Annotated in this window: 50 protein-coding genes, 4 tRNA genes and 1 pseudogene (1 of these 55 running past the window's edge); 32 read left to right on the top strand and 23 right to left on the bottom strand. The window is 60.2% G+C overall.

The features are described 5' to 3' along the window. Together J5M73_RS28000 and mrcB are read right to left on the bottom strand one after the other, a co-directional pair. Positions 1–260: the beginning of a tetratricopeptide repeat protein gene (locus tag J5M73_RS28000; RefSeq protein WP_102865503.1), read on the bottom strand. It extends 487 nt beyond the left edge of the window; the window shows 260 of its 747 coding nt (coding positions 1–260); the start codon lies at positions 258–260; the stop codon falls past the left edge of the window. A gap of 16 nt (positions 261–276) precedes the next feature. Beyond that, positions 277–2,598 (bottom strand): penicillin-binding protein 1B, encoded by a 2,322-nt coding sequence (gene mrcB / locus J5M73_RS27995; RefSeq protein ID WP_207816618.1) that lies wholly within the window; start codon positions 2,596–2,598, stop codon positions 277–279. Positions 2,599–2,713: 115 nt separating this feature from the next. Between mrcB and J5M73_RS27990 the strand changes: the two genes are divergently transcribed. The 4 genes from J5M73_RS27990 to J5M73_RS27975 all read left to right on the top strand — a co-directional run bounded on the left by J5M73_RS27990 (position 2,714) and on the right by J5M73_RS27975 (position 6,023). After that, positions 2,714–4,270, top strand: a complete 1,557-nt coding sequence (locus J5M73_RS27990; protein ID WP_102865501.1) for a bifunctional aminoglycoside phosphotransferase/ATP-binding protein — start codon at positions 2,714–2,716, stop codon at positions 4,268–4,270. A 92-nt stretch (positions 4,271–4,362) separates the two neighbouring features. Then, positions 4,363–4,707 (top strand): pentapeptide repeat-containing protein, encoded by a 345-nt coding sequence (locus tag J5M73_RS27985; protein WP_102865500.1) that lies wholly within the window; start codon positions 4,363–4,365, stop codon positions 4,705–4,707. A gap of 223 nt (positions 4,708–4,930) precedes the next feature. Next, the gene (locus J5M73_RS27980) at positions 4,931–5,203 is read left to right on the top strand and encodes a TfoX/Sxy family protein (protein WP_011063495.1); all 273 of its coding nucleotides are present in this window, start codon (positions 4,931–4,933) and stop codon (positions 5,201–5,203) included. Positions 5,204–5,216: 13 nt separating this feature from the next. Then, positions 5,217–6,023, top strand: coding sequence for a cyclic nucleotide-binding domain-containing protein (locus J5M73_RS27975; RefSeq protein WP_102865499.1), 807 nt, complete (start codon positions 5,217–5,219; stop codon positions 6,021–6,023). Positions 6,024–6,250: 227 nt separating this feature from the next. On the opposite strand, the gene J5M73_RS27970 is transcribed toward J5M73_RS27975, so the two are convergent. From J5M73_RS27970 to J5M73_RS27955, 4 genes are read right to left on the bottom strand one after another with little or no spacing between them, the layout of a single operon-like run. Then, entirely contained in the window at positions 6,251–7,114 is an 864-nt protein-coding gene (locus J5M73_RS27970) for a ChaN family lipoprotein (protein WP_102865498.1), read from the bottom strand. 21 nt (positions 7,115–7,135) lie between these two features. Then, entirely contained in the window at positions 7,136–7,903 is a 768-nt protein-coding gene (locus J5M73_RS27965; protein ID WP_102865497.1) for a heme ABC transporter ATP-binding protein, read from the bottom strand. Beyond that, positions 7,903–8,940, bottom strand: coding sequence for an iron ABC transporter permease (locus J5M73_RS27960; protein WP_102865496.1), 1,038 nt, complete (start codon positions 8,938–8,940; stop codon positions 7,903–7,905). The genes J5M73_RS27965 and J5M73_RS27960 overlap by 1 nt, the downstream gene beginning before the upstream one ends. Then, the gene (locus tag J5M73_RS27955; RefSeq protein ID WP_102865495.1) at positions 8,937–9,812 is read right to left on the bottom strand and encodes an ABC transporter substrate-binding protein; all 876 of its coding nucleotides are present in this window, start codon (positions 9,810–9,812) and stop codon (positions 8,937–8,939) included. The genes J5M73_RS27960 and J5M73_RS27955 overlap by 4 nt, the downstream gene beginning before the upstream one ends. Before the next feature lie 218 nt (positions 9,813–10,030). Here J5M73_RS27955 and J5M73_RS27950 point away from each other — a divergent pair, with 218 nt between their 5' ends. Then, positions 10,031–10,348 carry a Rieske (2Fe-2S) protein gene (locus J5M73_RS27950; protein ID WP_102865494.1) on the top strand — a complete coding sequence of 106 codons (318 nt, stop codon included), beginning with the start codon at positions 10,031–10,033 and terminating at the stop codon, positions 10,346–10,348. A gap of 2 nt (positions 10,349–10,350) precedes the next feature. Here J5M73_RS27950 and sfsA read toward each other — a convergent pair whose 3' ends face one another. Both sfsA and J5M73_RS27940 read right to left on the bottom strand, forming a co-directional pair. Then, entirely contained in the window at positions 10,351–11,058 is a 708-nt protein-coding gene (gene sfsA, locus J5M73_RS27945; protein WP_102865493.1) for a DNA/RNA nuclease SfsA, read from the bottom strand. Beyond that, positions 11,058–12,230, bottom strand: a complete 1,173-nt coding sequence (locus tag J5M73_RS27940; RefSeq protein WP_102865492.1) for a pyridoxal phosphate-dependent aminotransferase — start codon at positions 12,228–12,230, stop codon at positions 11,058–11,060. The genes sfsA and J5M73_RS27940 overlap by 1 nt, the downstream gene beginning before the upstream one ends. 339 nt (positions 12,231–12,569) lie before the next feature. Here J5M73_RS27940 and dksA point away from each other — a divergent pair, with 339 nt between their 5' ends. From dksA to J5M73_RS27865, 15 genes and pseudogenes are all read left to right on the top strand, one after another. Then, complete coding sequence (gene dksA, locus J5M73_RS27935; protein ID WP_011063504.1) at positions 12,570–13,010, top strand: RNA polymerase-binding protein DksA; 441 nt, start codon at positions 12,570–12,572, stop codon at positions 13,008–13,010. A 140-nt stretch (positions 13,011–13,150) separates the two neighbouring features. Next, on the top strand, positions 13,151–14,050 hold the full coding sequence (gene gluQRS, locus J5M73_RS27930; protein WP_102865491.1) for a tRNA glutamyl-Q(34) synthetase GluQRS: 900 nt from the start codon (positions 13,151–13,153) through the stop codon (positions 14,048–14,050). A 77-nt stretch (positions 14,051–14,127) separates the two neighbouring features. Continuing rightward, positions 14,128–14,304 carry a hypothetical protein gene (locus tag J5M73_RS27925; RefSeq protein WP_003176118.1) on the top strand — a complete coding sequence of 59 codons (177 nt, stop codon included), beginning with the start codon at positions 14,128–14,130 and terminating at the stop codon, positions 14,302–14,304. Further along, positions 14,288–17,242: a sensor histidine kinase gene (locus tag J5M73_RS27920; protein ID WP_162884092.1), complete on the top strand. Its 2,955-nt coding sequence runs from the start codon at positions 14,288–14,290 to the stop codon at positions 17,240–17,242. Before J5M73_RS27925 ends, J5M73_RS27920 begins: the two co-directional genes overlap by 17 nt. A gap of 22 nt (positions 17,243–17,264) precedes the next feature. After that, the gene (locus tag J5M73_RS27915; RefSeq protein WP_102865489.1) at positions 17,265–18,692 is read left to right on the top strand and encodes a sigma-54 dependent transcriptional regulator; all 1,428 of its coding nucleotides are present in this window, start codon (positions 17,265–17,267) and stop codon (positions 18,690–18,692) included. 744 nt (positions 18,693–19,436) lie between these two features. Continuing rightward, complete coding sequence (locus J5M73_RS27910; RefSeq protein WP_102865488.1) at positions 19,437–20,834, top strand: polynucleotide adenylyltransferase PcnB; 1,398 nt, start codon at positions 19,437–19,439, stop codon at positions 20,832–20,834. A 3-nt stretch (positions 20,835–20,837) separates the two neighbouring features. Next, on the top strand, positions 20,838–21,317 hold the full coding sequence (gene folK, locus J5M73_RS27905) for a 2-amino-4-hydroxy-6-hydroxymethyldihydropteridine diphosphokinase (RefSeq protein ID WP_102865487.1): 480 nt from the start codon (positions 20,838–20,840) through the stop codon (positions 21,315–21,317). 395 nt (positions 21,318–21,712) lie between these two features. Continuing rightward, positions 21,713–22,513, top strand: coding sequence for a 3-methyl-2-oxobutanoate hydroxymethyltransferase (gene panB, locus J5M73_RS27900; RefSeq protein ID WP_102865486.1), 801 nt, complete (start codon positions 21,713–21,715; stop codon positions 22,511–22,513). Then, positions 22,510–23,370 carry a pantoate--beta-alanine ligase gene (gene panC / locus J5M73_RS27895; RefSeq protein ID WP_102865485.1) on the top strand — a complete coding sequence of 287 codons (861 nt, stop codon included), beginning with the start codon at positions 22,510–22,512 and terminating at the stop codon, positions 23,368–23,370. The genes panB and panC overlap by 4 nt, the downstream gene beginning before the upstream one ends. Before the next feature lie 470 nt (positions 23,371–23,840). Beyond that, positions 23,841–25,505: a glucose-6-phosphate isomerase gene (pgi, locus tag J5M73_RS27890; RefSeq protein ID WP_102865484.1), complete on the top strand. Its 1,665-nt coding sequence runs from the start codon at positions 23,841–23,843 to the stop codon at positions 25,503–25,505. 128 nt (positions 25,506–25,633) lie between these two features. Then, positions 25,634–27,571: an acetate--CoA ligase gene (acs, locus tag J5M73_RS27885; RefSeq protein WP_102865483.1), complete on the top strand. Its 1,938-nt coding sequence runs from the start codon at positions 25,634–25,636 to the stop codon at positions 27,569–27,571. A gap of 51 nt (positions 27,572–27,622) precedes the next feature. Then, positions 27,623–28,489, top strand: a complete 867-nt coding sequence (locus J5M73_RS27880) for an oxygenase MpaB family protein (RefSeq protein ID WP_102865482.1) — start codon at positions 27,623–27,625, stop codon at positions 28,487–28,489. 53 nt (positions 28,490–28,542) lie between these two features. Further along, positions 28,543–28,686, top strand: a pseudogene (locus J5M73_RS27875) (beta-ketoacyl synthase N-terminal-like domain-containing protein); the annotation flags it as partial. 91 nt (positions 28,687–28,777) lie between these two features. Then, positions 28,778–29,794 carry a class I SAM-dependent methyltransferase gene (locus J5M73_RS27870; RefSeq protein WP_102865481.1) on the top strand — a complete coding sequence of 339 codons (1,017 nt, stop codon included), beginning with the start codon at positions 28,778–28,780 and terminating at the stop codon, positions 29,792–29,794. Positions 29,795–29,899: 105 nt separating this feature from the next. After that, the gene (locus tag J5M73_RS27865; protein WP_102865480.1) at positions 29,900–32,818 is read left to right on the top strand and encodes a DUF748 domain-containing protein; all 2,919 of its coding nucleotides are present in this window, start codon (positions 29,900–29,902) and stop codon (positions 32,816–32,818) included. Positions 32,819–33,002: 184 nt separating this feature from the next. Here the strand turns inward: J5M73_RS27865 and J5M73_RS27860 are convergent, their stop codons facing one another. After that, positions 33,003–33,359, bottom strand: a complete 357-nt coding sequence (locus J5M73_RS27860) for a BON domain-containing protein (protein ID WP_102865479.1) — start codon at positions 33,357–33,359, stop codon at positions 33,003–33,005. A gap of 239 nt (positions 33,360–33,598) precedes the next feature. Further along, entirely contained in the window at positions 33,599–34,015 is a 417-nt protein-coding gene (locus J5M73_RS27855; RefSeq protein ID WP_102865478.1) for a pilin, read from the bottom strand. A gap of 225 nt (positions 34,016–34,240) precedes the next feature. Here J5M73_RS27855 and J5M73_RS27850 point away from each other — a divergent pair, with 225 nt between their 5' ends. Genes J5M73_RS27850 through yacG form a run of 4 tightly spaced genes read left to right on the top strand, consistent with a single transcriptional unit; the run spans position 34,241 to position 37,153 of the window. Beyond that, positions 34,241–35,458: a type II secretion system F family protein gene (locus J5M73_RS27850; protein WP_102865477.1), complete on the top strand. Its 1,218-nt coding sequence runs from the start codon at positions 34,241–34,243 to the stop codon at positions 35,456–35,458. Between the two features lie 2 nt (positions 35,459–35,460). Continuing rightward, entirely contained in the window at positions 35,461–36,333 is an 873-nt protein-coding gene (locus J5M73_RS27845) for an A24 family peptidase (protein ID WP_102865476.1), read from the top strand. Next, positions 36,330–36,953 carry a dephospho-CoA kinase gene (coaE, locus tag J5M73_RS27840; protein WP_102865475.1) on the top strand — a complete coding sequence of 208 codons (624 nt, stop codon included), beginning with the start codon at positions 36,330–36,332 and terminating at the stop codon, positions 36,951–36,953. Before J5M73_RS27845 ends, coaE begins: the two co-directional genes overlap by 4 nt. Next, positions 36,950–37,153 carry a DNA gyrase inhibitor YacG gene (yacG, locus tag J5M73_RS27835; RefSeq protein WP_102865474.1) on the top strand — a complete coding sequence of 68 codons (204 nt, stop codon included), beginning with the start codon at positions 36,950–36,952 and terminating at the stop codon, positions 37,151–37,153. Before coaE ends, yacG begins: the two co-directional genes overlap by 4 nt. 19 nt (positions 37,154–37,172) lie before the next feature. Here yacG and J5M73_RS27830 read toward each other — a convergent pair whose 3' ends face one another. The 3 genes from J5M73_RS27830 to J5M73_RS27820 all read right to left on the bottom strand — a co-directional run bounded on the left by J5M73_RS27830 (position 37,173) and on the right by J5M73_RS27820 (position 38,605). Continuing rightward, positions 37,173–37,388 (bottom strand): hypothetical protein, encoded by a 216-nt coding sequence (locus tag J5M73_RS27830; protein ID WP_102865473.1) that lies wholly within the window; start codon positions 37,386–37,388, stop codon positions 37,173–37,175. 63 nt (positions 37,389–37,451) lie between these two features. Then, on the bottom strand, positions 37,452–38,141 hold the full coding sequence (locus J5M73_RS27825) for an energy-coupling factor ABC transporter permease (RefSeq protein WP_102865472.1): 690 nt from the start codon (positions 38,139–38,141) through the stop codon (positions 37,452–37,454). Beyond that, on the bottom strand, positions 38,138–38,605 hold the full coding sequence (locus tag J5M73_RS27820) for an FAD/FMN-containing dehydrogenase (protein WP_102865471.1): 468 nt from the start codon (positions 38,603–38,605) through the stop codon (positions 38,138–38,140). The genes J5M73_RS27825 and J5M73_RS27820 overlap by 4 nt, the downstream gene beginning before the upstream one ends. A gap of 145 nt (positions 38,606–38,750) precedes the next feature. On the opposite strand from J5M73_RS27820, the gene J5M73_RS27815 reads away from it, so the two are divergent. From J5M73_RS27815 to J5M73_RS27805, 3 genes are all read left to right on the top strand, one after another. Further along, positions 38,751–39,380 (top strand): DUF1780 domain-containing protein, encoded by a 630-nt coding sequence (locus J5M73_RS27815; RefSeq protein ID WP_102865470.1) that lies wholly within the window; start codon positions 38,751–38,753, stop codon positions 39,378–39,380. Positions 39,381–39,568: 188 nt separating this feature from the next. Beyond that, positions 39,569–39,742, top strand: a complete 174-nt coding sequence (locus tag J5M73_RS27810) for a DUF3094 family protein (RefSeq protein WP_043274580.1) — start codon at positions 39,569–39,571, stop codon at positions 39,740–39,742. 60 nt (positions 39,743–39,802) lie between these two features. Further along, entirely contained in the window at positions 39,803–41,101 is a 1,299-nt protein-coding gene (locus J5M73_RS27805) for an NAD(P)/FAD-dependent oxidoreductase (protein WP_102865469.1), read from the top strand. A 61-nt stretch (positions 41,102–41,162) separates the two neighbouring features. Here J5M73_RS27805 and J5M73_RS27800 read toward each other — a convergent pair whose 3' ends face one another. Together J5M73_RS27800 and J5M73_RS27795 are read right to left on the bottom strand one after the other, a co-directional pair. After that, positions 41,163–42,065: a proline iminopeptidase-family hydrolase gene (locus J5M73_RS27800; protein ID WP_102865468.1), complete on the bottom strand. Its 903-nt coding sequence runs from the start codon at positions 42,063–42,065 to the stop codon at positions 41,163–41,165. Positions 42,066–42,153: 88 nt separating this feature from the next. Further along, positions 42,154–42,912 carry a LuxR family transcriptional regulator gene (locus J5M73_RS27795; protein WP_102865467.1) on the bottom strand — a complete coding sequence of 253 codons (759 nt, stop codon included), beginning with the start codon at positions 42,910–42,912 and terminating at the stop codon, positions 42,154–42,156. 297 nt (positions 42,913–43,209) lie between these two features. Here J5M73_RS27795 and J5M73_RS27790 point away from each other — a divergent pair, with 297 nt between their 5' ends. Further along, positions 43,210–44,421 (top strand): M24 family metallopeptidase, encoded by a 1,212-nt coding sequence (locus J5M73_RS27790; RefSeq protein ID WP_102865466.1) that lies wholly within the window; start codon positions 43,210–43,212, stop codon positions 44,419–44,421. Positions 44,422–44,744: 323 nt separating this feature from the next. Here the strand turns inward: J5M73_RS27790 and J5M73_RS27785 are convergent, their stop codons facing one another. Then, complete coding sequence (locus J5M73_RS27785) at positions 44,745–45,374, bottom strand: response regulator transcription factor (RefSeq protein ID WP_102865465.1); 630 nt, start codon at positions 45,372–45,374, stop codon at positions 44,745–44,747. A 329-nt stretch (positions 45,375–45,703) separates the two neighbouring features. On the opposite strand from J5M73_RS27785, the gene J5M73_RS27780 reads away from it, so the two are divergent. Together J5M73_RS27780 and J5M73_RS27775 are read left to right on the top strand one after the other, a co-directional pair. Next, positions 45,704–46,879, top strand: coding sequence for an EAL domain-containing response regulator (locus J5M73_RS27780; RefSeq protein WP_115580961.1), 1,176 nt, complete (start codon positions 45,704–45,706; stop codon positions 46,877–46,879). A 121-nt stretch (positions 46,880–47,000) separates the two neighbouring features. After that, positions 47,001–50,648 (top strand): transporter substrate-binding domain-containing protein, encoded by a 3,648-nt coding sequence (locus J5M73_RS27775; RefSeq protein WP_207816617.1) that lies wholly within the window; start codon positions 47,001–47,003, stop codon positions 50,646–50,648. 98 nt (positions 50,649–50,746) lie between these two features. On the opposite strand, the gene J5M73_RS27770 is transcribed toward J5M73_RS27775, so the two are convergent. From J5M73_RS27770 to rluD, 7 genes are all read right to left on the bottom strand, one after another. Further along, positions 50,747–50,823: transfer RNA gene (locus J5M73_RS27770), tRNA-Pro, on the bottom strand. A 93-nt stretch (positions 50,824–50,916) separates the two neighbouring features. After that, positions 50,917–50,992: transfer RNA gene (locus J5M73_RS27765), tRNA-Lys, on the bottom strand. A 5-nt stretch (positions 50,993–50,997) separates the two neighbouring features. After that, a tRNA-Pro gene (locus J5M73_RS27760) sits at positions 50,998–51,074 on the bottom strand. A 9-nt stretch (positions 51,075–51,083) separates the two neighbouring features. Then, a tRNA-Asn gene (locus J5M73_RS27755) sits at positions 51,084–51,159 on the bottom strand. 296 nt (positions 51,160–51,455) lie between these two features. After that, positions 51,456–54,020, bottom strand: coding sequence for an ATP-dependent chaperone ClpB (gene clpB, locus J5M73_RS27750; RefSeq protein ID WP_102865463.1), 2,565 nt, complete (start codon positions 54,018–54,020; stop codon positions 51,456–51,458). Between the two features lie 130 nt (positions 54,021–54,150). Continuing rightward, positions 54,151–54,876, bottom strand: coding sequence for a peptidoglycan editing factor PgeF (pgeF, locus tag J5M73_RS27745; protein WP_102865462.1), 726 nt, complete (start codon positions 54,874–54,876; stop codon positions 54,151–54,153). Next, on the bottom strand, positions 54,873–55,835 hold the full coding sequence (rluD, locus tag J5M73_RS27740; protein ID WP_102865461.1) for a 23S rRNA pseudouridine(1911/1915/1917) synthase RluD: 963 nt from the start codon (positions 55,833–55,835) through the stop codon (positions 54,873–54,875). Before rluD ends, pgeF begins: the two co-directional genes overlap by 4 nt. A gap of 150 nt (positions 55,836–55,985) precedes the next feature. Here rluD and J5M73_RS27735 point away from each other — a divergent pair, with 150 nt between their 5' ends. Beyond that, the gene (locus tag J5M73_RS27735) at positions 55,986–57,008 is read left to right on the top strand and encodes an outer membrane protein assembly factor BamD (RefSeq protein ID WP_102865460.1); all 1,023 of its coding nucleotides are present in this window, start codon (positions 55,986–55,988) and stop codon (positions 57,006–57,008) included. Positions 57,009–57,132: 124 nt separating this feature from the next. Beyond that, complete coding sequence (locus J5M73_RS27730) at positions 57,133–57,366, top strand: PP0621 family protein (protein ID WP_102865514.1); 234 nt, start codon at positions 57,133–57,135, stop codon at positions 57,364–57,366. Positions 57,367–57,383 lie beyond the last annotated feature (17 nt).

Below are 57,383 nucleotides of genomic sequence, written 5' to 3'. Positions count from 1 at the left end.
GAGCTGCTGATCGGCGCCGAAGCCGTTGCGCCACCACCCGGAACCATCACCACCACCCCGGAGTCCTCCGGAATCGCCTGTGCTTGAGCTTGCGCCGGACGCTTGATCGTCGTCTGTCGAAAGCCTCCGGAGGCAGAAATCCGCTCACTGTTGGACACGGCCGTGCCGGAGTCCACGACGGGAATGGAGCCGCGCTGCACACTGGCGCAACCGTTAAGCAACGCCAGAGCTGTAATAGCTGGAACCCACCACTTGTTCACGTCAAACCCTCATCGCTTAGTTCATCCAGCCCTTGACCCAATCCATCACATCGCTACCTGCCGGGGGTTCACCACCGCAGGAGGCGCCGGGAGGCGGTTCGCTGCCGCGAATATACGGCATCTGTACAGCCCCCGGACAGTTGGCATCGGAGCCCTGTCCGGTACGCGAATCGACCCAGGCTTGAACCACGTTGTCCGGCTGCGGCATATCCAGCGGCAGCGGATCGGCCTTGCGCATGAAACTGGTCCACACCTGCAAGGCACCCGTGGCGCCGGTAAACGGCGTCTTGCCATTATCGTCACGACCCAGCCAGACCACCGCCAGCAGGTCCTGGCTGAAGCCCGCGAACCAGCTGTCACGGGAGTCGTTACTGGTACCGGTCTTGCCCGCAAGCGCCAGGGTCTTGGGCAATACGTTGTAAACCGAGCTACCCGTGCCGTCGCGCATCACACGCTGCATCGCACTCTGGATCAGGTAGATAGACCCCGCATCGAATCGCTGCTGAATCTGGAACGGATAACGCTTGAGCGGTTCGCCTTCGGCCGTCAACACGCTGCGAATCCCACGCATTGGCGTATTGAAACCGCCATTGGCCAGGGTCTGGTACATGGTCGCCACTTCGATCGGGCTCATGCCACCGGCTCCCAGCAGCATCGAGGGGAACGCTGGGAACTCCCGGGTAACGCCCAGGCGCCCCAGGGTTTTCAGGACGTTGGGTACGCCCACTTCCAAGCCAAGCCGTGCGGTGGACAAGTTGTAGGAATGGGCCAGGCCCTGGTACAGGAAAACGGTGCCATGGGAACGACGGTCGTAGTTCTGCGGCTTCCACACCTGGCCGTCAGCGCCCTTCACCGAGAAAGCCTCATCGGAAAGCCAACTGGTCAGGGTGTACTGGCTGGGCTTTTCCAGAGCCGTCAGGTAGACCGCAGGCTTGATCAGCGAGCCGATTGGACGCACTGCGTCCAATGCCCGATTGAAACCGGCGAAGCTGGCTTGACGACTGCCGATCATGGCCTGGACTTCACCGGTTTCCGGATTGGTCACCACCATGGCCGCTTCAACGTCTTCCGAGCCCTTGCGTCCAGCCAGGCGTTTGAAGGTATCGTTGACCGAAGCCTCAGCCTTCATCTGCAGGATGGGATCGAAACTGGTGAAGATTCGCAGCCCTTCTTCAGTCAAGTCTTCGTCGCGATAATCTTCTCGCAACTGGCGCTTAACCAGGTCGAGGAAGCCTGGGAACGAGCTGTCCGCCAGGCTGCCGCGCTTGGTCACGCCCAATGGCATTTTTTTCGCAGCTTCAACCTGCTCGGCAGTGGCCACACCCTGTTGCTCAAGCAGGTCGAGCACCAGGTTGCGCCGTTCCAGAGCACGCTCCGGATAACGCCGCGGATTGTAATAGGAAGGACCTTTGACCATCCCCACCAGCAGCGCTACCTGATGCAATTTGAGTTCGGACAGCGGCTGGCTGAAGAAGAACTGGCTGGCCAAACCGAAACCGTGCACCGCTCGCTGACCATCCTGGCCGACAAAAACCTCGTTGAGATAGGCCTCGAGAATCTCGCGCTTGTCGTAATGCAGCTCCAGCAGCAGCGCCATCATGGCTTCATTGAGCTTTCGCGACAGGCTGCGTTCATTGGTCAGGAAGAAGTTCTTCACCAACTGCTGGGTCAGGGTGCTGCCACCCTGGCGCATCTGGCCCGACGAAGTGTTGACCCAGATCGCCCGGGCAATCGACTTCGGTGACACCCCGAAGTGCGAATAGAAGTCACGGTCTTCCACCGCCACCAGGGTTTCCAGCAGGTAGGGGGGAACCTGATCGATCTTGATCAGGATCCGGTCCTCCAGATTTTTCGGGTACAGGCCACCGATCAGCAGCGGCTCCAGCCGCACGACCGCAAGCTTGGCGCCCTTACTGCCGGACAGCTCCGCCACATAGTCACCGGAGAAACGCACGCGAACCGGCTGCGCTTGCTCCAATCCTTCATAGAACTGGAAGCCACGGGTATTCAGATCGACAGTGTTGCCGCTGACCGCAGCAGCACCGGGACCATTGGCGACACTTTCGCGGCGATAGCCCAGGGCATCGAGCTCCGTCAGAAAGTCCTCCTTGCTGAGCTTTTGCCCGACGAACAGCTCCAGCGGACGGGCATAGACCTTGGCCGGGATAGTCCAGCGCTTGCCGGAGAATTTTTCCTGGACCACAGCATCGAGGTAAACCGCAAAGCCAGCGAGCACTACCAAGCCGACCAAACTGAGCTTGAGCGCCCAGCCCAGCCAGGGGCGCAGGCCACCAGAGGGAGTTTTTTTAGCGGAACGAGGGGATCGGGTACGAGTCATGGCGGCGGATTATACGCACTTTATTCATCCTCAACATGCGCCACCCGAGGTTTGCGTTACCCCTCCCAACGGCCATAATGACGCCCTCGATTTTCCCGACTCTAAAGGATCACCCGTGAGCCAGTCACTGATCGCCGCCCTGCAAAACCCCGCTTTGTATCCTCATCCCGTAGAAGGGTTTCAGGTCATCGAAACCCACATCTCCTGGGTACTGCTCACCGGTCCCTTTGCTTATAAAGTGAAGAAGCCGGTGAATTTCGGGTTCCTCGATTTCACCAGCCTGGATGCCCGGGAGCATTTCTGCGGTGAAGAGCTGCGCCTGAACCAGCGCCTGACCCAGGACCTGTACCTGGAAGTCCTGCCGATCACCGGTAGCGCCGAAGCTCCAGAGCTGGGCGGCAACGGCCCGGTCATCGAATACGCGCTGAAAATGCGCCAGTTCCCTCAGAGCCAATTGCTCAGCACCTTGCAAACCAATAGCGAACTGACCACCGCGCACATCGACGAGCTAGCCAAGCAGATCGCCGAGTTCCACCTCAGCGCCCCCAAGGTCCCGGCCGCCCACGAAGCCGGTACACCGGAAAGCGTAATGGCGCCAGTACGCCAGAACTTCGAGCAGATACGCCCCTTCCTCAGCGATAAGGCCGACCTGCAGCAGCTCGAAGCCCTGGAGGCCTGGGCCGAGGCTAGTTTCGAACGCCTCAAGCCACTGCTGGCCCAACGCAAGAGCGAAGGCTTTATCCGTGAGTGCCACGGTGATATCCACCTGGGTAACGCCACTCTTATCGACGGTAAGGTGGTGATTTTCGACTGCATCGAATTCAACGAACCCTTCCGTTTCACTGACGTCTATGCCGACACCGGCTTCCTCGCCATGGACCTGGAAGATCGCGGCCTGAAAAGCCTGGCGCGGCGTTTCATCAGCCAGTACCTGGAACTGACCGGTGACTATCAGGGCCTGGAACTGCTGAACTTCTACAAAGCCTACCGTGCTCTGGTACGCGCCAAAGTCAGCCTGTTCAGCATGCCGGCCGATGCCACTCCGGTGCAGCGCGCCACCACCCTGCGCCAATACCGCAACTACGCCAACCTCGCGGAAAGCTACAGCACCATTCCATCACGCTTCCTGGCGATCACCTCGGGCGTCTCGGCCGTTGGCAAAAGCCGCGTAGCCATGCGTCTGGTGGAGGCATTGGGCGCCGTTCGCCTGCGCTCCGATGTGGAACGCAAGCGTCTGTTCGGCGAGCAACAAGTGCCGAACGACCCTCACGCCGGTATCTACAGCAGCGAAGCCAGCAGCGCCACCTACACCCGCCTGCATGAAATTGCCGAAACTATTCTGCGCGCTGGTTTCCCAGTCGTGATCGACGCTACCTACCTCAAGCGCGCGCAGCGGGATGCCGCAGCCAAGGTGGCCGAAGCCACCGGCACCCCTTGCCTGATCATCGACTGCAACGCACCCGAGGCAGTGGTCGCCAGCTGGTTGGCTCAACGTCAAGCCGATCAGAACGATCCTTCCGATGCCACTCTGGAAGTGATCGCCACCCAGCAAGCCACGCGTGAGGCCCTGACCGACGAAGAGCTGCTACGCAGCAAGCGCATCGAAACCAACGAAAGCGGTAGCCTGGATGCCCTGGTTGCCAACATTCGTCAGCGCCTCCCAGGCCTGTAAGCAGTAATTTCAGCCGTGAAGTGCAAAGACTTCACGGCTGAAAAATAGTGGCACTATACTGGCGTCATAAATCCAACACTGGTGACGTCGCCATGAGCCAACCGAAACTTCTGGATACTCCGCTTTACGCCCTGCTGCATAGAGACGACATCGTCGGTTTCAACCGCGAACGTCCAAAGGATCAACCCATCGACATGCGTGGCGGTGACTTCCGCGGCCTCGACCTGCGACAGTTGAACGCTCAGGGCATCGACTTCACTGACGCCTACTTCCGTTCCGCCGATCTGCGTGGCCTGGACCTGCGCAATGCCACCATGGAAGGCGCCAGCCTGGCTCATGCGCAAATCTCTGGCGCCTACTTCCCGGTAGAACTGACTGCCGACGAAATCCTCATGTCGGTCAACTTCGGTACCCGCCTGCGGTACAACACCCGCTGAAACCCCTGCACTGCTCTGTCCGGCGCCCAACTGCGCGCCGGACCCGCGACATCCCCATTGCTCCCTTACCCTGCAAGGCCCGAGCGCCCTCGCTGCCTCGCCCTGATCCCCCCTCCTTAGAAGCATTTGCGCCAAACCCGACCAAAGAACAGCGCGTTTTCTACTGAGCGCTACACTCCTTTGAGGCTGCCCACTCACCATTCGGCCATCGCCAGGAGGCTTAATGAATGATGAACTGCAACATTTGAAGAACCTTGGCAAGACCTCCGCACAATGGCTGCATGCAGTGGGCATCCATAGTGCTTCGGACTTGCGCCGCCTGGGCGCGGTAGACGCCTATCGGGCGGTGCGCACCCGCGGTTTTCGCGCCTCTAAAGTCCTGCTATACGCCATTGAAGGAGCCTTGATGGACATGCACTGGAACGACCTTCCTGCTGAACGCAAAGAGGCGTTGAACAAACAGCTGGACGCCATTTCCTCTCGCCACAAAAACTGACTGGCAGAACCTTATGTATCTGATGGGGGAGCAACCGGCCTACGCCGATGCCTTGATCAACCGTCTGCAAAGTATCCCGACGCAACTACTGGCGGGACTTTCACCCAGCGGTTCAGCCCTGGAATTTGAAGCTGTAGCGGACCTGTCCAGCGCACTGCCCGGTCACCAACTGTTCCTCCTCGACAGCGGCGTGATCCAGGCCAGCGTTGACGAACGACCACTTTTTTACCTGCATGAAGGGGATCTGGTGGGGTTGCGTCGAGGTATCGAGCAGCCACAGTGGCACTTGAGCAGCGACACACCACTGATATTGACCCCCTATTTGCGGACCGACGTGTTCCGGCATATCTACGCCGACGAACAGCGCTCGGAACTGTTGCTGCAATACCTGATTGGCCAGACCGCCCTACTCTCTGATGCAGTAGCTCGCTTGAAACCTCCGGAATTACGCAGCAACAACGGCTTCAAACGGGTAGCTTCAGGCGAGGTTCTGATTGCTCAGGGGGATGAGGCGGATCATGTCTTCGTGATTCTCGAAGGACACGCCCAAGCCTTTGTCGATGGCCACAAAGTTGGCGATGTACCCAAGGATGAGATTTTTGGCGCCATGGCAGTCTTCACCGGAGAGAAACGCAGCGCCAGTGTGATCGCCAGCGAGCCGAGCACGATCATGCTGATTCCCAAGGAGCAGTTCCTCAGCCTGACCCAGAGCAATCCACGCATCGCCCACAGCCTGATCGAGAGCATGGCACGGCGCATCGACCTGCTGAACAAGGAAGTGACCCGTCTCATGGCCTTGAGCAGCCCGAGCCAAGATTGAACCAGCAGAGGATCCAAACAAGCGTTTAGCGAAATATGCGAAAACTGAAAAAGCCTTGTTGACTTCGAAATGAGAATCGTTATGATTATCACAACTGGTCGCGAGATCAGTCGATAACCTGGAAGACCAGTGGTTCGGACTCTCAGATTATCTCCTCATCAGGCTAATCACGGTTATTTGACCCGGCTCTTGCCGGGTCTTTTTTTGCCGGTGAAAAAGTGAGCCATTCAAGGTTTCAATTGCGCACAGTAATCCTTGGGTGGCTGGGGTGGCGTGTACCAGACGTAATCGGCCGATGCCGGGGAAACCTCACTTCCCTGCTCCGCCAGAATCAGCACCACAACTTCCTGCCCCTGATCCAGATCAGCCATATGCAAGGGCACCCCAAGATCTCGGCGCCCATGAAAAGATCCGGCAAACAGCAAGGCTGGAGTCGGTGCTGCCAGCAGCCGCTCGGCCATGCGCCGATCCCGCTGTTGCTGCACCGCCAGCATGGACGGCACCTGGCTTTCGGGCAGTAGGCCACAGTGGGACTCGCGAATTTGCGCGGACAAGAGCTGAGTCACCGGGCGGGCATTGCTCCGCGCCCCGGACAGAACAGGCGCCTGTGCATAAATCCTGCGCACGTCCTGAGTGTTCAGATTGGCTGCCAGCAAGGGATAGGGCTGCTTCAACGCATACCCCACCAGCGGACCGTAGAGACTCCAGTCCCAACCCGGTTGCCAGGCCAACGTAGCGGGTAATCCTTCAGGCAAACGCCGCCCATCCAGGGACCGCTTGACCTCATCGACTTTTGATTGCTGATCCGGATTGAGCATTTCCAACAACAGACTGCCCTGTTGCCGCTCCGCGGACATAGAGCGCAAGAGCCAGAGTTGCAACGCGTGATGATCGGCGTTGTCATGCTGCTCACCGACTATCAGCCTGGGCGCCTGTGCCAGGCGTTCAACCAGCTCGCCTGGGCTCAGCGCCTCACCATTGTGCAGATCAATAATGTTGCCTGGCTCCCGCGCAACCGGGGGCGGCAGCGTTTCCGGCATGCTGTGACAGGCCGCCAGCAACAAGGCCAGCAGTAGCGAGAGTGCACGCATCAGGTCTCTCCGTGTGTCAGATCAACGGGCAATGATCAACGGATGCCCGCGTTCAGGGTGCTGCTGCACCAGAACCTCCAGGCCGAACACCGCTTGCAACGGCTCGGAACGCAGCACCTCGGCTGGCGTCCCCAACGAATGCGGGCGTCCGCCTTCAAGCAGCAATACCCGATCACAGTAGCGCGCCGCCAGATTCAGGTCATGGAGGATAATCAGCACCGCCGCGCCGCGATCGGCAAACTCCCGGACGGCCTGCAAGGTGATGTGTTGATGCAACGGGTCGAGGGCAGACGTGGGCTCATCCAGCAACAGGTTGTGCCCACTCTGTCCTGGCCACAATTGCGCCAGGACCCGCGCCAGATGCACCCGCTGCCGCTCTCCACCCGACAACGCCAGGTAGCTGCGCCCCGACAGATGCATCACATCGGCCGCTTCCAGCGCGGCACTGACTATCTGCGCGTCACGCACGCGACCACTCTGATGGGGCAAGCGCCCAAGCCCCACCACTTCCTCGACCCGAAAAGCGAAGTCCAGACTCGACGCCTGAGGCAACACCGCCAGACGTTGCGCCCGCAATGTACCCTGCCACTGCGCCAACTCTTGCCCATCCAGCGACACTCGGCCCTGGTGGGCCGCCAACTCTCCACTCATGGCTCCGAGCAGACTGCTTTTACCGGCGCCATTGGGTCCAAGCACCCCCAATACCTGGCCCGGCAACAATTGCAGGTCCACGCCGGACAGAACATCTTTACCACCACGGCGGACATGCAGATTCTCGACTCGCAGCATCAGGCGCGCCCTCGCAACAACAGGTACAGAAAGAACGGGGCGCCGATAAAAGCGGTGACGATACCGATGGGCAATTCGGCTGGTGCCAGCGCCAGACGCGCCACCAGGTCAGCCAACAGCAGCAAGCTGGCCCCCGCCAGGATCGATGCCGGAAGCAAGGTGCGGTGATCCGGCCCCGACAGCAGGCGCACCAGATGGGGCACCACCAGTCCGACAAAACCTATCATCCCCGCTGCAGCCACGGCAGCTCCCACGCCCAGGGCAGTACAGAACACCAGCTCGCGCTTGAGTCCTTCGACATCGATCCCCAAATGCTTGGCCTCGGACTCGCCCAGTAGCAGCGCATTCAATGCCGTGGCCCGACGAGGCAACCACAGAGCTACCGCAGCCGTCACCAGCAGCAGCGGCCACAACCGCTGGTAACTGGCACCGTTCAGGCTGCCCAGGTTCCAGAAGGTCAAGGTTCGCAAGGTGGCATCATCCGCCAGGTAGGTGAACAAGCCCACAGCCGAGCTGGCCAGAGCCGTCAAGGCTATTCCCGCCAGCAACATGGTTGCTACATGAGTCTGGCCATTGCGCCGGCCAAGACGATAGACCAGCGCCGTAACTCCCAGGCCACCCAGAAAGGCACAGAGTGAAAGCAGGTAAGGGCCAATGGCTTCCGGTACACCGCCGAACATCGAGCCGCCAACAATGGCGATCGCCGCGCCCAACGCTGCTCCACTGGACACCCCCACCAGCCCCGGATCCGCCAGGGGATTGCGAAACAGTCCCTGCATGGCCACGCCGGACAGCGCCAGCACTCCACCCACTGCAAGGCCAAGCAAGGTCCGCGGCAAGCGGATCTGCCCGAGGATCAGCTCCGCCTGCTCCAGCCCCTGCCCATTGATCGGTATTCCAAGCAAGCGCAGGGCGGCGCGCAAGGTATCGAACAGGGGCAGGCTGACCGGCCCCAAGGCCAGTGACAGCCAAATAGCCAGGAGGCACAGGGCTCCCAACCCGAGAAACAGCGTTCTAGGTTTGACCAGACGACTCATTGGGCCGACTTGGCCTGGGGGTAGAACGCTGCCGCCAGGCGCTTCAGGCTATCCGGCAACCGAGGCCCCAAGCCCCCCACCAGCAAGGTCGGATCCAATTCGACCACCCGCCCAGCCTTGACCGCCGCAGTAGACGCCAGCACCGGGTTTTCCTTGAACAGCGCAGCACGGGCCGCGTCGCCGCTCAGACTGCGATCGGAAAACACCAGGACTTGCGGACTCAAGCCGGCCAAGGACTCCACCGAAAACGGCTTGTAGCCGGTATGGGTCGCCAAGTTGTGCCCACCGGCCTGCTGCAGGAGCCAGTCCGCCGCAGTGTCCTTGCCGGCAATCAGCGGTTTACCGCCGGCATGTCCCAGCAGCAGCAATACTCCCGGCGCCGCCTGGGCCTTCTGTGCCTCACTGACCCAGGCGTGTTGCTGTTCAAGCTGCTTTTGATAGTCCTGAAACAGCTCTGCGGCTTGCGCCTCGCGGCCCAGTAGTTGCCCCAGATGCCGCAAAGTGTGCTGCAAGGTAGGAAGATCGGCCTGGGCAGAAAACAGCTCGACCCTGACCCCGGCGCTACGAATCTGTGACAGCACCGGTGGCGGGCCCATTTCCTCTGTACCCACCAGAATCTGCGGCCGCAGGCTCAGGATGCCTTCCGCCGATAGCTGCCGTTGATAGCCAATGCTGGGCAGCGCCTTGAGTGATGCCGGGTGCTGGCTGGTGGTGTCGACCCCTACCAGCTTCGACTCCGCGCCCAGAGCTGTTACCCACTCAGACAAGGCCCCACCAGCACTGACCCAACGCTGCGGCAACTCATCGGCGGTGGCCCACTGGCTCACCAGCATTCCGGCACAGAACGCAATGGCGCTGGCACTCAGGCGCATAAGTACATTTCCTTTATAGACGTGGGGCCCGCGAAGCAGCTGTCCATGTGACATGCCAGGCAGAGCAGGCATCGAAATGAGCAAGCACCCCGTGTCGGGCGAGGCGGCCATTTGATAATTGTTTTCATTTAGCAGTCAAGCGTCGACATGTTTCATCCTGCCGCCACGGAAAAACTGTGACAGCCTTAGCGCAGAGCCTTGGGACCAAGAGGATAGACATGAAATTTCTTTGCGCCGGGAGTGACCTTCCCGAGGCCGGTAGCCGGGGTTTCCAGCTTGCGGGTTTGAAGCTCTTTGCCGTGCGCCGCGAGGGGCAGGCCTACGTGTATGCCAATCAGTGCCCGCACCGAGGAGTCCCCCTGGAATGGCAACCTGATCAGTTCCTCGATCCCAGCGCCAGCCTGATCCAGTGCGCCACCCATGGCGCACTGTTTCTGATCGAGAGTGGCGAATGTGTGGCAGGGCCATGCGCCGGACAGTTCCTGAGGGCTATCGACTGCAGGGAAGACAGTCAGGGCATCTGGGTCGATCTTTAACCCTAAAACAGCACCTCTAAGCGCCGATCGATAGAGACTTCCTGTGCCGTCAGGCGAACGCCATAAGCCAGCACCTCGACACCGGCCGCTACCGCCTCCCTCAGGGCTACGGCATACCCCGGATCAATCTCCTCTGCCGGACGCACTGCTTCTATACCCGAGAGATTGACGCAATACAGCTGAACCGCACGTACCCCCTCCCGAGCCAGGCTTGCCAGTTCACGCAAGTGCTTGGCGCCGCGCTGGGTCACCGCATCGGGGAACGCCGCCACTGCGCAACCATCGAACCCCAGAGTGACACTCTTGACCTCGACATAGGCCGGACCGCACGGGTAATCCAGGCGAAAATCGATGCGACTGTTCTCCTGCCCATAAGGCACCTCGCGCTTCAACCCGGTGAAGCCGTTCAATTCATTGATCAGACCCGCCCTCAACGCCTCTTCAACCAGGCTGTTGGCCCGCCCGGTATTGACGCAGGCCAGACGACCTTGAGGCGTTTCACTGATTTCCCAGGTGCCCGGCAGCTTGCGCTTGGGGTCGTTGGAACGGCTGAACCACACCTGCCCGCCTTCAACCATGCAATTGAACATCGAGCCGGTATTGGGACAGTGAATCGTCATCTGTTCGCCCGCAGCGGTTTCGATGTCTGCCAGGAAACGCTTGTAGCGACGCAGCAGACGCCCTTCTTCCAAGGGAGGATCGAAGCGCATCAGCCTTGCCAGCTCTGCAGGCCACGGGAGATACGCTGCACCGCTTCCTGGAGGCGCTCCAGGCTCTGGGTGTAGGCGAAACGCACATGGTGTCCCGCCTGGTGACGACCGAAGTCCAGGCCGGGAGTGAAGGCCAAGTGCTCGGTCTCCAGGAAGTGCCGGCAGAAAGCAAAGGCATCACCACCAAAAGCGCTGATATCGGCGTACAGATAGAAGGCTCCTTCAGGCTCCACGGCGATACCAAAGCCCAACTCGCGCAAGGCCGGGAGCAGGAAATCCCGGCGGCGCCCGAATTCGGCACGACGCTCCTCAAGCATGCTGATGGTTTGCGGCTCGAAACAGGCCAGAGCAGCGTACTGGGCCATGCTCGGCGCACTGATGTAGAGGTTCTGCGCCAGTTTCTCCAGCTCACCCACAGCCGCAGGCGGTGCCACCAGCCACCCCAGGCGCCAGCCGGTCATGCCGAAATACTTGGAAAAACTATTCAGGACGAAAGCGCTGTCATCCACTTCCAGCACGCTGGCGGCATCAGTGCCATAGGTCAGGCCGTGGTAGATCTCGTCCACCACCAGATGTCCGTTGCGAGCCTTGATCGCAGCGGACAGGCCCGCCAGTTCATCACGACTGAGCACAGTCCCGGTAGGGTTCGCCGGGGAAGCAACCAGGGCGCCGACGCTGTCCTGATCCCAGTAACGCTCCACCAAGTCAGGAGTCAGTTGATAACGCACATCCGGCCCTACCGGCACCAACTGCGCAGCACCTTCCACCAGACGCAGGAAATGCCGGTTGCACGGATAGCCCGGGTCAGCCAGCAGCCAGTGCTTGCCCGGGTCCACCAGCAGGCTGCTGGTCAGCAGCAACGCACCAGAACCTCCGGGAGTGATCATGATCCGCTCGGGGTCGATATCCAGGCCATAACGCTGCTGGTAGAAACCGGAGATTGCCCCACGCAGCTCCGGGATACCTCGCGCCGCGGTGTAACGAGTCTTGCCGGCACTCAAGGCCGCCTGCCCGGCCTTGATGATCGGCTCGGCGGTGGTGAAGTCCGGCTCGCCGATCTCCAGGTGAATCACATCATGTCCAGCGGCTTGCAACTCATTGGCGCGGGCCAGCAGGGCCATGACATGGAAAGGTTCGATAGCGCGACTGCGCGCGCTGTAGGGCAGAGCCATTAGCCTTCCTTTATTCGAGGGGGAGCAAAAGTCCGATTCTACCCATCCAGTGAAGCTCGGGAGAACCCAACCCTATCCATGCGGTCTGTTGCCTTGCGCCAACTGGTGCAAACAGAAACCGCAGATTTGACTAAAATCAACGATTGAGCGGACCGATCTGCAAGCCATGCCAGAGTTTTCCCGTGTCTACGGACTGCGACTGGACACAGGCTCGACAACCGGGAGTAGCGCGCTCTGGTTTGATCTGGTAAGTTCGCCCGCTTGCAGCCGCAGGGCCGGCAAGTGTCGGAGATGGAGCAATCCTGCGCAATGGATTACAAGAGTAGAGGCGGTCCATTCATGCCCACCCAAGCAAAGCAACAGATTCAATCGATCAGCGGTTTTGAACCTTATGTTGAAACTGCGGGCGAAGAGTACATGGGCAAGCCCATGCGTGAGCACTTCACCAAGATCCTGAACAAGTGGAAACAGGACTTGATGCAGGAAGTCGACCGCACTGTTGATCACATGAAAGATGAAGCGGCCAACTTCCCTGACCCGGCCGACCGTGCCAGCCAGGAAGAAGAGTTCAGCCTTGAACTGCGCGCCCGTGATCGTGAGCGCAAGTTGATCAAGAAGATCGACAAGACCCTGCAGCTGATCGAAGACGAAGAATACGGCTGGTGTGAATCCTGTGGTGTCGAGATCGGCATCCGCCGGCTGGAAGCCCGCCCAACCGCCGATATGTGCGTTGATTGCAAGACCCTGGCGGAAATCAAGGAAAAACAAGTCGGCAAGTAATCGCCGGCCTGAACCTGAAACGGAGCGTATACACGCTCCGTTTTCGTTTCCGCCTTGCGCTGTAGAAGCGAGCTCACTCGCAAAAGCAATCCCCCCGTTCCTGTCATCACTCCGGGGCCAGCCCCGATAGCATCCTGCCCATGACTGCCTCCACATCTCCTTCTTCATACATCGGACGCTTCGCCCCCACCCCCAGCGGCTACCTGCATTTCGGCTCGCTGGTTGCAGCCCTTGCCTCCTATCTGGATGCACGAGCTGTCGGCGGCCGCTGGCTGGTGCGCATGGAAGACCTCGATCCGCCCCGGGAAGAACCCGGCGCCCAGGCAGCGATCCTCAAGGCCCTGGAATGCTACGGTTTCGAATGGGACGGTGACATGGTCCGTCAGAGCGAACGCCACACTGCCTATGCCGAGGTGCTCAACCGCTTGTTCAACCAGGGCCTGGCCTATGCCTGTACCTGTTCACGCAAACAGCTGGAGCCCTACCACGGCATCTACCCGGGCCTGTGCCGCAACCTCGGCCATGCCCGAGAGCATGCAGCGATCCGCCTGCGCGTGCCGGAGCTGGAGTACCGCTTCACCGACCGGGTCCAGGGCGAGTACCGCCAGCACCTGGGCCGGGACGTGGGGGACTTCGTGATCCAGCGCCGGGATGGCCTCTATGCTTATCAACTGGCCGTGGTGCTGGACGACGCGTGGCAAGGCATCACCGACATCGTCCGTGGTTCTGACCTGCTGGACTCCACACCGCGTCAGTTGTACTTGCAGGAATTGCTGGGGCTGCCTCAGCCGCGTTACCTGCATGTGCCGCTGATCACTCAGCCGGACGGCCACAAACTGGGCAAGTCCTACCGCTCGCCACCACTGAGCGAAGATCAGGCGCCGCCCTTGCTATTGCGAGCGCTGCGGGCCCTGGGGCAGACAGCGCCAAGCGAACTGGCCGATGCCAGCGTGGCAGAGATCATGCGCTGGGGTACTGCGCACTGGGATGCAAGCTTGATTCCACGCACACTGAGCGTGCCGGAAGCCCAATTGAGCTGACGCCCCTTGCAGCTTGGCGCCCATCCGTTACCATCGCCGCACGTTTTCGGGCACGCACACAATAAAGAGAGGCCGAGATGTACATCTATCGCTTGGTCCTGCTCCTGGTAGTGGGGATCTATCTGTTCTCCCCCGCCATCATGGATTGGTGGATCGATGCTACTGGCGCCTGGTATCGCCCGTATCTGCTCTGGCTGATTCTGATCGTCGTGACCTTCATCCTGCAGAGCCAAAAAGATGCCGATGAGCTTTAGCCTGACCCAGATGATCCTGATCAGCGCCGCCTACTTGCTGGTGCTGTTCGGGGTGGCCTGGATCAGTGAGCGCGGCATGATTCCGCGCTCGATCATTCGCCACCCGCTGACCTACACCCTGTCGTTGGGGGTCTATGCCAGCGCCTGGGCCTTCTACGGCACGGTGGGCCTGGCCTATCAGTACGGCTACGGGTTCCTCTCCAGCTACCTGGGGGTGTCCGGGGCCTTCCTGCTGGCGCCGGTGCTGCTCTATCCGATCCTGAAGATCACCCGCACCTATCAACTGTCATCCCTGGCGGACCTGTTCGCCTTCCGTTTCCGCAGCACCTGGGCCGGCGCCCTGACCACCATCTTCATGCTGGTAGGAGTCCTGCCCTTGCTGGCCCTGCAGATCCAGGCAGTGGCCGACTCGATCGGCATCCTCACCCATGAACCGGTGCAACATCGAGTAGCGCTGAGCTTCTGCGCGCTGATCACCCTGTTCACGATTTTCTTCGGTTCACGACACATCGCTACCCGGGAGAAACATGAAGGCCTGGTGTTCGCCATTGCCTTCGAATCGGTGATCAAGCTGATCGCCATCGGCGGCGTCGGCCTATATGCGCTGTACGGGGTCTTCGATGGTCCGCAACAGCTGGAACTCTGGCTGCTGCAGAACCAGACCGCCCTCGCCGCGCTGCACACTCCACTGCAAGAGGGCCCGTGGCGCACCCTGCTGCTGGTGTTCTTCGCCTCGGCGATCGTCATGCCGCACATGTACCACATGACCTTTACCGAAAACCTCAACCCCCGAGCCCTGGTCAGCGCCAGCTGGGGGTTGCCGCTGTTCCTGCTGCTGATGAGCCTGGCGGTGCCGCTGATTCTCTGGGCCGGACTCAAGCTCGGCGCCACCACCAATCCGGAATATTTCACCCTGGGCATAGGTATCGCCGCCAATAGCCCAGCCCTGGCGCTACTGGCCTATGTCGGCGGGCTCTCGGCCGCCAGCGGCCTGATCATCGTCACCACGCTGGCCCTGTCGGGGATGGCCCTGAACCATCTGGTGCTGCCGCTTTACCAGCCCCCTGCAGAAGGCAACATCTATCGCTGGCTGAAGTGGACCCGTCGCGCCCTGATCGTCGCCATCATCATGGCCGGCTACGCCTTCTACCTGCTGCTGGGAGCCGAACAGGACCTCGCCAACCTGGGCATTGTCGCCTTCGTCGCTACCCTGCAATTTCTTCCCGGCGTGCTTTCGGTGTTGTACTGGCCGACCGCCAACCGTCGGGGCTTCATTGCCGGGCTGCTGGCGGGGATCCTGGTCTGGCTGGTGACCATGCTGCTGCCTCTGATCGGCAACCTGCAGGGTTTCTATATCCCGCTGCTGAACATGATCTACGTCCTCGACGACACGAGCTGGCACATGGCGGCCATCGCCTCGCTGGCAGCCAACGTACTGATGTTCACCCTGATTTCGCTGTTCACCAACGCCAGTACCGAGGAAACCAGCGCCGCCGAAGCCTGCGCCGTGGACAACGTGCGGCGCCCGCAACGACGGGAACTGCATGCCGCCTCGCCCCAGGAGTTCGCCACCCAACTGGCCAAGCCGCTGGGAGCCAAGGCCGCGCAAAAGGAAGTGGAACAGGCCCTGCGCGACCTGTATCTGCCTTTTGACGAACGCCGCCCCTATGCCTTGCGGCGTCTGCGTGACCGTATCGAGGCCAACCTGTCCGGCCTGATGGGACCGAGTGTCGCCCAGGACATGGTGGAAACCTTCTTGCCCTACAAGGCCGGCGGAGAAAACTATGTCACCGAAGACATCCATTTCATCGAGAGCCGCCTCGAGGACTACCACTCACGCCTGACCGGCCTGGCCGCCGAGCTCGATGCCCTGCGCCGTTACCACCGACAAACCCTGCAGGAACTGCCCATGGGCGTCTGCTCCCTGGCCAAGGATCAGGAAATCCTCATGTGGAACAAGGCCATGGAGGAGTTGACCGGCATTCCCGCTCAGCATGTGGTGGGATCGCGCCTGAGCACCATCACCAATCCATGGAAAGACCTGCTGCAGGGCTTTATCAACTTGCCGGACGAGCACTTGCACAAGCAGCATCTGGCCCTCGACGGCCAGACTCGCTGGCTGAACCTGCACAAGGCGGCCATCGACGAGCCGTTGGCTCCGGGTAACAGCGGCCTGGTGTTGCTGGTGGAAGACCTGACCGAAACCCAGACCCTGGAAGACAAGCTGGTGCACTCCGAACGCCTGGCCAGTATCGGACGCCTCGCTGCCGGGGTGGCTCACGAGATCGGCAATCCGATCACTGGCATCGCCTGTCTGGCGCAGAATCTGCGGGAGGAGCGCGAGGAAGACGGTGAGCTGACGGAAATCAGTGAGCAGATCCTCGAGCAGACCAAGCGCATTTCGCGCATCGTCCAGTCACTGATGAGCTTTGCCCACGCCGGTAGCCATCAGCACAACGACGAAGCCGTCTGCCTGGCCGAAGTTGCCCAGGACGCCATTGGCCTCCTGGCCTTGAACCGGCGCAATTTCGAAGTGCAGTTCTTCAATCTGTGCGATCCCGACCACTGGGTCGATGGTGATCCGCAGCGGCTGGCGCAGGTACTGATCAACCTCCTGTCCAACGCCCGCGACGCCTCTCCTCCCGGCAGCGCGGTACGCGTCAAGAGCGAGGCTTTCGAACACACGGTCGATCTGATCGTGGAAGACGAAGGCAGCGGCATTCCCAAGAACATCATGGACCGATTGTTCGAACCGTTTTTCACCACCAAGGACCCTGGGGAAGGTACCGGACTGGGCCTTGCACTGGTCTATTCCATCGTTGAAGAGCATTATGGACAAATCACCATCGACAGCCCGGCCGATCCACAAAGCCAACGCGGCACCCGTATTCGGGTGACCTTACCGCGTCATGTCGAAGCGACGTCCGCTGTGAACTGAGACCGTCGAGAGAATTGAATCAATGCCGCATATTCTGATCGTCGAAGACGAAACCATTATCCGCTCCGCCCTTCGCCGCCTGCTGGAACGCAACCAGTACCAGGTCAGCGAAGCCGGCTCGGTGCAGGAAGCCCAGGAACGCTTCAGCATTCCCACATTCGACCTGATTGTCAGCGACCTGCGCTTGCCTGGCGCCCCCGGCACCGAACTGATCAAGCTCGGCCAGGGCACTCCTGTACTGATCATGACCAGTTACGCCAGCCTGCGCTCGGCTGTGGACTCAATGAAAATGGGTGCGGTGGACTACATCGCCAAACCTTTCGACCACGATGAAATGCTCCAGGCCGTGGCCCGGATTCTCCGCGACCGACAAAGCGCCGAGAACGCACCGGCAGATCGTCCAGCCACCAAGACGGGGAGCGTTGCGGACAAGGCCGGCGCCAGCAACCACAACGGCGAAATCGGCATCATCGGTTCCTGCCCGCCCATGCAGGACATGTACAGCAAGATCCGCAAGGTGGCGCCAACAGATTCGAATGTCCTGATCCAGGGCGAGTCTGGTACCGGCAAGGAACTGGTGGCCCGGGCACTGCACAACCTCTCCAAGCGGGCCAAGGCCCCCATGATCTCGGTGAACTGCGCGGCCATTCCGGAAACCCTGATCGAGTCCGAATTGTTCGGCCATGAGAAAGGCGCGTTCACCGGCGCCAGCGCCGGGCGTGCAGGCTTGGTGGAAGCGGCGGACGGCGGAACACTGTTCCTCGACGAAATCGGGGAGCTGCCACTGGAGGCCCAGGCGCGCCTGCTGCGGGTTCTGCAGGAAGGCGAGATCCGTCGCGTGGGGTCCGTGCAGTCGCAAAAAGTCGATGTCCGCCTGATTGCAGCGACTCACCGCGACTTGAAAAGCCTCTCGAAAATCGGCCAGTTCCGTGAGGACCTGTATTACCGCCTGCACGTGATTGCCCTGAAACTGCCCGCCTTGCGCGAGCGCGGCGCCGACGTCATTGAAATCGCCAATGCCTTCCTCGCCCGCCAGAGCGCACGCATAGGCCGCTCGGACCTGAAGTTCGCCGCCGACGCCGAACAGGCTATTCGCCATTATTCCTGGCCAGGAAACGTGCGTGAACTGGAGAACGCTGTAGAACGCGCGGTAATCCTGTGCGAAAGCCCGGAAATCTCCGCTGACCTGCTGGGGATTGATATCGAGCTGAGCGACCTCGAAGACGATGACTTCGTCGGCCTGCCAGCGCAACAGGGCAACACCAGTCACGAGCCCACCGAGGACCTGTCCCTGGAAGACTACTTCCAGCACTTTGTCCTCGAACACCAGGACCACATGACCGAGACCGAATTGGCACGCAAACTGGGCGTCAGCCGCAAATGCCTTTGGGAACGTCGCCAGCGCCTGGGCATCCCGCGGCGCAAAAGCGGGGTAGCCAGCGAAAGCTGAACCCAGGCTGACCCGAGTGTGGGTAACGCTCGACTTTGTGAAAAAAACTGTTACCTGTGTAATTGGACGTAACAAAAGCCGGGGCTAAAGGTAACGAAGCCCCGGTTTTTTTTGGCCTGAAAAACACCACCCGGCACGCCTAACCCCTTGTTTTACTGGGGATCGCAAAAGTTGGCACGGCAACTGCTATGTGTTTAGTACAAGAACAATAACAAGCAATGCACAAGACAATAAAAATAAGACGAATCGACTCACGCATAATAAAAACAACACGGCGGAGGCGCAGCTAACTGATTCTTTTGGAGAGGCGTTGTATTTGGGGCATGCCCCACAACCAGGCCGAGAACAACAAAAACTGCCCTAAGGCAGAGCCTGAACTGGTTGGATCGAAAGGTCATTGCAACTCAGCGATCAAAGCAATCCGTTTGCTCTTGGCTCCCGATTGGGAGGGTCACTCTGGATAACCTCAGTGACAAGGGCGTTTAACAAAAACAAGAAGCCCGAAACCAATAATAAAAATAGAGCACGCAACTATTCTGGGGGAGCTTCGGCTCCCCTTGTGGTTTCCAGAATTCGCATTTCCCCCAAAAAAACCTACGCCAGCCCTGCTAGATCGCACCTTTGCGCAGGCCTGCACAAGTCGCGGCAGCTTCCTACACCATCCTTCGACTAAATGCTAGAATCCCCGCCCATCATGCGGTCATTCTTCGTTTTGGCCGAACATTCCTTCAAACAGTGCATCCCATGCTGAAGAAGCTGTTCCAGTCATTCCGTTCTCCCTTGCGTCGTACGCAACATAAACGCAGCACCCCTGAAGTGCTCAATAGCAGCCAACATTCGCTGCAACGTGCCCAGTTCAGCCGGTATGCGGTAAATATCGTCGAACGCCTGCAGAACGCCGGCTACCAGGCGTATCTGGTGGGTGGCTGCGTGCGCGACATGCTGCTCAACATCACCCCGAAGGATTTCGACGTCGCCACCAGCGCTACACCGGAGCAGGTCAAGGCCGAGTTTCGTAACGCACGGATCATTGGCCGTCGTTTCAAACTGGTGCATATCCACTTCGGCCGCGAAATCATCGAGGTCGCGACTTTCCGCGCCAACCACCCGCAGAACGACGATGAGGAAGACAGCAATCAATCCTCCCGTAACGAAAGCGGGCGAATTCTGCGGGATAACGTCTACGGCACCCTTGAAGAAGACGCGCAACGCCGCGACTTCACCATCAACGCCCTGTATTACGACCCGGTCAGCGAACGCATCCTCGATTACGCCAATGGCGTACACGACATTCGCAACAATCTGATCCGCCTCATCGGCGACCCTCGGCAGCGCTACCAGGAAGACCCGGTGCGGATGCTGCGTGCCGTGCGATTCGCGGCAAAACTCAACTTCGGTATCGAAAAGCACACCGCAACGCCGATCCGCGAACTGGCTCCCATGCTGCGGGAAATCCCTTCCGCACGTCTGTTCGAAGAAGTGCTCAAGCTGTTCCTCTCCGGCTATGCGGCCGACACCTTCGAAATGCTGGTGGACCTGCAACTTTTCGATCCATTGTTCCCAGCCAGCGCCGAAGCCCTGGAATACAACCCGACCTACACCCATACATTGATCAGTGAAGCCTTGATCAACACTGATTTGCGAATCAAGCAGAACAAGCCCGTGACTCCGGCCTTCCTGTTCGCCGCCCTGCTCTGGCCGGCCCTGCCCGCCCGGGTCCTGCGCCTGCAGGAGCGCGGCATGCCGCCAATCCCGGCCATGCAGGAAGCGGCCCACGAACTGATCGCCGAACAGTGCCAACGCATTGCCATTCCCAAGCGCTTCACCATGCCGATCCGCGAAATCTGGGACATGCAGGAACGGCTGCCACGGCGCAGCGGCAAGCGCGCCGACCAGTTGCTGGACAACCCGCGCTTCCGTGCCGGCTACGACTTCCTGCTGCTGCGTGAAAGCGCAGGTGAGCAGACTGACGGCCTGGGTGAATGGTGGACCGACTACCAGGACGCCAATGACTCCGAACGCCGCGACATGATCCGCGACCTGAGCGGCAAGGAAGACGCCAGCGGCGCACCACGCAAACGTCGGCGCAGCAGCGGTGCCAAACGCAAGCGTGCAGGCAGCTCCAGCGCTTCAGGCGAGTAATGGATGGAACGCATCTACATTGGCATGGGCAGCAATCTGGCTGCCCCTGAAGAACAACTGCGCAGCGCACTCGAGGCCTTGGCGCAGTTGCCCGCAAGCCACTTCCACGGCGTGTCGGCCTTCTATCAAAGCGATTCCCTGCTGCCCGGCCAGCCGCGCTACACCAATGCCGTGGCGGCGCTGGACAGTGACCTGGAGCCCTTGGCACTGCTTGATGCGCTGCAGGCCATCGAAAACCAGCAAGGCCGAGAACGTCATGAACGCTGGGGCCCTCGCACCCTGGACCTGGACATCCTCCTGTTCGGCGACCGCCTGATTGACGAACCGCGCCTCAAAGTCCCTCATTACCATATGCAGGCCCGCCCCTTTGTCCTCTATCCCCTGGCGGAACTGGCCCCCTCTGAATTGCAACTGGCCGACGGACGTACCCTGCAGGAGCTGCTCGACGCCTGTCCATTTGTCGGCCTGGAACGGCTGAAATAACCGCTGAAACGCATCAGTAACGGCGGTAACACTCCCGGCGTAACAAGGCGGTAACACATCTAATTGACTTCCAGAGTCCTCATCACGACTATAGGCGTCCCGTTGCCGCCATCCCGGCGTTAAAGGGCGCAATTCAAGCGAGGCTTGTTCGCGGCGACCCCAGGAAACGCTAGGCCAAGGCGCTTGTGCAACGGCGGTGGCACCCGCTGGTACACAGCCCCTTCTGGGCACAGAATAAGGCGTCCAACGCCACCAGCGCGAATCCCGGTACCGCTTTCAAATCGCTTGGAACCAGGCTGTATAAGCACGACAAAAGACCGTGCGCCTGAATAACGAAGAATCACGCGCGTTACTCGCAGTAGTTTCCAAAGCGCCTGAAATGAGGACCCCTTTTCATGCCAGACATCACTCTGACCACCCTGCAAAGCCTCAAGCAGAAAGGTGAAAAGATCACCATGCTGACCTGCTATGACGCCACCTTCGCCCACACCTGCTGTGAAGCCGGCGTCGAAGTCCTGCTGGTAGGCGACTCCCTGGGCATGGTGTTGCAAGGGCACGACAGCACACTGCCCGTGAGCAACGCCGATATGGCCTATCACGTCGCGGCGGTCAAACGCGGCAACAACGGCGCTTTGATCCTCGCCGACCTGCCCTTCATGTCCTATGCCACCCCCGAACAGGCCCTGAGCAGCTCGGCCCAGTTGATGCAGGCCGGGGCGCACATGGTCAAGATCGAAGGTGCCGCCTGGCTGGCCGAATCGGTTCGCCTGCTGAACGAACGCGGCGTTCCGGTCTGCGTACACATGGGGCTGACCCCACAAACAGTGAATGTGCTGGGCGGCTACAAGGTCCAGGGGCGCAACGAGAGCCAGGCGCGGCAGATGCGGGCCGATGCCATTGCCCTGGAGCAGGCCGGTGCCGCCATGTTGCTGCTGGAATGCGTGCCCAGCGAGCTGGCGGCGGAAATCACTCAAGCGGTGAAAATCCCGGTGATTGGCATCGGTGCCGGCAGCGCCACCGACGGCCAGGTGCTGGTGCTCCACGACATGCTGGGCCTGTCTCTGAGCGGTCGCTCGCCCAAGTTCGTGAAGAACTTCATGGCCGGCAAAGACAGCATCCAGGCGGCGTTGAGTGCCTATGTCGAAGCGGTCAAGGCCGTTACCTTCCCAGGCGCCGAACACGGGTTCTCTGCATGAATACAGTCAAAACCGTGCGCGAGTTGCGCGCTGCGGTCGCCCGTGCCCGCAGCGAAGGCAAGCGAATCGGCTTCGTCCCCACTATGGGCAACCTGCACAGCGGTCACGCCGCCCTGGTGGCCAAGGCCGCCCAGCGAGTGGATTTCGTGGTGGCCAGTATCTTCGTCAACCCGCTGCAGTTCGGCGCCGGCGAAGACCTCGACAAGTATCCGCGGACCCTGGCCGCCGACCAGGAGAAACTGCTCGAAGCCGGCTGCCATCTACTGTTCGCCCCCAGCGTCGAAGAGATGTACCCCGACGGCATGGCTGGACAGACCCGGGTCAGCGTGCCACAGCTCTCCGAAGGCCTGTGCGGCGCCAGCCGCCCTGGTCATTTCGAAGGCGTGGCCACGGTGGTCAGCAAGCTGTTCAACATGGTCCAGCCGGACCTTGCCGTGTTCGGCCAGAAGGACTACCAGCAGTTGGCGGTCATTCGTGCCCTGGTGCATGACCTGAACATGCCGATCCAGATCATCGGCGAGCCAACGGTGAGGGCCACCGACGGCCTGGCCCTGTCTTCGCGCAATGGCTACTTGAGCGCAGAGCAGCGCGCCATCGCCCCCGTGCTGTACCGCAGTCTGAGCCAAATCGCTCAGGCCATTCGGGATGGCGAGCGTGACTATCCGAGGCTACTGGCCGAGCAACAGCAGCAGCTCGAGGCGGCCGGCCTGCGACGGGACTACCTGGAAATCCGTCACGCGAAAAACCTGCGTCCCGCCACTGCCGAAGACCGTGATCTGGTGATTCTGGTGGCGGCTTATCTGGGCGCAACACGCTTGATCGACAACCTGCATCTGGACCTCGACACGCCGGCATGACCGCCTGATTGCCCGAACGCCAACCTTCGGGCAAACTGCCGCCGGCTGGGGCCTGCAGCTGATACTGCAGGTCCTGTTCGAGGATCCGACCCAGGAATTTCCTATGCGTGCCATCTTGCCCAGGGTGAAAGCGATCTGCTCAGTGTCAGACCACGCAGGCGGTAGATGCCCCCGGCAACGAGCGGAGCCACGAAACCATGGGGTCCCCGTTGAAGCCAGCCGATTCCAACCCCGTTTATTCCCGCTGAAAGCCCCCATGCAGCCCTGATTGGCCCCGCCAGTACAAAATAGTACCGGCCACAAGGCGCACAAAGCCAAGACAGAACAGCACGCTGGAGTTACTGTTATCGCCCTGGGTGATTAATCGAATCAGCACAGGACTGAAGGAACGAGGTCCTTGAGACCGCGCAGGACGTTCCGGGCTTCTCAGTGTCCAAAAAGGCAGTTCAAGCAAAAGGAAAACCGCAGCGATGGCGTACTACCGCACTCCTCACGACGTTACCGCTCTGCCCGCCTGGCAAGCGTTGAAAGACCACCGCCAAGCCATGCAGGATTTCAGCATGCGCGAGGCGTTCAATACCGATCCACAGCGCTTCAACCAATTTACCCTGAGCAGCTGCGGACTGTTTCTCGACTACTCGAAAAACCTGATCACCAGCCAGACCCGCGATCTGCTGGTGAATCTGGCCAAGGAAGTCGGTCTGGCCGATGCCATCAAGTCCATGGTGACCGGTGAGCTGGTCAACGCCTCCGAAGGCCGTCCGGCGCTGCACACTGCACTACGCCGTCCAGTGGGCGACAAGCTGTCGGTCAATGGCGTCAACGTGATGCCGGAAGTACACAAGGTACTGAACCAGATCACCGAGCTGGTCGGGCGCATCCACGACGGCCTGTGGCGCGGCTACACCGAGAAACCCATCACCGACGTGGTCAACATCGGTATCGGTGGGTCGTTCCTCGGCCCGGAGCTGGTGTCCGAGGCGCTGTTGTCCTATGCCCAGAAAGGCGTGCGCTGTCACTACCTGGCCAATATCGACGGTAGCGAGTTCCATGAGCTTTCGGCGAAAATCCGTGCAGAAACCACGCTATTCATCGTTTCTTCAAAGTCATTCAACACCCTCGAAACCCTGAAGAACGCTCAGGCGGCGCGAGCCTGGTACCTGGCCCAGGGCGGCTCCGAAGCCGAATTGCACCGCCACTTCATCGCCGTATCGAGCAACAATGCGGCCGCCGTGGCCTTCGGCATTCGTGAAGAGAACATCTTCCCAATGTGGGACTGGGTCGGTGGACGCTACTCGCTGTGGTCCGCCATCGGCTTGCCGATCGCACTGGCCATCGGCATGTCCAACTTCAAGGAACTGCTGTCCGGTGCCTACACCATGGACCAGCACTTCCAAAGCGCACCGTTCGAGCAGAACATGCCGGTACTGCTGGCCTTGCTGGGAGTGTGGTACGGCAACTTCTGGGGAGCGCAAAGTCACGCGATCCTGCCGTACGATCACTACCTGCGCAACATCACCAAGCACTTGCAGCAGTTGGACATGGAATCCAACGGCAAGAGCGTGCGCCAGGACGGTACCCCGGTGGCCACCGATACCGGCCCGGTGATCTGGGGCGGCGTAGGCTGCAACGGTCAGCACGCCTATCACCAGTTGCTGCACCAGGGCACCCAGCTGATTCCGGCCGACTTCATCGTGCCGATCGTTAGCTTCAACCCGGTGGCTGACCACCACCAGTGGCTGTACGCCAACTGCCTGTCCCAGAGCCAGGCGCTGATGCTGGGCAAGACCCGCGCCGAAGCCGAGAGCGAACTGCGCGAGAAAGGCCTGAGCGAAGCCGATGTGGCAAAACTCGCGCCGCACAAGGTGATTCCCGGCAACCGTCCGAGCAACACCCTGGTGGTGGAGCGCATCAGCCCGCGGCGCCTGGGCGCCCTGGTAGCGCTGTACGAACACAAGGTCTTCGTGCAAAGCGTGGTCTGGGGTATCAACGCCTTCGACCAGTGGGGCGTGGAGCTGGGCAAGGAACTGGGCAAAGGCGTCTACAACCGTCTGGTCGGTAGCGACGAAACCCTGGCCGACGATGCTTCGACCCAAGGCCTGATCAACTACTTCCGCGGCCGTCACCGCGGCTGATCAACCTTCTCTGTCCCGGGAGCCGCCACGCCGGCTCCCGTCCGGGCCCCGGCCCTCACCCCCTTGAACCTTCCTGACACTTGTGCGCACCCTTATGGCTTGTCGCAAAACAAGAATAAGGAACCGTCATGTTCGATATCAGCACTTTTCCGAAAGCCGATGCCGTCCGCCGGGCGGCGCAAATGAGTCAGGACGACTACCACCACCTCTACCGCCAATCCATTGAGCAGCCAGATGTGTTCTGGGCCGAGCAGGCCAAGCGTTTCCTGCACTGGAGCAGCCCCTGGGACAGCGTGCACAGCCACGACATGCGCACTGGCGAGGCCAGTTGGTTCCGTGGCGGCCAACTCAACGTCAGCTACAACTGCATTGATCGTCATCTGGAAAAACGCGGCGATCAGGCAGCCATCATCTGGGAAGGCGATAACCCCGCCGACTCACAGCGCATCACCTACAAAGAACTTCACGGGCATGTCTGCCGCCTGGCCAACGTGCTGAAAAGCCGTGGCGTGAAAAAAGGCGACCGGGTGTGCATCTACATGCCGATGATTCCCGAAGTGGCCTACGCCATGCTCGCCTGCACCCGGATCGGTGCCGTGCATTCGGTGGTGTTCGGCGGCTTCTCCCCGGAGGCCCTGCGCGACCGGATTCTCAACGCCGACTGCCGCACCCTGATCACCGCCGACGAAGGCGTGCGCGGCGGCAAACAGATTCCCCTCAAGAGCAACGTCGACAAGGCCCTGCTCAGTTGCCCGGACGTCAGCAGCGTGGTGGTGGTCGAGCGCACCCTTCACCCGGTGAACTGGGTGGAGGGCCGCGACATTCACTACCAGCAGGCCGTAGCCGCGGCCAGCGACCAGTGCGCCCCCGAGCCGATGGACGCCGAAGACCCGCTGTTCATCCTCTATACCTCCGGCAGCACCGGCAAACCCAAAGGCGTTCTGCATACCACCGGCGGCTACCTGCTACAGGCCGCCATGACCTTCAAGTACGTACTGGACTACCGCGACGGCGAGGTCTTCTGGTGCACCGCCGACGTCGGCTGGGTCACCGGCCACAGCTATATCCTCTACGGCCCCTTGGCCAACGGTGCCACCACGCTGATCTTCGAAGGCGTGCCCAACTACCCCAGCACCTCGCGTTTCTGGGAGGTGGTGGACAAGCACCAGGTGAACATCTTCTACACCGCCCCTACCGCCCTGCGGGCCCTGATGCGCGAAGGCAACGACCCCGTGCAACGCACCTCCCGCAGCAGCCTGCGGCTCCTGGGCAGTGTTGGCGAACCGATCAACCCGGAAGCCTGGGAGTGGTATTTCAATGTCGTGGGCGAGCAGCGCTGCCCGATTGTCGATACCTGGTGGCAGACCGAGACCGGCGGCATCATGCTCAGCCCCCTGGTCAGCGCCCGACAGGTCAAACCCGGCTGCGCCTCGACGCCGATGTTCGGTGTACAACCCGTGTTGCTGGACGACCAGGGCAAGGAAATCCAAGGTGCCGGCAGCGGCATCCTGGCGATCAAGGCCAGTTGGCCGGCACAGATACGCAGCGTCTACGGCGATCCCAAGCGCATGATCGAAACCTACTTCGCGCCTTACCCCGGCTACTACTTCACCGGTGACGGCGCGCGCCGGGACGAGGACGGCAGCTATTGGATCACCGGACGCATCGACGACGTGATCAACGTCTCCGGGCACCGCATCGGCACCGCCGAAGTGGAAAGCGCCCTGGTGCTTCACGACGACATCGCCGAGGCCGCCGTGGTCGGTTACCCCCACGACCTCAAGGGCCAGGGGATCTATGCCTTTGTCACGCCCATGCAAGGCATCGAACCCGACGAGGAACTGAAAAGGCAACTGCTGGCCCTGGTCAGCCGTGAAATCGGCAGCTTTGCCAAACCGGAGCTGATTCAGTGGGCCCCGGCCCTGCCGAAAACTCGCTCGGGCAAGATCATGCGGCGTATCCTGCGCAAGATCGCCTGCAACGAACTGGAGACCTTGGGGGATACCTCGACCCTGGCGGACCCCAGTGTGGTGGAAGGCCTGATCGACAAGCGCCTGAACGCTTGAAACCGGCGCGGCCACGGCCGCGCCTTTTTTCACTACCCGCACCGAGCTGTCATGGAATTCATTCGCAGCCGTATCGAAAGCCAAGTCATGAGCTTGTCTGGCCTCTCCCTGGGGCAACTCGACCTGGAGCATCCCAAGGGCGACCCCGGCCTGTTCGGGCCGGGCTCGGTCAGTTGGCAGGTACACGCCGATTTCAGCAGCATGCTGATCGGCGGCATCAGTGCCTTGCTGATGCAAGCCCTGCACCCCCTGGCCCTGGCCGGGGTCTGGGACCACTCGAACTTTCGCCAGGACATGATCGGCCGCCTGCGCCGCACCGGCCAGTTCATTTCCGGCACCACCTTCGGCTCCCGTCAGGACGCCGAATGGCTGATCGAAAAAGTACGTACTATTCACCTGCATATCGTGGGCACCGCTCCTGACGGCCGTCCTTACGCCGCCAGCGATCCAGACCTGCTGACCTGGGTGCATGTGGCGGAAGTCAGCAACTTTCTCGCCGCCCACCTGCGTTACCTCAACCCTCGCCTGTCAGGGGCAGACCAGGACCGCTACTACAACGAGATCGCGCTGATCGCCGAACGTCTCGGCGCCCGGGATGTGCCCCGCTCGCGGCGGGCGGTGGCCGACTACCTGCAGGCCATGCGTCCGCAACTGCTGTGCGACGATCGCAGTCGCGAGGTTCTGCGCCTGCTACAGGCGGCTCCAGCTCCCAGTCGCCTGGCCAAACCTTTTGGCTCATTGATGATGCAGGCCGGTATCGACCTGCTGCCGGACTGGGCCAGCTCCATGCTTGACGTCAATCAGACCCCGCTGCAACGCCAACTGATTCGAGCCAGCGTCAAACGCAGTACGCCGATGCTGCGCTGGGCGGTGCGGGACAGTTCGGTGCATCGAGCGAAACGACGCATGGGTCTGTAGAAGAAGACCGCTCATGCACAACACGCCCGGACAGTTCGCAATTGGCCGACCAGCCCCACGCCGTACCCAACATGACCCTGAACAAAGTCTGCGGCTCTGCCCTCAAGGCCTTGCACTTGAGCGCCCAGGCCATTGGCTGCGGCGATGCCAAAGTGATCATCAGCGGCGGCCAGGGCGTGGCATTGGCCATAGAGTCCGAGAGATCGCCTTCGCCAGCACTTGGCTCCTACAACGGGCAGGAGGCTGGTAAACTGCGGCGCCTTATTCCTCTTCTCCAAGGCGCCCTGCATGTCTTCCTTGAATCAGGCGCTGCGCGCCGCCCTCGATCACCGTCAAGACCTGCTCGCCGAACTGCACCAGCAAGGCACCGACTGCTATCGCCTGTTCCACGGCAGCCAGGAAGGCGCCGGTGGCCTGACCGTCGACCGTTATGGGCCGCAGTTGCTGGTACAGAGCTTTCACCAAACGCTGGAACGCGATGCCCTGCTGCAATTGCACGAGACCATCAATCAACAGCTGAACCTGTCGACCCTGCTGGTCTACAACGATCGCTCCCGCGGCAACTCGCGTATCGACCGTGAAGACTCGGTATACCGCGCCGACGACAGTGCCCTGGAGGATCTGGTCGGCCATGAATGGGGGTTGAATTATCGTGTCCGTGGCCGTCATGCCGGGCAGGACCCGTTGCTGTTTCTCGATCTGCGCAACGCTCGCGGCTGGGTCAAGCAGCACAGCGCCGGGAAAAGCGTGCTCAATCTCTTCGCCTATACCTGCGGTGTCGGCCTCTGCGCTGCGGCCGGAGGCGCCCGGGAGGTCCTCAACCTGGACTTCGCCGAAGGCAACCTGACGGTAGGCCGGGAAAACGGCCAGCTCAACCCGCAGCTACCCGGCATGCAGTTCGTGCAGTCGGACTACTTCCCAGCAATCCGCCAACTGGCGGGCCTGCCCATCAGTCAGCGACGTGGACAGAAGCTCCCCAGCTATCCGCGTCTTGAACAACGCCAATACGATCTGGTCTTGCTGGACCCTCCGGCCTGGGCCAAGAGTGCCTTCGGCACCGTCGACCTGCTGCGCGATTATCAGAGCCTGCTGAAGCCGGCGCTGCTGGCCACTGCCGAAGAGGGTGTGCTGATCTGCTGTAACAACCTGGCCAAGGTGTCGTTGCAGGACTGGCGAGAACAAGTGCTGCGCTGCGCCGAGAAAGCCGGGCGGCCAGTACGCGATTGCCAGGTCCTTGCCCCTGCTGCGGACTTCCCTTCCCAGGACGGACAACCGCCGCTGAAAACACTGATCCTGCAACTTTGATCAGGGGCAAAAAATCTGAACAATCCTGAAGACTGCGATGGTTTCGGAACCGTAAACGCGTGCCATACTCCAAGGCACTTCCGATCCAGATAGATGAAGCCTCGCATGACCAAAGGATTGATTCGCGCTCTCTGCGCCTTGTTGACCGCTCTCGCCCTTTACAGTCTGCTGGGCTTTCTGATTTTGCCGGGCATCGCCTTGCGGGTGGCCAACCAGCAACTGGCCAACTACGCCACGACCCCGGCCCATATCCAGCGTATCGAACTCAACCCCTTCAGCCTGGAACTGACCCTCTGGGGCCTGAGCGTCGGCGAACCGGGCAAGGAACAGATTGCCTTCCAGCGCCTCTACGCCAATCTGCAATTGGACAGTCTGTGGAAACGCGCTCTGCATCTGGCGGACATCGAACTGGACCAGCCCAAGACCGAGATCCTCTTCGACAAGGAAGGCAAGCTCAACCTCCTGGCCCTGTTCAAGCTGCCTGCCAGCGAACCGACCCCGAGCGATCCCGACGCCAAGCCATTTCCCGTTCGCATTGAACGCATCAAGCTGGCGGGCGGCTATCTGCACTTCAAGGACCTGCGCCCCAGCGAGCCCATCGAGTTTCTCTACAACAAGCTCGACTTTGAACTGAAGAACCTCAGCACCCTGCCGGATGACAGCGCCGACATGACCCTGATGGCCACCGGCCCGGAAGGTGGACAGATCGACTGGAGCGGCAACTTCAGCGTGACCCCGCTGGCTTCCGAAGGCACCTTGAAAGTCACCGACGGCAAGATGAAAGCCTGGTGGCCCTATGTACGTGACGCCGTGCCGCTGGTGCTGGAAGACGGCGTGGTCAACCTCAGCACCCACTATAAATTCAGCCTGACCAAGGAAACCGAACTGCTGCTGGACAACACCTCCATCAGCGTTGCGCCATTCGCCATCAAAGCCCCGGACGGTCGCCCGCTAGCGCGCCTGGAGCGCCTGGACATCAGCGAAGCGACGGTGGACCTGGCCAAGCAGCACGTCATAGTCGGCAAGATCCGCAGCCAGAAACTGGAGACCTGGGCCGCCCTTGAAGCCGATGGCCAACTGGACTGGCAAAAGCTCTTCGCCAGCCAACCCGCCAAGCCGGCAGCCAAGCCTCAGCCAGCCACAGCCGATACCCCCAAGGAACCCGCAGTCCCCAGCAAGCCCTGGCAGGTACTGCTCAAGGATGTGGAACTGCGCAACTATCAGGTGCACCTGGCCGACCGCCAAGCCAAACCGGCCGTGGCGCTGGATGTTGGCCCGCTGAACCTGGATCTGAAAAACTTCGACAGCCTCAACCAGTCGCCTTTCACCCTAAAGCTCGATACCGGCCTGGGTAAACAAGGCAAGGTCAGCGCCACCGGCGAAGTCAATCTCAACCCCATCACCGCCAAGCTCAAGGTGCAGACCAAGGACATCGACCTGCGGGTCGCCCAGTCTTACATCAGCCCGTTCATTCGCCTGGAACTGCGCAGCGGCATGCTCGGCAGCGACCTGGCAGTGGACCTGAAGAAAGTCGAACCGTTGACCTTCAGCATCACCGGCCGGGCCGAAGTGGATCAGTTGCACACCCTGGACACCCTCAAGACCCGCGACTTCGTGAAGTGGAAACAAGTGGTGGTGGAGGGCCTGAACTATCAGCACGGTGACAGCCTGACCATCAGCCAGGTCAACCTGATGCAGCCTTATGCGCGCTTCATCATCAACGATGACCGCACCACCAATATCGACGACCTGCTGATTCCACAACCTGCAGGCGGCAGCAGCAAATCCTCGGGCAAGCCCGCCCCAAGTTCCAGCAAGCCACTGGGTATTCACATTGGTAAAATCGCCATCAACGATGGTTCGGCCAACTTCGCCGACCTGAGCCTGACACCAAACTTCGCCACGGCAGTCCAGCAACTCAACGGGCATATCGGCACCATCGACAGCCGCCAGGCCAAGCCGGCGGAAGTCGACGTCAAGGGCAAGGTCGACCGCTACGCTCCAGTGACCATCAAGGGCAGCGTCAACCCCTTCGATCCAATGGCCGCACTGGATATCGCCACCAGCTTCAAGCGAGTGGAGTTGACCACCCTGACGCCCTATTCCGGAAAATTTGCCGGTTTTCGTATTCGCAAGGGCCGACTCAACCTCGACTTGCACTACATGATCACCAAGGGCCAGCTCAAGGCCGAGAACAAACTGGTGGTCGAACAACTGCAACTGGGTGAAAAGGTCGACAGCCCAGACGCCGTAGACCTGCCAATTCGCCTGGCCGTGGCCCTGCTGAAAGACACCGACGGCAAGATTTCCATCGAGTTGCCAATTTCCGGCGACCTCAACAACCCACAGTTCAGCGTGATGCCAATCGTCTGGCAGACCCTGCGCAACCTGGTGCTGCGAGCAGCCCAGGCCCCCTTCAAGTTCATTGGCGGCCTGGTCACCGGCGGCGACTCTGAAGACCTGAGCAGTGTGTCTTTCGCGCCTGGCTCCAGCGAACTGAGCAAAGAGTCCGAGTCAGCCCTCACCACCCTGGCCAAGGCCCTCAAGGAGCGTCCGACCTTGCGCCTGGAGATCGAAGGCACCAGCGCCCAGAGCAGCGATGGTCCGCTGATCGCCGAACAGCGTCTGGAGCGCGAGTACCAGTACAACTACTACAAGATCCTGCAACGGCGCGGCGACAAGGTGCCGGCCCAGGCGTCCTTGCTGCAGGTTCCCGAGGGCGAGAAAGCGCCATTGCTGGAAGGCATTTACCGCACCCGCCTGAAACAGCAACCTCCGGCCGAATGGACCCAGCTCAGCCGCGACGAGCGCAGTGCCAAACTGCGTGAGGGGCTGATCAAGTTCTGGAGCGGCAGTGACGTGTTGCTGCGCCAACTGGGCCAGGAACGGGCCAGCAGCATCAAGGACTTCCTGGTGGACAAGGGCCAACTGGCCGATGACCGGGTCTACTTCATCGATGCCAACCTCGGCCAGGCCGAAAGCGACGGCAAGGTGATCACTCCGCTGCACCTGGACAGCGAGTAAGGCCCGCGCCGGCCTCAAGCAGCGCCAATTCCCGCCCAATAGAACAGGCCCCGACACAAAGTGCCGGGGCCTGTAATGATCACATCCTTGTGATCTTCCGCATGAACCTTTGAAAGCAGCGGCAGACGTATCGCTTGGCTCGTCTACCGCGCCCTCTCCCTGTCCAGGCGAGAAGCTTGGAGTCTTACTCGGCTTTCAGGCCGTCGGCAGAGACCGCTTGAACGCCCTTGATTTTCTTGGTGATTGCCACTGCTGTGGCTTTCTGCGCCTCGGTAATGGCAACAGTGGACGACAGCGAGACGACGCCCTTGTTGGTTTCAACCTTGATGTCAGTGCCAGGAATGCCTTTCTCGGTTACCAGATCGCTTTTCACTTTGGTGGTGATCCAGGTATCGGAGGTGGCCTCTTTGGCCTTGGTCACTTCACCGGCAGCCACGACCATAGGCGACTGGGTGCTTTGAGTGGTCTGCGCAAATGCTGCGTTGGACATGGTCAGGGTCAGAGCGGTAGCAGTTGCAGCAGCGATAGCGAACTTCTTCATACGAGTAACTCCTGTTCTTTTAGAAAGCCTGCGCCGTGTCCTGGCAACAGGGTTATGAGGGATATTGCAGGTGCTGTGCCAAGTCCAGACCACATAAAAACCCCATAAAAAACAATAAGTTACAGATAAGTCGAAGAATCAGCATCATGCAAAATGCATGACCACACAACAATCTGCATGCAAGTTGCGGCTTTTTTCGACGCAGTTCATCAAGCCCACACCCAACAGCCTGCCAGGACTCAGGTGTCGTGCGCGGCACAGCCCTTGGGCGCATAGTCGGCCTCCACTGTGGTGTTGCACGTCCATCCCGAAGATGGCGAACGGCTGAGTACCAGAGTCTTGTTCAACACTGCCCCCGGAGCATTGAGGAGGGTACAGCCGATACTGCCTTCACCGGTGGCGGCAGTGCCCTCGGCGCTCATTCGGCAGTTCAACGTCAAGGGCGTGCCACCGGCGAGGGCCAGAGTTGGGTCGATTCCCTGATTAAGCAGGTCCTCGATATTGACCTTCAGCGCTGACGCCTCGGCCAACGCGGCCATCATCTTGGCCCGCACCTGGTACTTGGAATACAGCGGCATCGCCACTGTGGCGAGAATGCCGATGATGGCCACCACCACCAGCAATTCGATCAGGGTAAAAGCGGATTGATGTTTCATGAGTTGCCTCCTGGCAAGAATGCTCCGTGGGTAATCAGCAAGGCTAGAAGCATGCCCTGTGCCAAGCTCAACCCCACGGAATTCAAGGCCTGCAGCACTGATAGCCCATGACCTTGAGTACGAGGAGTTGCACAAACTGACAAATTTCGTCATCTAGCGCCCCTATGCGTCAGGTACCCGGCGGCTAGGCTTCAAGAAGCTCACCCCTGCATCAAGGATTGAACCATGGCGGTAAAAGCACCTGTGGCCAGCGTCTATCTCTGGCAAGGCACCGACGGCCAGGGCCACAAGTTGGCCGGCGAGCTGAGCGCTGCAAACCCGGCGCTGATCCGAGCTCAGCTGCGCAGGCAAGGCATCACTCCAACCCGGGTACGCCGCAAGCCCAGGGCCTGGCTCCGATCGGGCCAACGGATCAAGGCACGGGAGATCGCCCTGTTCACCCGGCAACTGGCAACCCTGATGCAGGCCGGAGTGCCACTGCTGCAAGCCTTCGAAATCATTGCCGAGAGCTTCGTCCAACCGCCGATGCGCCAACTGCTGGCCAGCCTCAAACGCGACATCGAGGCTGGCTCAAGCCTGGCCACAGCGCTGCGCCGACATCCGCGCCACTTTGACGAGCTGTACTGCAATCTGGTGGAGGCCGGCGAACAGTCCGGCGCCCTGGATACCCTGCTGGAACGGGTCGCCACCCATAGGGAAAAAAGCGAGAACCTCAAGGCCCGGGTAAAAAAGGCCATGGTCTATCCCGTGGCGGTGATCGGCGTGGCCGTCCTGGTCAGCAGCATCCTGCTGATCAAGGTGGTTCCCCAATTCCAGAGCCTGTTCGCCGGGTTCGACGCCCAATTGCCGCTACTGACCCAATGGGTCATCACCCTTTCCCATGTCATCCAGAACCACGGCGGATGGTTGCTCAGCGCCGGCCTGCTGATGGGAGTAGGGATCAGGCAGGTTTATCGGCGCTCGGAGCGCCTGCGGGACCGTGTGGATCAGGGACTGCTACGCCTGCCCTTGGCCGGCCCGCTGCTGTACAAGGCCGCAGTGGCCCGCTACGCCCGTACGCTGGCCACCACCTTCGCGGCTGGCGTGCCTCTGGTCCAGGCCCTGGATTCAGTGGCCGGAGCCAGCGGCAACAAGGTCTTCAGGCAAGCAGTGGAACGCATCCGCCAACAAGTGGCCAGTGGCATGCAACTGAACTTTGCCATGCGCGCCAGCGGCGTCTTCCCTACTATGGCGATCCAGATGACCGCCATCGGTGAAGAATCCGGAATGCTGGATCATCTGCTGGAAAAAGTCGCAGCACATTATGAGGTCGAGGTGGACCACCTGGTCGACAGCCTGACCAGCCTCATGGAGCCGTTGATCATGGTCATCCTGGGCAGTATCGTCGGCGCCCTGGTGGTTGCCATGTACCTGCCCATCTTTCAACTCGGCACAGCGATCTGAACATGTCCTTGACTGAAGCCATGACCCTTTACCCCCTGGCCTTCGTGACTGCGGCCCTGGTACTGGGGCTGCTCGTAGGCAGTTTTCTGAACGTGCTGGTGTGGCGCCTGCCGAAAATGCTTGAACGCGATTGGCGGGCTCAAGCCCACGAAGTGCTGGGACTGCCCCCGGAGCCTGTGGCGGCGCCCTACAACCTGCTGCTGCCCCACTCCCAATGCCCCCACTGCGCACAACCGATCCGCCCCTGGCAAAACATTCCCCTGCTCAGCTATCTGTGGCTGCGGGGTCGTTGCGCCCACTGCAGGACCGCCATCAGCCGGCGATACCCACTAACCGAACTGGCTTGCGGGCTGACCTCGGCGTACGTCGCCTGGCACTTCGGTTTTGGCTGGCCCGCGGGCCTGCTGCTGATCCTCAGTTGGGGGTTACTGGCCATGAGCCTGATCGATGCCGATCACCAACTACTGCCAGACGTGCTGGTGTTGCCACTGCTGTGGCTGGGACTGATCGCCAACAGCTTCGAGGTACTGGTGAGCCTGGAGGACGCCCTGTGGGGCGCGGTACTCGGCTATCTGTGCCTGTGGTCAGTGTTCTGGCTGTTCAAATTGCTGACCGGCAAGGACGGCATGGGCCACGGCGACTTCAAGCTGCTAGCGATGCTTGGCGCCTGGGGCGGCTGGCAAATCCTGCCGCTGACCTTGCTCCTGTCCTCTCTGGTGGGAGCGATTCTCGGCACTGTCATGCTGCGCCTGAACCGGGCCAAGACCTCGACGCCCATCCCCTTCGGCCCCTTTCTGGCCATTGCCGGCTGGATTGCCTTGCTCTGGGGTGGTCAAATGACCGACTTCTATTTGCAGTTTGTCGGTTTCCAATGACTCGCTCCGTAAACACACCCTGGACCCTCGGCCTCACCGGCGGCATCGGCAGCGGCAAAAGCGCTGCCGCCCAGCACTTCATCGACCTGGGAGTGCATGTGATCGATGCCGATCACGCCGCTCGCTGGGTGGTGGAACCGGGCCGCCCGGCCTTGGAACAGATTGCCCAGCACTTTGGTGACAGCGTGCTGCAGGCCGACGGCCAACTGGATCGCGCGGCACTGCGCAAGTTGATCTTCGAAGTCCCCGAACAGCGTCGCTGGCTGGAGGCGCTATTGCACCCGCTGATTGCCGAGGAGATCGTCAGCCATCTGGCCCGTGCCGAATCGCCTTACGCGATCCTGGTGTCGCCACTGCTGATCGAGTCAGGCCAGTTCCGGATGACCCAACGGATTCTGGTGATCGATGTGCCGCAACAATTGCAGATCGAACGCACCTTGCAGCGCGACCAGATCAGCGAACAGCAGGTCCAGGCGATTCTCCAGGCCCAGGCCAGCCGCGAGGAGCGCCTGCGTCACGCCGACGATGTGCTGGTCAACGACCGCGATCACGCCTGGTTGCGCAGCGAAGTCGAACGCCTGCATCACTTTTACCTAACTTTGCGTGGAGGCCAGTCATGAGCCAACCCCTGACCGTCGAATGCCCAACCTGTGGCGCCCCCGTGGAATGGACCGCGACCAACACCAACCGGCCGTTCTGTTCCGACCGTTGCAAATTGATCGACCTGGGGGCCTGGGCCGCCGAGGAACACAAGATTCCAGTGAGCCCGGATGCCGAGGACGAACTGTTCTCGGAGGAACTGCCGCCCCGCGCTCACTGAATGCTCGAACCGACGCTGATCAGGGCCGCATGAAGCTGTAGTCCTGATCGTCGTCGAGGTTCTCCGCGAGGAACTGCAACTCGTCAGCCAGATCCTCGATGCTACGTACGCCCTTGCTCTGCTGCACCACCGCGCTGAGCAGCGCCCGCAGGCTCAAACCCGGTTCAAAACCTTCCTGCTGGGCACTGTGCAGACTGTCGCGCACTTCTTGCCGGGCCCACTGATAGACGCTCATGACCGCACTCCTGAGATTTTTGCCGAGCATGCAGCGCGGCCCCAGGCTCGGAGTTGATATGGATCAAGGGCGCGGGTCCTCATCCTTCCAGGGCGCACTGAGGTAGCGGGTGCGATTGAAGGTTTCCAGCCATTCCGGGCAGAACACCACCAGGGCGCTGATCACCATGCCGTTGATAAATGCCTCGGGAAAGATGATCAGCCACAGGTAGCCGACAAAATCCTCCAGCCATTCGGGCATGGCGAAACGCCCATCAAGCCACAAGAGCCCCAGGCCACAAAGCAGGCACAACAGCGCCGACAGGGCCGCGGCGAAGAATCCGGAGCAGAAGATATAGACGAAGGGATTGCGCGGTTGAGCCCGCTCCACCAGACCGGCACAGGCCTCGGTTACCGCCACCGGCAACAGGATCAGCAAGGCGCCATTGACCCCCATTGCCGCCAGTTCCTGCCGCCCCAGTGCCAGCAAGCCCAGCTGCGCAATCAGGCCACCGACAATCGCCAGTGGCCAATCCAGCAGTAAGGTCACCGCCGTCATGCCGATGAAGTGATAAGACACTCCAGTATCGAAATCCCGGCGCACCAACCACAGCAGAAACAACGCAAACACCGTTCCGAACAGTAGATGCTGACGGCGACTGTCGGTGAACAGCTCGACCCAGGGCGCCCGCCACACCGCCCAGATCAGAACCGGCACATACAGCAGCCAGCCGATACTCAGGCTTGCCGGTGACAGCAGCGCCGCGCTGATCATGGCCGGGCTTTCTCCAGCGCAGTCTTCAGTTGCTCGACGGTGGTGAATTCCTGCCGAGACACCAATTGGCCGTCCTGCAACTGCAGCCACAAGACCTTGTCCTCGGCGGCAGGGTAACGAGAGGCCACACGCCCTTCGCGGTCGAGCATCACCCGGTAGGGATAATCACGCATGGCCGGAATTGCGAACATCTTGGCGATCAGCGCCGGCATGCGCTGGATATCCGCGACAAACACCCCGTGACGCGCCTGCAGATAATCCTTGGGCTTGTCCTTGAGCGCCCCGTTCACCACCTTGGCCGCGTCCATACCGCGCGCCACCAGCAGGATCTGCGCCTGTGAATCGAGGCTGTAGGCTTGATCGAACTGATCCAGCAAGGTCCAGGGTGCCAGACGCTCACCGATTTCAAGGGCCTGGGCCCACAGGGGCAACAGGCCCAGCAACAGAATTGACCAGCGTTTCACTGCACACTCCTTATCGAGGGGTAGGACGGGAAACAGTCTACACCGCCCCTGGGCAGGCTCCAGCAAGCACCGCCAGGCACCGGGTGCAGAGGTTTTTCGAGAAGCGTGGTTTTTAAGGTCATATTTGAGCGCTAAGCTTGGAGATATGGATGACTCAGATTTTTTGCGCCTGCTCACCATTCAGGCCGAACAAGCCAACGCGTTTCTGTCCAATGCCCGCAAATGGGAGCGTGAGCGTTGGGTCTGCCAGCGCCTGCTGCAAGGCCTGAATATTCCCTATCGCAACGACGAATTCAGCGCCGCCGGGCAGGAGCCGCCGGATGTGCTGTTTCGCGAGGCCAGCTTCGAGGTGTTCTTCGTCCTTGATGAAGGCCGCCGACTCAATGATGAATGGCGCAACGAACTGCAACGCCGGCGCAGCGCATTTTCCCTGAGCCAACTGGTACGACGCGAAGCCAAGCCCAAGCGCATCCCGGCTAACGAACTGTTGCTGCGCCTGGGGCCGACCCTGCGCAAGAAGGCCCACAACTACAAGGAGCGTGGGATGAACCTCGGGGAGCTGGACATCATCGCCTTCGCCGCCCTGAAACGTGAAGTGCTGGATCTGAACAGCCACTTCCCGCCCCCCACCGAATACCTGCGCCAGGGCTGGCGCTCGCTGTCCCTGGTGGGACCGACCTTCGCCCGGGTGCTGTTCGCCCATCCGGATGCGCCGGAGTTCCTGCGTAGCAACCTGGGCCGCAGTATCGTTTTCGACGTCGGCATCAGTTTGTAAAGTCCGTCAATCCGCCTCGCCTGGGCATGGCGCAATGTTCCGGGCAATGGTAAAAAAGCGCTCTTGCCTGCCAACGCCGGGACTTCGTCATCGAGCCCCCACGCGCAGCGGCTATGCTCGGTAAATGCTCGATTGCATCGCGCTGTAACATTCCCCTGTGTTGCGACGTCTACCTGACGAGGCCCTTTATGAGCAGCCGCCTGAACCCCGACGACCAACGCCATGTCGAAGAATACCTGCAACTGCCCCAGCACCGAGTCGAGCGCCGGCCCTTTCGGCCGTGGATGCTCCTTGTGGTGGTGGTCGTGGTGACGGTCGCCCTGGGCCTGTTGAGCCGTTTTATCAGTTACCTGACGCTATGAGCTGCATCGCGCTCGCTCGGTTGACTGCACCGATTTCTTTTAGCCTTGCGAGATATCCCCATGACTCATCGTATTGTCATCGTTGGCGGCGGCGCCGGCGGCCTGGAGTTGGCGACCCGCCTGGGTAAGACCCTGGGCAAGCGCGGCACCGCCAGTGTGATGCTGGTGGACGCCAACCTGACCCATATCTGGAAACCCCTGCTGCACGAAGTGGCCGCCGGCTCACTGAACTCCTCCGAAGACGAACTCAACTACGTTGCCCAAGCAAAATGGAACCACTTCGAGTTCCAGCTGGGCCGTATGAGCGGGCTCGATCGTCAACAGAAAAAGATCCAGTTGGCTGCCACCTATGACGAGGAAGGCACAGAACTGTTGCCGGCCCGTGAACTGGGCTACGACACCCTGGTGATCGCCGTGGGCAGTACCACCAACGACTTCGGCACCCAGGGCGCCGCCCAGCATTGCCTGTTCCTCGACACCCGCAAACAGGCCGAACGCTTCCACCAGCAACTGCTCAATCACTACCTGCGGGCCCACGCCGGGCAGACAGATGCCGTGGAACAGATCAGCGTGGCCATCGTCGGCGCCGGTGCCACCGGTGTGGAACTGGCAGCGGAACTGCACAACGCCGCCCATGAACTGGCCGCCTACGGCCTGGATCGGATCCTCCCGGAAAACATGCACATCACCCTGATCGAAGCCGGGCCACGGGTGCTGCCGGCCCTGCCCGAGCGCATCAGCGGGCCGGTGCACAAGACCCTGGAGAAACTCGGGGTCAAAGTGCTGACCAACGCTTCAGTCAGTGAAGTGACCGCCGACAGTCTGATCACCGCTGATGGCCAGACCATTCCCGCCAGCCTCAAGGTGTGGGCTGCCGGCATCCGCGCGCCGGGTTTCCTCAAGGACATCGACGGCCTGGAAACCAACCGCATCAACCAGCTCCAGGTGCTGCCAACCCTGCAGACCACCCGTGACGAGAACATCTTTGCCTTCGGCGACTGCGCCGCCTGCCCTCAACCCGGCAGCGACCGCAACGTACCGCCACGGGCCCAGGCTGCGCACCAACAAGCCTCACTGCTGGCCAAATCGCTGAAACTGCGTATCGAAGGCAAAGACCTACCGACCTACAAGTACACCGACTACGGTTCGCTGATCTCGCTCTCGCGCTTCTCGGCGGTGGGCAACCTGATGGGCAATCTCACCGGCAGTGTGATGCTCGAAGGCTGGCTGGCAAGGATGTTCTACATCTCGCTGTACCGCATGCACCAAATGGCCCTGTACGGAGTGTTCCGCACGGCGATGCTGATGCTCGGCAGTCGGATTGGACGAGGCACCGACCCACGCTTGAAGTTGCACTAAGCGCCTGAAAGTACGCCCCGCTACGCAAGGTAGTGGGGTGCACGGGCGGGCGAAGCGTGTGCTACAGACACTCATCCAGAAAGCTCACCACCGTTCCCATACAGGCAACCCGCTCCTCGATATGGGGCATGTGGCTGGAGTTCTGGAACAGTGCCCAGCGAATGTTCGGAACGTTGTCCAGATAGGGTTTGACCACTACAGGGGTTGCTTCGTCGTAACGCCCTGAGATCAGCAGGCTCGGCACCTTGATTCGCGGCAGGCGCTCGACAACGCTCCAGTCCTGCAGGTTGCTCAGGAGAGGGAAATTCCTAGCCCGCTGCGGCACACTTTCCATCGTGGTAGCGCAACATCCCCTGGAAAAAATGCGTACCACCTCTTCCGGCCAAGGCCGAAGCCGGCACACGTGCCGCTCAAAATACACCTGTGAGGCCTGCACGTACTCGGCGCTATGGAGGGTTCCAGCCTGCTCGTGGCAGATCAAGGTCTGCAAGACCCCCTCTGGCAAGGCCTCACGCAAACCCAGGGTTTCAGCCTGCCAGGTCCGCATGTCGGCCGGGGCATTGGCGATGATCAGGGCCCGCAGGCCCGCAGGGGTCAAGACGGCATGCTCGCTGGCCAGCGCCCCACCCCAGGAATGTCCGAGCAAGGCGTAGTCCTCACTGATGCGCAGGTGATCCAGAAGATTGTTCAGCTCTTCCAGATACAGCTCGACGCTCCAGAATGAAGAAGGCTTGTCCTCCAGGCGAGTGGAAAATCCACTGCCGAGATGATCGAACTGAACGATCGCCCGGCCACTGGCCGCCACATCCCTGAAGGCATCAACGGTGTCATAAGTGCAGCCCGGGCCACCGTGCAATATCACCAGGGGCGTCAGACCACTCTGCAGATCCCCCGTCACCCGATACCAGGTCTGCCAGGAGCCAAAGGAGGCATAACCTTCCTGTGGTGGTTTACTTGCTTTCATTGCGCATCACTCCCTGATGACGATCACCCTGTGTCATTTTCGGCCTCGCCCCCGTATCAGCGATAAGACCGGGCCGGTTGTGCTCGCTTTAGTTTTCCAGCAAGCGATAGTGAACGGCTCGAACCACGGCCTGAACCCGATTCTTGGCGCCCAACTTGTGCATCGCCGAGGTCAGATGCAGGTTGATGGTGGCCACGGAACGCTGCAGGCGTTCAGCAATTTCACCAGAGGTCATGCCCTCGGCCGCCCATTTCAGACACTCGCGCTCGCGCTTGGTCAGTTGAACCGGATAGCTGCGAATGCTTTTACTGAGCGGTAGGTAGAGGTGTTCCTGCAGAGCATGAGAAAGAAGCGTGAAATCCCTCAAGACCTGTTGCAGATCATGCAAGGCCACCTGGGTACTGCCCGAGCGCAAACCGGTCAGGCTGGCGAAACCACCACCAGGCAAGTGAATGGGAACAGTCATGCCATGGGACATTTGATGATGCTGCAGGTAACTCGATACCGGCGCGTGCTGCTGCCCCATAGCCTGGCGCAAGACGGTTTCCGCTTCGGGTCTGTAGGACCAGATAAAGGGAGAAATGCTGTCCAGCGCCACCTGCTGGACCGGGTCGATATGGTAATACCCCTCGTCGCACCAGAGCTCCAGCCAGTCCTTTGGGGTATTGCAGACCATTGCACTGGGAATGATCAGTTCGCCCTGCTGATCAAAAGGCACCGGACTGTAGTCGTAAACCAGGGCATCGAACCCCAACCCCGAGGCCACTTCCATGGTCCCCGCCATCCGCTCATGCAATGTGTTTCCGAGCAAAAGACGAGAGTTAACTTCCGCGAGCCTGCTTTGCATCCGTTCAGTCTCCTTACTGTCTGATCCTTAACAGCAGGGCCTAGAATGCCACGCTCGATAGGAGCCGACCAGGCAAAACCTATAAGAACTACTAGGTTGTGCTACCCGGTTTAGCGGTGCCCTTCATGAAAGAGGCCCATGTTTTAACCTATCCTGCCCCTCTGAACCGCCGCGCTGACAACCACATCAAGGTCGGTATCACGCATGCCCACACCTCCCCAGTCTGCTGCAATGCCGTTTCATGGCCCACCCGAGTGTGGCGCCGCGCATCGTTCATCGCAGACAAGGACCCGTGCCATGCAGATGCCCAAGACCCTTCAGATCCACAACGGTGAAAAAGTCCCTTCAACCTTCTCCCCTAAAGAGTACGCCCAGCGCCTGAGCACGCTGCGAGCCTATATGGCCCAGCAGGATATCGATGCGGCGCTGTTCACCTCCTACCACAACATCAACTACTACGCCGACTTCCTGTATTGCTCTTTCGGCCGTCAGTACGCCCTGGTGGTGACCCGGGAACGTAGCGTGCTGATCAGCGCCAATATCGACGGCGGGCAGCCCGGGCGTCGGGCGGTCTGCGATGATCAGGTGGTGTACACCGACTGGCAACGGGGCAACTTCTTCGTCGCGGTCAAACAGGCCTTGCCGCAGGCTGCACGGCTGGGCCTGGAGTTCGATCAACTGACCCTGCCCAGCCACCAGGCCTTCGCCGAGCTCTATCCTCGGGCGCAACTCCTGGATATCGCTGCCCCGTGCATGAGCATGCGCATGCTCAAGTCAGTCGAAGAACAGGCACTGATCCGCCAGGGTGCACGCATCGCCGACATCGGCGGGGCCGCCGCCATCGATGCCCTGCAGGATCAGGTATCGGAATACGATGTGGCCCTGCACGCCACACAGGCCATGGTGCGGGAAATCGCCCGGACCTTTCCCGCTGCCGAATTGATGGACACCTGGACCTGGTTTCAATCAGGGATCAATACCGACGGCGCACACAATCCGTTGACCTCGCGGCGCATCAGCCCGGGAGAGATACTCAGCCTCAACTGTTTCCCGATGATCGCCGGTTACTACACCGCGCTGGAGCGCACACTGTTCCTTGGGCATTGTCCCGACGCGTATCTGCGACTGTGGGAAATCAACCTCAAGGTGCATGAGGCCGGATTGCAACTGATCAAGCCCGGAGCCCGCTGCAGCGACATTGCCCGACAGTTGAACGAAATCTACCTGGAACACGACTTGCTGCAATATCGGACCTTCGGCTACGGCCACTCGTTCGGCATCCTCAATCACTACTACGGGCGCGAGACCGGGCTGGAGTTTCGCGAGGACGTGGACACTGTGCTGGAGCCCGGCATGGTGGTGTCCATGGAGCCGATGATCAGGCTACCCGAAGGCAGTCCAGGTGCCGGTGGTTATCGTGAGCACGACATTCTGATCGTCAACTCACAAGGCGCGGAAAACATCACCCGGCTGCCCTACGGACCACAGCACAACATCATCGGTCGCTGAAGAGACAATCAGGACCACTCGACCGGGATGCTCAACGCGCTCTTGATCAACAGGCATCTACAAAGCCAACAAGCCGTGAAGATTGCAGCGATTACCTCTGAAACCCCACGAGAAAATGCTTAGGCAACAAGAGCTTTCAGGGCTTATCCAGGATGAGCCCTGAAACCCAATAGAAACAGATGCCATGCATTTCACTCAGGTGTCTACCCGGATACTTTCTAAGTCATGCACAACGAGCAAACACGGCATGCCCCATCGTTCGGTAGCGATCCAGACACAACTAAGTGGAAACTCGACATTACAAGTAACTGACCATGTTCACTTTATGGGATCAAAGCATTGCGCTTGGCAAACTCCGCCAGGCTTACTTGCGACCCCAACCCCAGCTTCTGCAACAGTCGGGTCTTGTAGGTGCTGACTGTCTTGTTGCTCAAGAACAGTTTTTCACCAATGGCCTTGTTGGAATGCCCCTGTGCTAGATACTGCAACACGATCATTTCCCGATCAGTCAGCAGGCCTATCTGCTCGGCCTCGGACTGTTGTTCCGCCGTGGGCATGGAAACATCCAAAGCCATCGACGGATAAAAAGTGTAGCCGGCCAACACAGCATTCAGAGCCACCACCAGATTGCCCAAATCCTCCTCTTTGTTGACGAAACCCCGAGCTCCCAGCTGAATACAGCGTCTGCAGAAGCTTTCAATCGACTGCGAGGTCAGCACCAGCACTTCAGTGGGCAAGCCCAGAGCCTTGATACGTGAAAGCACCTTGAGGCCATCCAACTTGGGAATACCGATATCGAGGATTACCACATCCGGCCTATGCTCGCGCACCAACTCCAGCGCATCCAATCCGTTGTCTGTTTCGGCCACCACCCGCATGTTGTTCTTTTCCAGCAAGACCTTAACGGCGAGCCGAACAACGGGATGATCGTCAACTATCAATACGCTGTGCATATTGTCACTTCACCTTAAAAACCCGGCCTTCGGTTGAGCCGGACCGACCGGAAAATACACGTAACCGCACCCTGTATGCTGCAACTTACGTATCCGTATAAAGACGCTGATGTCATGTAGAAGTTTCGTGCACAGCACCTTGATGTCGTCCAGAATTTTCAGATTCCTGGCAAATAACAGAGGATACAAGGGGTTAATGACTCCTCCTTAAGGAATCAGACAGTCTGATTTTTCAATGAGAAATTTCCTACTGCACATGAGGATTTGCCTAATGGCTGCAACTCTAGAGCCTTAGCACTATGACCGGCAAATAATGACATGAGCCGGCAATGCAAAATTTGAACGTTCTGGTCCTGGAAGATGAACCGCTGCAACGCCTGGTTACCGTCACTGCACTGAAAAAAGTGATGCCTGGGCAGGTGCATGAAGCGGCCAGCGGTAGTGAAGCCCTGGCACTGCTGGAGCGCTGCGAAAGGATGGACATTGCCATCTGCGACCTGAAAATGCCCGGAATGGATGGTTTGGCCTTCCTGCGCCACGCCAGCCAAAGCGGCAAACTGCACTCCGTGATCCTGTGCAGCCAGATCGAGCCGATTCTGCGCCAAACTACCGTCTCGATGATCAGGGGCCTAGGCTTGAACTTCCTGGGTGATCTGGGCAAGCCCTTCAATCTGGAGCGCCTGACCACCCTGCTGACTCGTTATAAGAACCAGCGCCACGGCCTGCTCACTGCTCTGAAACAGTCCGAACTCCCCACCCTGGCGGACGTGATTCGCGGCCTGGACAACGGCGAATTCGAACCCTACTACCAACCCAAGGTGGCACTCGACAACGCGTCGCTCCAAGGAGCGGAAGCGCTAGCCCGCTGGAATCATCCACAGCTGGGAGTACTGCCGCCTTCGCACTTCCTGCACATCATGGAACACCACTGCTTGCTGGACCGCCTGTTCTGGCAACTGTTCGACCAGGGCTTGGCCTTGCGCCGCAAACTGGCGCAAAAAGGCATTCCCCTGAGTTTCTCGTTCAATCTGCACCCATCACAGCTGGCGTCCCAGACCCTGACTGAATCCATTGCCACCCTACTCGTGCTGTTTCAGGTTCCATCCAGCAGCATCACCTTTGAAATCACCGAAACCAGTCTGATCAGCGCTCCCGCCAGTAGCCTGGAAAATCTGGTACGCCTGCGGGTAATGGGCTGCGGCTTGGCCATGGATGACTTCGGTGCGGGCTACTCCTCCCTGGATCGCCTCTGCGAGTTGCCCTTCAGTCAGATCAAGCTCGACGGCACTTTCGTGCGCAAGATGGGGCATCACCCCAGAAGCAGCGCCATCATTAGCTACACGGTGGCGCTCGCCCGTTCATTGGGTATGTCGCTGATTATCGAAGGAGTGGAAACCCGCGAGCAGCAGCAACGCCTACTGGAACTGGGATGCGACATAGCCCAGGGCTTCGTGTTTGCACGCCCGATGCCGGAAAGCCATTTCATTGCCTACTGCATTCGTTAGTCCCTTGGGAGAGCCGATCAAAGAGGCGACCCGTTGCTCAGGTTCTGTACCGCCCGCCCGGCGCTCATTGCGCTGTGACTCGTTGATCGAGCCATCTGGCCCCCCACAATCTGAAGCGATCATGCATTCACGACTTTTCTGGCTTTTTATCTGCTTGGCGATATTGGCTGTTCAACCGGCAGCGGCCCAGCTTCCGAGTTTGCCCAATACGCTGTACAGCACGGCGCGCCTCGACCACCACGACCTTGCCCTTGACGATGAAGACTGGCGTTGGCTGCGCCACAGGTCGGAACTGAAAATCGGTGCCGTGGCTACAGAATCGTCCCCCTTCAATGTCAGCTACAACGACAATCACTACGAGGGCATTACCGCTGACGTCAGCGCTCTGATTGGGCAGATACTCGGGGTTCGTATCAAGATCCTGTCCTTTGCCACCCGGGCAGAGGCCATGCAAGCCTTACAGGCTGCCAATATCGACTTGCTAGGCAGCTACAGCTCCGAGCAGCCTGCCAAGGCCGTCAGGTTTACTCGTCCCTTCGCCGAAGCCCGACTGGCACTGTTCAAACGCAAGGATGAATTGCGTAAATCGCCTTCCAACCTGGACGGATTACGAGTTTCTGTGGCCCAGGAACACGGCACGCAACTGCAGTCGCACTTTCCCTTGGCCCACTTGATGGTCTATCCCACCCATGACGAGGCCATAGCCGCGGCAGCCTTCGGCCATGCCGACATGTACGTGGACGATGTTCTGAGCGCCTACTTCCGCATCAATCGTTCCTACTACGGCTTTCTCAAGTTCGAGCGCTTCGCCGACTTTTCCCAAGGCGGCTACGGCTATGCGCTCCAAGAGGATAACCAGCGCCTGCTGCGGATTATCAACCAGAGCATTGAGGCGATCGGTAAGGAAAAACTCCTCAATCTGAGTCGGCGCTGGGTGGGTAGCGGCTTCATTGCGTCGGACCAAAGGATGGCACTGACGCCGGAAGAGTCGCGCTGGATAGCCCGCAACCCAGTCATACGCCTGGTGATCAATGACGATCTGGCGCCCATTGCCTTCTTCGACGCCAATGGCGTTTTCTCGGGTGTCACCGCTGAACTGCTGGACGTGCTATCACAGCGCACCGGACTCGACTTCCAGGTCACCGCTCGCAACGGCGGCTACCCGGAACAGATTGAAGCCTTGCGCCAATCAGAGGCCGACCTGGCCATCATGACAGCCAGTGCACAACGCGAAGACAACCTGCGCTTCACTCGCTCCTTCCTGACCAGTCCCTTCGTCCTCGTGACCCAGACCGACAAGAAAGGTATGGCACAGCGGCCTGGAGACCTGGCAAACAAGCGCCTGGCCATCCCTTCCGGACACGTGACACTGCAGCATGTGCGCGAGCGCTACCCGCAAGCCGAAGTCATCGAAGTCGGCACCTCGCTGGACGCCATGAACATGGTCTATACCGGCGGCGCCGATGCCGCGGTGGTGTCATTGCCGGCCTCGCGTTACTACATTGTCCGCCTGTTCCAGAATCGCCTGGCTGTTGCCGATCTGATTCACACCCGGCAGGCGACCGCCAGCTTTGCCCTGAGGCGAAGCGATTCGGAACTGCAATCCATCATCGACAAAGCCCTGATCAGCCTCCCGACGGACGATTTGAACGCCATCGCCAACCACTGGCGCTCACCGCCGGGCATGAGCAGCGAAACCTGGCGCGACTACGCGTTGATGATCGCCGAAATCATAGCTGGCGCTTCGTTGCTGCTCCTGCTGTCGCTGCTCTGGGTCTTCTATCTGCAACGCCGAGTCAAGGCCGAGAAAACGCTCAATGAACAATTGCGCTTTATCGAGACCCTCGCAGAGAACATGCCTCCGGCCCTCTATCTCCGGGACATTGAGGGCAACATGCTGTCCTGCAACCGCAGCTATCTGCAGAGCGTCGGTCTGAGTGCCGAGGACGTCTTGGACAAGACTGTGCAGGAACTGCCTGATGAGCACTTTGCGGCAGGGCCCGACCTGCACCAGAACTACCTGCAAGCGATCAATGACGGCAAGACCATTACCTCGGTGTATGCCGTGCAATTGCAGGGCAAGGACGTCTGGATCGAGCACTGGATTCAGCCATTCCAGGACGCCACCGGTGTCACAAAGGGCGTGATCTGCGGCTGGCTGGACATTACCAAGCACCGTCATCTGGTTCAGGAACTGAAGGAGGCGAAGAATCTCGCCGATGAGGCCAGCCGGGCCAAGACCACCTTCCTGGCCACCATGAGTCATGAAATACGCACGCCAATGAACGCCATCATCGGCATTCTGGAACTGGCGCTCAAACGCGCCGACAGCGATCGGATCGAGCGCTCCAGCATTGAAATCGCCTACAGTTCGGCCAAGAGCCTGCTGGAGCTGATCGGCGATATCCTCGACATTGCCCGCATCGAGTCCGGACGCCTGAGCCTCTGCCCCAAACGCGCCAACCTGCGCGAACTGGTGGAATCAGTGGCTAGAGTGTTCGAGGGGCTGGCTCGGCAGAAATGCCTGAGCCTGATCCTCGAGATCGACTCCAGCATCAACGGCGATGTGCTGGTGGACGGGATGCGTTTCAAGCAGATCCTGTCCAACTTGGTGAGCAATGCCATCAAGTTCACCGAAGCCGGTTTTATCAAGGTGGGCATTTCCGGCGAGCTAGTGGAAAACGCTGTGCTGCGGGTCGAGCTCAGTGTCGAAGACTCGGGAATTGGTATTTCCCCCAGCAGCCAGCAACGCCTGTTCCAACCCTTCGCCCAGGTAGAGCGCAACGTGCAGAACAACGAAGGCACGGGGCTGGGCCTGGTGATTTGTCGTTCCCTGTGCGAAATGATGGGTGGCCAGGTGTCGATGAGCAGCACCCTGGGGCATGGCACCCGGGTGGATGTGGAGCTGCGTTTGCAAGTACTGGAGCGCACGGCCACCTCTGAGCGTCCGCCTCAGGTCAAGAGGCGCTACACACAACGTTTGCAGATTCTGGTGGTAGACGATCATCCGGTGAACCGCCAGGTCCTGCAGCAGCAGCTGTGCTTTCTCGGACATGACGTGTTCGAAGCGGAGAACGGCCTGGAGGCACTGCATCTCTGGCGCGAGCAGGACTTTGACGTGATCATCACCGACTGCCACATGCCCATCATGAACGGCGCCGAGATGAGCCGGGCGATCCGCCAGGATGAGCGGGACAAGGCCTGCGAACCAATGATGATCATCGGCCTGACCGCCGACGCCCAGCAGGAAGAAGTGGAACGTTGCATCCAGGCGGGAATGAATGATTGCCTGATCAAACCCATCAGCCTGGATGAGTTGGAAGAACGTCTGCTGACCATGGGACAGGCCGATGAGAGCGAACGTGAGAACCTCATCCCCACAAAGCACACCAGCCCCCGCTCTTCTCGGGTATTCGACCTGGAATCCTTGCATACCCTGGTGGGCAGCGAGCCGACGATGTTGCATCACATCTTGAATGAGTTGCTCAGTAACAATCGCATGGACATGCAGAGCCTCGACACCTTGCTTCAAGAGCAGGCAACAGCTGAGTTGGCAGAGTTGGCGCATCGTATCAAGGGCGCTGCGCGCGTGGTCAAAGGCGAAGAATTGGTAGAGAGTTGTCGTCAGCTGGAAGATGCCTGCCTGAGCCCCGACCTGTCCCTGAACATGGTCAAGGAATGCGTGGAACAGGTGAAACAGGCCATCATCACCCTCGAACAGCGCCTGTTTGAACAACGTAGGGTCTGGGAAGAACTGCCTATCAACTGACAACAAGAGGCTCGCCTCTCGGGCGGCCCCTCGACCTCAGCGCTTTTTTGCAGACAAACGAAAAAAGGCACCTCTAGAGGTGCCTTTTATCGTGAATATGGTCGGGGTAAGGGGATTCGAACTCCTGACATCCTGCTCCCAAAGCAGGCGCGCTACCGGACTGCGCTATACCCCGGTAAAAAAAAGGCACCTTTAAAAGGCGCCTTCTGCGAACAGAGCTTTTGGCGTCTGATCTTAAGATTCGATTCCAGCGAACTGGTCTCAAAAATGGTGGGTCGTGTGGGATTCGAACCTACGACCAATTGGTTAAAAGCCAACTGCTCTACCAACTGAGCTAACGACCCAAAAATGGTCGGGGTAAGGGGATTCGAACTCCTGACATCCTGCTCCCAAAGCAGGCGCGCTACCGGACTGCGCTATACCCCGGTTTGAAATTGGCTCCGTGACCAGGACTCGAACCTGGGACCCAATGATTAACAGTCATTTGCTCTACCGACTGAGCTATCACGGAACTACATATTTCAAGCTACAACGTTTTTACTTCATCCTCTTCGGCTTTCCCGTATCGCTACGTTCATGCCTCTGAGGCGCGCTATTTTACAATCTTCAAACTACCTGTCAACCCCTTAAATTGCTTTTAAGACAATGATTTGCGACTTCATTGCCGGTTTCTTCTACATCAGAAAAAACCTAGGGGGTGACTGACTGCGGGGCGCACTTTACAAGCCTTTTCCTTTCAGTTCAACGCCCTAGTGAAAAAAAAGGCCTCGCCATGCGAGGCCTTTTCATCAATACGCCACTGCGCGATCAGGCAAAGACGATTTCATCGTCCCGCACCGACGCAGTGACTGTTGCTCCTGGCAGGAAACCACCGGACAGGATCAACTGGGCCAACGGGTTCTCGATCCAGCGCTGGATCGCACGCTTCAGCGGCCGTGCGCCATACACCGGGTCGTAACCCACGGCGATCAGCTTGTCCAAGGCCTCGTCGCTCAGTTCCAGGCTCAGCTCGCGCTCCGCCAGACGGCTGCGCAGGCGCCCCAACTGGATCTGCGTGATGCCAGCGATCTGATCCCGTGCCAGAGGCTCGAAGATCACTACTTCGTCGACCCGGTTGATGAACTCCGGCCGGAAGTGGGTGGACACCGCATCCATCACCGCTGCCCGCTGTGCCTCGCGATCCCCTACCAACTCCTGGATCTGTGCCGAGCCCAGGTTGGAGGTCATGACGATCACCGTGTTGCGAAAGTCCACAGTGCGTCCGTGGCTGTCCGTCAGGCGACCATCTTCCAGAACCTGCAGCAGGATATTGAACACATCCGGGTGCGCCTTCTCGACTTCGTCCAGCAGGATGACCGAGTACGGCTTGCGACGCACGGCTTCGGTCAGGTAGCCACCTTCTTCATAACCGACATAGCCTGGCGGCGCACCGATCAGGCGAGCCACGGAGTGTTTCTCCATGAACTCGGACATGTCGATCCGCACCATGGCTTCCTCGGTATCGAAGAGGAACTCCGCCAAGGCCTTGCACAACTCAGTCTTACCCACGCCGGTTGGGCCGAGGAACATGAACGAGCCACTTGGCCGGTTCGGATCGGACAAGCCAGCCCGGGAGCGGCGCACTGCGTTGGATACCGCCACCACGGCTTCGTTCTGGCCGATCACCCGTTGATGCAGCAGGCTTTCCATCTTCAACAGCTTGTCGCGCTCGCCTTCGAGCATTTTCGACACCGGGATGCCGGTCCACTTGGACACCACTTCGGCAATTTCTTCCTCGGTGACCTTGCTGCGCAGCAACTGGTTCTCGCTGTGGCCGTGCTGGTCGACCATCTGCAGGCTGCGCTCCAGATCCGGGATCACCCCGTACTGCAGCTCGGCCATGCGGTTCAGGTCGCCTTTACGCCGCGCCGCTTCCAGTTCCTGACGCGATTGCTCGATCTTCTGCTGGATCTGCGCAGAGCCCTGCACTTCGGCTTTCTCCGAGGTCCAGACTTCTTCCAGGTCAGCGTACTCACGCTCCAGGCGGACAATCTCTTCCTGGAGTTTTTCCAGACGCTTGATCGCCGCCTCGTCGTCTTCCTTCTTCAGCGCCTGGGATTCGACTTTCAGTTGAATCAGGCGCCGCTCCAGACGGTCCAGCACTTCCGGCTTGGAGTCGATCTCCATGCGGATGCGGCTGGCAGCTTCGTCGATCAGGTCAATGGCCTTGTCCGGCAGTTGCCGATCTGTGATGTAACGATGGCTGAGCTTGGCCGCGGCAATGATCGCACCGTCGGTGATGGCTACCTTATGGTGCACCTCATAGCGCTCTTTCAGGCCACGCAGGATGGCGATGGTGTCTTCCTCGCTCGGCTCGTCCACCAACACTTTCTGGAAGCGCCGCTCAAGGGCTGCATCCTTCTCTATATATTGGCGGTACTCGTTGAGCGTGGTGGCACCGACGCAATGCAGCTCGCCACGGGCCAGGGCCGGTTTGAGCATGTTGCCCGCATCCATCGAGCCTTCGCCTTTACCGGCGCCGACCATGGTGTGCAGCTCGTCGATGAACAGGATGATCTGACCTTCCTGCTTCGACAGCTCGTTGAGCAGGGATTTCAGGCGTTCCTCGAACTCGCCACGGTACTTGGCACCGGCAATCAGCGCGCCCATGTCCAGGGACAGCAGGCGCTTGCCTTTCAGGCCATCAGGCACTTCGCCATTAATGATCCGCTGGGCCAGGCCTTCGGCGATGGCGGTTTTACCCACGCCAGGTTCACCGATCAGCACCGGGTTGTTCTTGGTCCGGCGTTGCAGCACCTGGATGGTCCGGCGAATTTCATCGTCACGCCCGATCACCGGGTCAAGCTTGCCCTCTTCGGCGCGCTTGGTCAGATCGACGGTGTACTTGTCCAGGGCCTGGCGCGACTCCTCGACGTTGGCGTCATTCACCGCCTCGCCGCCGCGCAGGTTGTTGATGGCGTTTTCCAGGGCTTTCTTGCTCACGCCCTGACCCAGCAGCAACTTGCCGAGCTTGCTGTTTTCATCCATGGCGGCCAGCAGTACCAACTCGCTGGAAATGAACTGGTCGCCTTTCTGCTGGGCCAGGCGATCGGCCTGGTTGAGCAGGCGCGCCAGATCCTGGGACATGTTGACGTCGCCAGTGGGGTTCTGGATTTTTGGCAGTTGGTCGAGCTCTTTGCTCAGTTCCTTGCGCAGGCTGTTGACGTCGAAGCCCACCTGCATCAGCAGTGGCTTGATCGAACCGCCTTGCTGTTCAAGCAGCGCCTGCATCAAGTGCGCAGGTTCAATGGCCGGATGATCGAGGCCAACGGCCAAGGATTGAGAATCGGATAAGGCCAGCTGCAATTTGCTGGTTAATCGGTCTATACGCATTAGTCACCTTCCTTTTGAGCAGGCCGGAGCGATGGACACACCTAAATAGAGAAACCTGCCAGATGATTCTCTAGATGCGGTCGATTCTGGGAGATTCAAGCGTCAGCTGCTTGACGCAAGTCAGATTAGTCTAGCGTTCAAGCCAGATAAGGGAGGCAAAACGCCCGGTACGTGGGCTGCGCCGATAAGAGAAGAAGCGTGGGTCGGTCACGGTGCAGTAGCCACCACCATAGACCGCCGTCACACCCCGGGTGGCCAGACGCAGGCGCGCCAACTGGTAGATGTCAGCCATGAAGCGCCCGGCATTGACACTAGGGACAAAGGCTTGCTCCGCGGCCGCCAATTGAGCAACGAAAGCTTCACGGACCTCCGCACCAACTTCGAAACTCTGTGGACCTATAGCGGGCCCCAGCCATACCAAGACCTCAGCGGCGGGTACATCCAGGCTGTCGAGAGTGGCTTCCAGCACGCCAGCTGCCAGCCCGCGCCAACCGGCATGGGCTGCCGCGACCCGGGTTCCGGCTCGGTTGCAGAACAACGCAGGCAGGCAGTCGGCGGTCATCACCGCACAGGCAATGCCTGGCGTGGCGGACCAACTGGCATCGGCGCTGACCACGACGCCAGGATCGGCGTGAGCCACAGCAATCCCGTGCACCTGTTGCAACCAGGCCGGGGCAATAGCGAAGTGTTCGGTCAGGCGCCGGCGATTCTCGGCCACCGCTTGAGGCCGATCCTCAACGTGGTCGCCCAGATTGAGGCTGTCAAACGGCGCCAGGCTGACGCCGCCATCGCGGGTAGTAACACAGGCTTTGACCCCAGCCGGCGCGGGCCAGTCAGGAATCAGCCAGCCACTCATCCGATGAACGCCTCACGGTCCTGCTTGAGCAGCGACAACAACCAGACGAAGTCATCCGGCAACGGTGATTCCCAGCTCATGCGTTGACCAGTGGTCGGATGGTCCAACTCCAGGAAACGCGCGTGCAAGGCCTGGCGCGGGAAGTTTTTCAGCGACTCGACCATGGTCTGGCTGGCCGCCGGCGGAATGCGGAAGCGACCGCCGTAAGCCGGATCGCCCACCAGCGGGAAGTTGATGTGGGCCATGTGCACCCGAATCTGGTGAGTACGACCGGTTTCCAGCTTGACCCGTACATGGGTGTGGGAACGGAAGCGCTCCAGAACGCGGTAGTGGCTGACAGCCTGCTTGCCCCCCTCCATCACCGCCATGCGCTGGCGCTGCTGGCCGTGGCGACCAATGGGAGCATTGATCTTGCCCCCCGCAGTCACTACACCGATCACGATGCATTCATAGATGCGGCTGACGCTGCGGCTCTGCAGCTGAGCCACCAACTGGGTCTGCGCCTGAATGGTCTTGGCCACCACCATCAGACCGGTGGTGTCCTTGTCCAGACGGTGGACGATACCCGCCCGCGGCACATTGATAATGTCGGGGATGTGATGCAGCAGGGCATTGAGCAGCGTGCCATCGGCATGGCCGGCAGCCGGGTGCACCACCAGGCCCGCAGGCTTGTTGATCACCAGGATGTCATCGTCTTCATAGACGATGTCCAGCTCGATGTCCTGGGCGATCCACTCACCCTGAGCCTCCTGCTCGGCGGTCAGTTCGAGAACGGCACCGCCGTGCACGATGTCCCGAGGGCGGATCACCGCTCCGTCAACAGTCAGGCGGCCGTCTTTGATCCAGGCGGAAAGGCGCGAGCGCGAATGCTCAGCGAATAGTTGTGCGGCGACTTGATCGAGGCGTTGACCGCCCAGTTCGGACGGCACCTCTGCGCGAAGTTCAATTTTATCGGACATGCTCGGACTGGGCGTCGGCACAGCCTTTGGTTTCGGCTGCGCGCTTGTGGTTAAATACGGCGTCTTTTGCCCCGAGGCTTTCAACGGGGCGCTCATCATAACAGGACGGCCCCGCCCAAGACAGCGGCCGTCATAGGGACGCAAGCCGCCATGCAAGTGAAACACCTGCTGCTGATCGCCATCCTCGCACTGACCGCTGCTTGCTCATCGAAGGAAGTCGTTGACGAAAACCTGAGCGAAGTCGAGTTGTACCAGCAGGCGCAGACCGACCTGGACAACCACAGCTACACCAGCGCCACCGCCAAGCTCAAGGCCCTGGAATCGCGCTATCCCTTTGGTCGCTACGCCGATCAGGCACAGCTCGAGCTGATCTACGCCAACTACAAGAATGCCGAGCCAGAGGCTGCGAAATCCGCCGCCGAGCGCTTCATTCGCCTGCATCCCCAGCACCCGAACGTCGACTACGCCTACTACCTCAAGGGCCTGACCTCCTTCGACCAGGACGTCGGCCTGCTGGCGCGCTTCCTGCCACTGGACATGACCAAGCGTGACCCGGGTGCCGCCCGCGACTCCTACAACGAGTTCGCCCAGCTCACCAGCCGCTTCCCCAACAGCCGCTACGCCCCGGACGCCAAGCAGCGCATGATTTACCTGCGCAACCTGCTGGCCGCCTACGAAATCCACGTGGCCGACTATTACCTGACCCGTCAGGCCTATGTCGCCGCCGCCAACCGTGGCCGCTACGTGGTGGAAAACTTCCAGGAAACCCCTTCCGTGGGTGACGGCCTGGCGGTGATGACCGAGGCCTACCAGCGTCTGCACCTGGACGAACTGGCTGCCACCAGCCTGGAAACCCTGAAGCTCAACTACCCTGACCACCCAAACCTGGTTGATGGTCAGTTCGTGCCACGGGTGGCCGAAGCCGACAACCGCTCCTGGCTGAGCAAGGCCACCCTGGGCCTTATCGAGTCCCGTCCACCGCTGCCGCCGGGAGAAACCCGCGCCAATCAGGACGTGATGAAGCAGTATCAGGATGCCAAGGACGCGATCCCGTCGGAGCTCAAGCCTAAAGACAGCAACGGCGACGTTGTCGAGGAAGAAGAGCACGAGGCCACTGGCAACAACAGTGACCGCTCCTGGTTCAGCTACATGACCTTCGGCGTGTTCGACTGATAGCGCCGCAGTAAAAAAGGGAGACTTCAAGTCTCCCTTTTTCATGCCCGCAGCTTCATGGGCCTGTGCGCCCGCCGGGCGCTTGGATAAACTGCTCCCTCTTTTCCCCATAAAGCTGGTCACCATGGTTCGTCTACTGTTCTGGATCGCTCTGATTGCCGCTGCGGTATGGTTCTGGCGCAAATTCAAGCGCCCCGCTGCAACTCCCCGCACGCCCCAGGAGCCGGGGAGTACGCCAATGGTGCGCTGCGCTCACTGCGGCGTACACCTGCCTCAGGACCGGGCGTTGAGCCTGTCACAACAGTGGTACTGCAGCCAGGCCCATCTGGAGCAGGGCCCGGGTAGCAAGGATCGCTGAGCCCTACCCCCATCGTC

The organism is Pseudomonas sp. 50_B (assembly GCF_017491625.1).
GTDB classification, from domain to species: Bacteria; Pseudomonadota; Gammaproteobacteria; order Pseudomonadales; family Pseudomonadaceae; genus Aquipseudomonas; species Aquipseudomonas danubii.
This window is presented reverse-complemented; position numbering and strand designations above follow the sequence as displayed.

Bases quoted from the DNA above. Each gene is read 5' to 3' on its own strand.
- J5M73_RS27925 (WP_003176118.1), top strand. From the start codon at position 14,128: ATGTACATCTATCGCTTGGTCCTGCTCCTGGTAGTGGGGATCTATCTG.
- J5M73_RS27985 (WP_102865500.1), top strand. From the start codon at position 4,363: ATGAGCCAACCGAAACTTCTGGATACTCCGCTTTACGCCCTGCTGCAT.
- J5M73_RS27825 (WP_102865472.1), bottom strand. From the start codon at position 38,141: ATGATCAGCGCGGCGCTGCTGTCACCGGCAAGCCTGAGTATCGGCTGG.
- J5M73_RS27915 (WP_102865489.1), top strand. From the start codon at position 17,265: ATGCCGCATATTCTGATCGTCGAAGACGAAACCATTATCCGCTCCGCC.
- J5M73_RS27850 (WP_102865477.1), top strand. From the start codon at position 34,241: ATGGCGGTAAAAGCACCTGTGGCCAGCGTCTATCTCTGGCAAGGCACC.
- J5M73_RS27920 (WP_162884092.1), top strand. From the start codon at position 14,288: ATGCCGATGAGCTTTAGCCTGACCCAGATGATCCTGATCAGCGCCGCC.
- rluD (WP_102865461.1), bottom strand. From the start codon at position 55,835: ATGTCCGATAAAATTGAACTTCGCGCAGAGGTGCCGTCCGAACTGGGC.
- J5M73_RS27815 (WP_102865470.1), top strand. From the start codon at position 38,751: ATGGATGACTCAGATTTTTTGCGCCTGCTCACCATTCAGGCCGAACAA.
- pgi (WP_102865484.1), top strand. From the start codon at position 23,841: ATGGCGTACTACCGCACTCCTCACGACGTTACCGCTCTGCCCGCCTGG.
- folK (WP_102865487.1), top strand. From the start codon at position 20,838: ATGGAACGCATCTACATTGGCATGGGCAGCAATCTGGCTGCCCCTGAA.
- J5M73_RS27790 (WP_102865466.1), top strand. From the start codon at position 43,210: ATGCAGATGCCCAAGACCCTTCAGATCCACAACGGTGAAAAAGTCCCT.
- J5M73_RS27810 (WP_043274580.1), top strand. From the start codon at position 39,569: ATGAGCAGCCGCCTGAACCCCGACGACCAACGCCATGTCGAAGAATAC.
- J5M73_RS27955 (WP_102865495.1), bottom strand. From the start codon at position 9,812: ATGCGCCTGAGTGCCAGCGCCATTGCGTTCTGTGCCGGAATGCTGGTG.
- J5M73_RS27950 (WP_102865494.1), top strand. From the start codon at position 10,031: ATGAAATTTCTTTGCGCCGGGAGTGACCTTCCCGAGGCCGGTAGCCGG.
- J5M73_RS27800 (WP_102865468.1), bottom strand. From the start codon at position 42,065: ATGAAAGCAAGTAAACCACCACAGGAAGGTTATGCCTCCTTTGGCTCC.
- J5M73_RS27780 (WP_115580961.1), top strand. From the start codon at position 45,704: ATGCAAAATTTGAACGTTCTGGTCCTGGAAGATGAACCGCTGCAACGC.
- J5M73_RS27775 (WP_207816617.1), top strand. From the start codon at position 47,001: ATGCATTCACGACTTTTCTGGCTTTTTATCTGCTTGGCGATATTGGCT.
- J5M73_RS27785 (WP_102865465.1), bottom strand. From the start codon at position 45,374: ATGCACAGCGTATTGATAGTTGACGATCATCCCGTTGTTCGGCTCGCC.
- clpB (WP_102865463.1), bottom strand. From the start codon at position 54,020: ATGCGTATAGACCGATTAACCAGCAAATTGCAGCTGGCCTTATCCGAT.
- J5M73_RS27975 (WP_102865499.1), top strand. From the start codon at position 5,217: ATGTATCTGATGGGGGAGCAACCGGCCTACGCCGATGCCTTGATCAAC.
- acs (WP_102865483.1), top strand. From the start codon at position 25,634: ATGTTCGATATCAGCACTTTTCCGAAAGCCGATGCCGTCCGCCGGGCG.
- pgeF (WP_102865462.1), bottom strand. From the start codon at position 54,876: ATGAGTGGCTGGCTGATTCCTGACTGGCCCGCGCCGGCTGGGGTCAAA.
- J5M73_RS27845 (WP_102865476.1), top strand. From the start codon at position 35,461: ATGTCCTTGACTGAAGCCATGACCCTTTACCCCCTGGCCTTCGTGACT.
- J5M73_RS27960 (WP_102865496.1), bottom strand. From the start codon at position 8,940: ATGAGTCGTCTGGTCAAACCTAGAACGCTGTTTCTCGGGTTGGGAGCC.
- J5M73_RS27730 (WP_102865514.1), top strand. From the start codon at position 57,133: ATGGTTCGTCTACTGTTCTGGATCGCTCTGATTGCCGCTGCGGTATGG.
- J5M73_RS27855 (WP_102865478.1), bottom strand. From the start codon at position 34,015: ATGAAACATCAATCCGCTTTTACCCTGATCGAATTGCTGGTGGTGGTG.
- J5M73_RS27965 (WP_102865497.1), bottom strand. From the start codon at position 7,903: ATGCTGCGAGTCGAGAATCTGCATGTCCGCCGTGGTGGTAAAGATGTT.
- J5M73_RS27870 (WP_102865481.1), top strand. From the start codon at position 28,778: ATGTCTTCCTTGAATCAGGCGCTGCGCGCCGCCCTCGATCACCGTCAA.
- J5M73_RS27805 (WP_102865469.1), top strand. From the start codon at position 39,803: ATGACTCATCGTATTGTCATCGTTGGCGGCGGCGCCGGCGGCCTGGAG.
- dksA (WP_011063504.1), top strand. From the start codon at position 12,570: ATGCCCACCCAAGCAAAGCAACAGATTCAATCGATCAGCGGTTTTGAA.
- coaE (WP_102865475.1), top strand. From the start codon at position 36,330: ATGACTCGCTCCGTAAACACACCCTGGACCCTCGGCCTCACCGGCGGC.
- J5M73_RS27735 (WP_102865460.1), top strand. From the start codon at position 55,986: ATGCAAGTGAAACACCTGCTGCTGATCGCCATCCTCGCACTGACCGCT.
- J5M73_RS27860 (WP_102865479.1), bottom strand. From the start codon at position 33,359: ATGAAGAAGTTCGCTATCGCTGCTGCAACTGCTACCGCTCTGACCCTG.
- mrcB (WP_207816618.1), bottom strand. From the start codon at position 2,598: ATGACTCGTACCCGATCCCCTCGTTCCGCTAAAAAAACTCCCTCTGGT.
- J5M73_RS27980 (WP_011063495.1), top strand. From the start codon at position 4,931: ATGAATGATGAACTGCAACATTTGAAGAACCTTGGCAAGACCTCCGCA.
- J5M73_RS27970 (WP_102865498.1), bottom strand. From the start codon at position 7,114: ATGCGTGCACTCTCGCTACTGCTGGCCTTGTTGCTGGCGGCCTGTCAC.
- J5M73_RS27940 (WP_102865492.1), bottom strand. From the start codon at position 12,230: ATGGCTCTGCCCTACAGCGCGCGCAGTCGCGCTATCGAACCTTTCCAT.
- panC (WP_102865485.1), top strand. From the start codon at position 22,510: ATGAATACAGTCAAAACCGTGCGCGAGTTGCGCGCTGCGGTCGCCCGT.
- J5M73_RS27830 (WP_102865473.1), bottom strand. From the start codon at position 37,388: ATGAGCGTCTATCAGTGGGCCCGGCAAGAAGTGCGCGACAGTCTGCAC.
- panB (WP_102865486.1), top strand. From the start codon at position 21,713: ATGCCAGACATCACTCTGACCACCCTGCAAAGCCTCAAGCAGAAAGGT.
- gluQRS (WP_102865491.1), top strand. From the start codon at position 13,151: ATGACTGCCTCCACATCTCCTTCTTCATACATCGGACGCTTCGCCCCC.
- J5M73_RS27880 (WP_102865482.1), top strand. From the start codon at position 27,623: ATGGAATTCATTCGCAGCCGTATCGAAAGCCAAGTCATGAGCTTGTCT.
- J5M73_RS27795 (WP_102865467.1), bottom strand. From the start codon at position 42,912: ATGCAAAGCAGGCTCGCGGAAGTTAACTCTCGTCTTTTGCTCGGAAAC.
- J5M73_RS27910 (WP_102865488.1), top strand. From the start codon at position 19,437: ATGCTGAAGAAGCTGTTCCAGTCATTCCGTTCTCCCTTGCGTCGTACG.
- yacG (WP_102865474.1), top strand. From the start codon at position 36,950: ATGAGCCAACCCCTGACCGTCGAATGCCCAACCTGTGGCGCCCCCGTG.
- sfsA (WP_102865493.1), bottom strand. From the start codon at position 11,058: ATGCGCTTCGATCCTCCCTTGGAAGAAGGGCGTCTGCTGCGTCGCTAC.
- J5M73_RS27865 (WP_102865480.1), top strand. From the start codon at position 29,900: ATGACCAAAGGATTGATTCGCGCTCTCTGCGCCTTGTTGACCGCTCTC.